Source organism: Pantoea pleuroti (genome assembly GCF_014156615.1).
In the GTDB taxonomy this organism is placed as follows: Bacteria; Pseudomonadota; Gammaproteobacteria; order Enterobacterales; family Enterobacteriaceae; genus Pantoea; species Pantoea agglomerans.
Map to the genome: position 1 here is coordinate 109,764 of NZ_SBFD01000001.1, position 54,530 is coordinate 164,293.

65 protein-coding genes (2 of these 65 cut by a window edge) are annotated in these 54,530 nt (G+C 52.9%); 17 read left to right on the top strand and 48 right to left on the bottom strand.

Annotated elements, in window-relative coordinates; translation table 11 throughout:
- Together znuB and znuC are read right to left on the bottom strand one after the other, a co-directional pair.
- On the bottom strand, window positions 1-392 hold the start of the coding sequence (znuB, locus tag EPG66_RS00575) for a zinc ABC transporter permease subunit ZnuB (RefSeq protein ID WP_010258643.1). The gene continues 394 nt to the left of window position 1, outside the view; only the first 392 of its 786 coding nucleotides appear in the window; the start codon lies at window positions 390-392; its stop codon lies off the left edge, out of view.
- Window positions 389-1,144, bottom strand: a complete 756-nt coding sequence (gene znuC, locus EPG66_RS00580) for a zinc ABC transporter ATP-binding protein ZnuC (RefSeq protein WP_031591429.1) — start codon at window positions 1,142-1,144, stop codon at window positions 389-391. The genes znuB and znuC overlap by 4 nt, the downstream gene beginning before the upstream one ends.
- 77 nt (window positions 1,145-1,221) lie before the next feature.
- Here znuC and znuA point away from each other — a divergent pair, with 77 nt between their 5' ends.
- From znuA to lpxM, 3 genes are all read left to right on the top strand, one after another.
- Window positions 1,222-2,169 carry a zinc ABC transporter substrate-binding protein ZnuA gene (znuA, locus tag EPG66_RS00585; protein WP_182685637.1) on the top strand — a complete coding sequence of 316 codons (948 nt, stop codon included), beginning with the start codon at window positions 1,222-1,224 and terminating at the stop codon, window positions 2,167-2,169.
- A gap of 13 nt (window positions 2,170-2,182) precedes the next feature.
- The gene (mepM, locus tag EPG66_RS00590; RefSeq protein ID WP_182685639.1) at window positions 2,183-3,514 is read left to right on the top strand and encodes a murein DD-endopeptidase MepM; all 1,332 of its coding nucleotides are present in this window, start codon (window positions 2,183-2,185) and stop codon (window positions 3,512-3,514) included.
- 125 nt (window positions 3,515-3,639) lie between these two features.
- Window positions 3,640-4,614: a lauroyl-Kdo(2)-lipid IV(A) myristoyltransferase gene (gene lpxM, locus EPG66_RS00595; RefSeq protein ID WP_039391085.1), complete on the top strand. Its 975-nt coding sequence runs from the start codon at window positions 3,640-3,642 to the stop codon at window positions 4,612-4,614.
- A 187-nt stretch (window positions 4,615-4,801) separates the two neighbouring features.
- Here the strand turns inward: lpxM and EPG66_RS00600 are convergent, their stop codons facing one another.
- The 3 genes from EPG66_RS00600 to EPG66_RS00610 form a co-directional block, all read right to left on the bottom strand.
- Window positions 4,802-6,034, bottom strand: a complete 1,233-nt coding sequence (locus tag EPG66_RS00600) for an MFS transporter (protein ID WP_182685641.1) — start codon at window positions 6,032-6,034, stop codon at window positions 4,802-4,804.
- Window positions 6,035-6,118: 84 nt separating this feature from the next.
- Window positions 6,119-7,561: a pyruvate kinase gene (pyk, locus tag EPG66_RS00605; RefSeq protein ID WP_031591426.1), complete on the bottom strand. Its 1,443-nt coding sequence runs from the start codon at window positions 7,559-7,561 to the stop codon at window positions 6,119-6,121.
- Between the two features lie 116 nt (window positions 7,562-7,677).
- Window positions 7,678-8,547 (bottom strand): MurR/RpiR family transcriptional regulator, encoded by an 870-nt coding sequence (locus EPG66_RS00610; RefSeq protein ID WP_182685643.1) that lies wholly within the window; start codon window positions 8,545-8,547, stop codon window positions 7,678-7,680.
- A 364-nt stretch (window positions 8,548-8,911) separates the two neighbouring features.
- On the opposite strand from EPG66_RS00610, the gene zwf reads away from it, so the two are divergent.
- The gene (gene zwf, locus EPG66_RS00615) at window positions 8,912-10,387 is read left to right on the top strand and encodes a glucose-6-phosphate dehydrogenase (RefSeq protein WP_010258671.1); all 1,476 of its coding nucleotides are present in this window, start codon (window positions 8,912-8,914) and stop codon (window positions 10,385-10,387) included.
- Between the two features lie 214 nt (window positions 10,388-10,601).
- The gene (locus tag EPG66_RS00620; protein ID WP_031591424.1) at window positions 10,602-11,240 is read left to right on the top strand and encodes a bifunctional 4-hydroxy-2-oxoglutarate aldolase/2-dehydro-3-deoxy-phosphogluconate aldolase; all 639 of its coding nucleotides are present in this window, start codon (window positions 10,602-10,604) and stop codon (window positions 11,238-11,240) included.
- Window positions 11,241-11,274: 34 nt separating this feature from the next.
- Here EPG66_RS00620 and purT read toward each other — a convergent pair whose 3' ends face one another.
- Window positions 11,275-12,453, bottom strand: a complete 1,179-nt coding sequence (gene purT, locus EPG66_RS00625; protein WP_182685645.1) for a formate-dependent phosphoribosylglycinamide formyltransferase — start codon at window positions 12,451-12,453, stop codon at window positions 11,275-11,277.
- Window positions 12,454-12,619: 166 nt separating this feature from the next.
- On the opposite strand from purT, the gene EPG66_RS00630 reads away from it, so the two are divergent.
- Window positions 12,620-13,276, top strand: coding sequence for a tellurite resistance TerB family protein (locus EPG66_RS00630; protein ID WP_010258682.1), 657 nt, complete (start codon window positions 12,620-12,622; stop codon window positions 13,274-13,276).
- 126 nt (window positions 13,277-13,402) lie between these two features.
- Window positions 13,403-15,466: a prolyl oligopeptidase family serine peptidase gene (locus EPG66_RS00635; protein WP_182685647.1), complete on the top strand. Its 2,064-nt coding sequence runs from the start codon at window positions 13,403-13,405 to the stop codon at window positions 15,464-15,466.
- Here the strand turns inward: EPG66_RS00635 and exoX are convergent.
- Both exoX and EPG66_RS00645 read right to left on the bottom strand, forming a co-directional pair.
- Window positions 15,460-16,131 (bottom strand): exodeoxyribonuclease X, encoded by a 672-nt coding sequence (gene exoX / locus EPG66_RS00640; protein ID WP_182685649.1) that lies wholly within the window; start codon window positions 16,129-16,131, stop codon window positions 15,460-15,462. The two genes, EPG66_RS00635 and exoX, sit on opposite strands and share 7 nt — an antisense overlap.
- Complete coding sequence (locus EPG66_RS00645; RefSeq protein WP_010258692.1) at window positions 16,128-16,361, bottom strand: DNA polymerase III subunit theta; 234 nt, start codon at window positions 16,359-16,361, stop codon at window positions 16,128-16,130. Before EPG66_RS00645 ends, exoX begins: the two co-directional genes overlap by 4 nt.
- A 151-nt stretch (window positions 16,362-16,512) precedes the next feature.
- Here EPG66_RS00645 and copC point away from each other — a divergent pair, with 151 nt between their 5' ends.
- Genes copC through EPG66_RS00660 form a run of 3 tightly spaced genes read left to right on the top strand, consistent with a single transcriptional unit; the run spans window position 16,513 to window position 18,147 of the window.
- Window positions 16,513-16,890 carry a copper homeostasis periplasmic binding protein CopC gene (gene copC, locus EPG66_RS00650; RefSeq protein WP_115758697.1) on the top strand — a complete coding sequence of 126 codons (378 nt, stop codon included), beginning with the start codon at window positions 16,513-16,515 and terminating at the stop codon, window positions 16,888-16,890.
- Window positions 16,891-16,895: 5 nt separating this feature from the next.
- Complete coding sequence (copD, locus tag EPG66_RS00655; RefSeq protein WP_083067849.1) at window positions 16,896-17,771, top strand: copper homeostasis membrane protein CopD; 876 nt, start codon at window positions 16,896-16,898, stop codon at window positions 17,769-17,771.
- Between the two features lie 28 nt (window positions 17,772-17,799).
- Window positions 17,800-18,147 (top strand): YebY family protein, encoded by a 348-nt coding sequence (locus EPG66_RS00660; RefSeq protein ID WP_010670792.1) that lies wholly within the window; start codon window positions 17,800-17,802, stop codon window positions 18,145-18,147.
- A 299-nt stretch (window positions 18,148-18,446) separates the two neighbouring features.
- On the opposite strand, the gene EPG66_RS00665 is transcribed toward EPG66_RS00660, so the two are convergent.
- The 16 genes from EPG66_RS00665 to EPG66_RS00740 all read right to left on the bottom strand — a co-directional run bounded on the left by EPG66_RS00665 (window position 18,447) and on the right by EPG66_RS00740 (window position 31,039).
- Window positions 18,447-19,511 (bottom strand): phage integrase, encoded by a 1,065-nt coding sequence (locus EPG66_RS00665; protein ID WP_182685650.1) that lies wholly within the window; start codon window positions 19,509-19,511, stop codon window positions 18,447-18,449.
- A 105-nt stretch (window positions 19,512-19,616) separates the two neighbouring features.
- Window positions 19,617-19,832, bottom strand: coding sequence for an ogr/Delta-like zinc finger family protein (locus tag EPG66_RS00670; RefSeq protein ID WP_072123795.1), 216 nt, complete (start codon window positions 19,830-19,832; stop codon window positions 19,617-19,619).
- A gap of 78 nt (window positions 19,833-19,910) precedes the next feature.
- Window positions 19,911-21,086, bottom strand: a complete 1,176-nt coding sequence (locus EPG66_RS00675) for a phage late control D family protein (protein ID WP_182685652.1) — start codon at window positions 21,084-21,086, stop codon at window positions 19,911-19,913.
- On the bottom strand, window positions 21,083-21,610 hold the full coding sequence (locus EPG66_RS00680) for a phage tail protein (protein ID WP_182685653.1): 528 nt from the start codon (window positions 21,608-21,610) through the stop codon (window positions 21,083-21,085). Before EPG66_RS00680 ends, EPG66_RS00675 begins: the two co-directional genes overlap by 4 nt.
- 3 nt (window positions 21,611-21,613) lie before the next feature.
- A complete protein-coding gene (locus tag EPG66_RS00685; protein ID WP_182685656.1) occupies window positions 21,614-24,076 on the bottom strand; it encodes a phage tail tape measure protein in 2,463 nt (820 codons plus the stop codon).
- Window positions 24,066-24,191 carry a GpE family phage tail protein gene (locus tag EPG66_RS00690; protein ID WP_111207766.1) on the bottom strand — a complete coding sequence of 42 codons (126 nt, stop codon included), beginning with the start codon at window positions 24,189-24,191 and terminating at the stop codon, window positions 24,066-24,068. Before EPG66_RS00690 ends, EPG66_RS00685 begins: the two co-directional genes overlap by 11 nt.
- Window positions 24,192-24,223: 32 nt before the next feature.
- Window positions 24,224-24,502, bottom strand: coding sequence for a phage tail assembly protein (locus EPG66_RS00695; RefSeq protein WP_182685658.1), 279 nt, complete (start codon window positions 24,500-24,502; stop codon window positions 24,224-24,226).
- Window positions 24,503-24,560: 58 nt separating this feature from the next.
- Complete coding sequence (locus EPG66_RS00700; protein ID WP_182685660.1) at window positions 24,561-25,070, bottom strand: phage major tail tube protein; 510 nt, start codon at window positions 25,068-25,070, stop codon at window positions 24,561-24,563.
- 12 nt (window positions 25,071-25,082) lie between these two features.
- Window positions 25,083-26,252, bottom strand: coding sequence for a phage tail sheath protein (locus tag EPG66_RS00705; protein WP_182685662.1), 1,170 nt, complete (start codon window positions 26,250-26,252; stop codon window positions 25,083-25,085).
- Between the two features lie 186 nt (window positions 26,253-26,438).
- A complete protein-coding gene (locus tag EPG66_RS00710) occupies window positions 26,439-26,738 on the bottom strand; it encodes a hypothetical protein (RefSeq protein WP_182685664.1) in 300 nt (99 codons plus the stop codon).
- A 219-nt stretch (window positions 26,739-26,957) separates the two neighbouring features.
- On the bottom strand, window positions 26,958-27,368 hold the full coding sequence (locus EPG66_RS00715) for a tail fiber assembly protein (RefSeq protein ID WP_182685674.1): 411 nt from the start codon (window positions 27,366-27,368) through the stop codon (window positions 26,958-26,960).
- Entirely contained in the window at window positions 27,368-28,597 is a 1,230-nt protein-coding gene (locus tag EPG66_RS00720; RefSeq protein ID WP_182685676.1) for a phage tail protein, read from the bottom strand. Before EPG66_RS00720 ends, EPG66_RS00715 begins: the two co-directional genes overlap by 1 nt.
- Window positions 28,594-29,202 carry a phage tail protein I gene (locus tag EPG66_RS00725; RefSeq protein WP_182685678.1) on the bottom strand — a complete coding sequence of 203 codons (609 nt, stop codon included), beginning with the start codon at window positions 29,200-29,202 and terminating at the stop codon, window positions 28,594-28,596. The genes EPG66_RS00720 and EPG66_RS00725 overlap by 4 nt, the downstream gene beginning before the upstream one ends.
- A complete protein-coding gene (locus tag EPG66_RS00730) occupies window positions 29,195-30,103 on the bottom strand; it encodes a baseplate assembly protein (protein ID WP_182685680.1) in 909 nt (302 codons plus the stop codon). Before EPG66_RS00730 ends, EPG66_RS00725 begins: the two co-directional genes overlap by 8 nt.
- A 4-nt stretch (window positions 30,104-30,107) precedes the next feature.
- Window positions 30,108-30,458, bottom strand: coding sequence for a GPW/gp25 family protein (locus EPG66_RS00735; protein ID WP_182685682.1), 351 nt, complete (start codon window positions 30,456-30,458; stop codon window positions 30,108-30,110).
- Window positions 30,455-31,039 (bottom strand): phage baseplate assembly protein V, encoded by a 585-nt coding sequence (locus EPG66_RS00740; RefSeq protein WP_182685684.1) that lies wholly within the window; start codon window positions 31,037-31,039, stop codon window positions 30,455-30,457. Before EPG66_RS00740 ends, EPG66_RS00735 begins: the two co-directional genes overlap by 4 nt.
- Window positions 31,040-31,138: 99 nt before the next feature.
- Between EPG66_RS00740 and EPG66_RS00745 the strand changes: the two genes are divergently transcribed.
- Complete coding sequence (locus tag EPG66_RS00745) at window positions 31,139-32,218, top strand: YiiX/YebB-like N1pC/P60 family cysteine hydrolase (protein WP_182685685.1); 1,080 nt, start codon at window positions 31,139-31,141, stop codon at window positions 32,216-32,218.
- A 20-nt stretch (window positions 32,219-32,238) separates the two neighbouring features.
- On the opposite strand, the gene EPG66_RS00750 is transcribed toward EPG66_RS00745, so the two are convergent.
- The 11 genes from EPG66_RS00750 to EPG66_RS00795 all read right to left on the bottom strand — a co-directional run bounded on the left by EPG66_RS00750 (window position 32,239) and on the right by EPG66_RS00795 (window position 37,805).
- Complete coding sequence (locus EPG66_RS00750; RefSeq protein ID WP_182685687.1) at window positions 32,239-32,688, bottom strand: phage virion morphogenesis protein; 450 nt, start codon at window positions 32,686-32,688, stop codon at window positions 32,239-32,241.
- A complete protein-coding gene (locus EPG66_RS00755; protein WP_182685688.1) occupies window positions 32,685-33,152 on the bottom strand; it encodes a phage tail protein in 468 nt (155 codons plus the stop codon). Before EPG66_RS00755 ends, EPG66_RS00750 begins: the two co-directional genes overlap by 4 nt.
- On the bottom strand, window positions 33,085-33,357 hold the full coding sequence (gene lysC, locus EPG66_RS22845) for an Rz1-like lysis system protein LysC (RefSeq protein WP_246379087.1): 273 nt from the start codon (window positions 33,355-33,357) through the stop codon (window positions 33,085-33,087). Before lysC ends, EPG66_RS00755 begins: the two co-directional genes overlap by 68 nt.
- Window positions 33,254-33,676 (bottom strand): Rz-like lysis system protein LysB, encoded by a 423-nt coding sequence (lysB, locus tag EPG66_RS22925; protein ID WP_182685691.1) that lies wholly within the window; start codon window positions 33,674-33,676, stop codon window positions 33,254-33,256. The genes lysC and lysB overlap by 104 nt, the downstream gene beginning before the upstream one ends.
- On the bottom strand, window positions 33,673-34,182 hold the full coding sequence (locus EPG66_RS00765) for a lysozyme (RefSeq protein WP_182685693.1): 510 nt from the start codon (window positions 34,180-34,182) through the stop codon (window positions 33,673-33,675). Before EPG66_RS00765 ends, lysB begins: the two co-directional genes overlap by 4 nt.
- Window positions 34,166-34,384: an HP1 family phage holin gene (locus EPG66_RS00770; protein WP_182685694.1), complete on the bottom strand. Its 219-nt coding sequence runs from the start codon at window positions 34,382-34,384 to the stop codon at window positions 34,166-34,168. The genes EPG66_RS00765 and EPG66_RS00770 overlap by 17 nt, the downstream gene beginning before the upstream one ends.
- Window positions 34,385-34,386: 2 nt before the next feature.
- On the bottom strand, window positions 34,387-34,590 hold the full coding sequence (locus tag EPG66_RS00775; protein ID WP_064704198.1) for a tail protein X: 204 nt from the start codon (window positions 34,588-34,590) through the stop codon (window positions 34,387-34,389).
- Entirely contained in the window at window positions 34,590-35,060 is a 471-nt protein-coding gene (locus tag EPG66_RS00780) for a head completion/stabilization protein (RefSeq protein WP_182685696.1), read from the bottom strand. The genes EPG66_RS00775 and EPG66_RS00780 overlap by 1 nt, the downstream gene beginning before the upstream one ends.
- Before the next feature lie 92 nt (window positions 35,061-35,152).
- Entirely contained in the window at window positions 35,153-35,821 is a 669-nt protein-coding gene (locus tag EPG66_RS00785; protein WP_182685698.1) for a phage terminase small subunit, read from the bottom strand.
- Between the two features lie 3 nt (window positions 35,822-35,824).
- Window positions 35,825-36,904, bottom strand: coding sequence for a phage major capsid protein, P2 family (locus tag EPG66_RS00790; protein WP_182685699.1), 1,080 nt, complete (start codon window positions 36,902-36,904; stop codon window positions 35,825-35,827).
- Between the two features lie 52 nt (window positions 36,905-36,956).
- Window positions 36,957-37,805: a GPO family capsid scaffolding protein gene (locus EPG66_RS00795; RefSeq protein WP_182685701.1), complete on the bottom strand. Its 849-nt coding sequence runs from the start codon at window positions 37,803-37,805 to the stop codon at window positions 36,957-36,959.
- Window positions 37,806-37,949: 144 nt separating this feature from the next.
- On the opposite strand from EPG66_RS00795, the gene EPG66_RS00800 reads away from it, so the two are divergent.
- Entirely contained in the window at window positions 37,950-39,713 is a 1,764-nt protein-coding gene (locus EPG66_RS00800) for a terminase ATPase subunit family protein (RefSeq protein WP_182686017.1), read from the top strand.
- Window positions 39,713-40,753, top strand: coding sequence for a phage portal protein (locus tag EPG66_RS00805; RefSeq protein WP_182685703.1), 1,041 nt, complete (start codon window positions 39,713-39,715; stop codon window positions 40,751-40,753). Before EPG66_RS00800 ends, EPG66_RS00805 begins: the two co-directional genes overlap by 1 nt.
- Window positions 40,754-40,979: 226 nt before the next feature.
- Here the strand turns inward: EPG66_RS00805 and EPG66_RS00810 are convergent, their stop codons facing one another.
- The 11 genes from EPG66_RS00810 to EPG66_RS00860 form a co-directional block, all read right to left on the bottom strand.
- Entirely contained in the window at window positions 40,980-42,434 is a 1,455-nt protein-coding gene (locus EPG66_RS00810) for a hypothetical protein (RefSeq protein WP_182685705.1), read from the bottom strand.
- A gap of 175 nt (window positions 42,435-42,609) precedes the next feature.
- Window positions 42,610-43,737 carry a hypothetical protein gene (locus tag EPG66_RS00815; RefSeq protein ID WP_182685712.1) on the bottom strand — a complete coding sequence of 376 codons (1,128 nt, stop codon included), beginning with the start codon at window positions 43,735-43,737 and terminating at the stop codon, window positions 42,610-42,612.
- Window positions 43,734-44,237, bottom strand: coding sequence for a DUF4365 domain-containing protein (locus EPG66_RS00820; RefSeq protein ID WP_182685714.1), 504 nt, complete (start codon window positions 44,235-44,237; stop codon window positions 43,734-43,736). The genes EPG66_RS00815 and EPG66_RS00820 overlap by 4 nt, the downstream gene beginning before the upstream one ends.
- A 648-nt stretch (window positions 44,238-44,885) precedes the next feature.
- Complete coding sequence (locus tag EPG66_RS00825; RefSeq protein WP_182685716.1) at window positions 44,886-45,062, bottom strand: hypothetical protein; 177 nt, start codon at window positions 45,060-45,062, stop codon at window positions 44,886-44,888.
- Between the two features lie 110 nt (window positions 45,063-45,172).
- The gene (locus tag EPG66_RS00830; RefSeq protein ID WP_182685718.1) at window positions 45,173-47,401 is read right to left on the bottom strand and encodes a replication endonuclease; all 2,229 of its coding nucleotides are present in this window, start codon (window positions 47,399-47,401) and stop codon (window positions 45,173-45,175) included.
- A complete protein-coding gene (locus EPG66_RS00835; RefSeq protein WP_182685720.1) occupies window positions 47,401-47,625 on the bottom strand; it encodes a TraR/DksA family transcriptional regulator in 225 nt (74 codons plus the stop codon). Before EPG66_RS00835 ends, EPG66_RS00830 begins: the two co-directional genes overlap by 1 nt.
- The gene (locus EPG66_RS00840; protein WP_182685722.1) at window positions 47,625-47,855 is read right to left on the bottom strand and encodes a DUF2732 family protein; all 231 of its coding nucleotides are present in this window, start codon (window positions 47,853-47,855) and stop codon (window positions 47,625-47,627) included. The genes EPG66_RS00835 and EPG66_RS00840 overlap by 1 nt, the downstream gene beginning before the upstream one ends.
- A gap of 67 nt (window positions 47,856-47,922) precedes the next feature.
- Window positions 47,923-48,264, bottom strand: coding sequence for a DUF5347 family protein (locus EPG66_RS00845; protein WP_182685724.1), 342 nt, complete (start codon window positions 48,262-48,264; stop codon window positions 47,923-47,925).
- Complete coding sequence (locus tag EPG66_RS00850; protein ID WP_182685726.1) at window positions 48,228-48,416, bottom strand: phage filamentation protein Fil family protein; 189 nt, start codon at window positions 48,414-48,416, stop codon at window positions 48,228-48,230. The genes EPG66_RS00845 and EPG66_RS00850 overlap by 37 nt, the downstream gene beginning before the upstream one ends.
- 9 nt (window positions 48,417-48,425) lie before the next feature.
- Complete coding sequence (locus EPG66_RS00855) at window positions 48,426-48,935, bottom strand: phage regulatory CII family protein (protein ID WP_182686019.1); 510 nt, start codon at window positions 48,933-48,935, stop codon at window positions 48,426-48,428.
- 31 nt (window positions 48,936-48,966) lie between these two features.
- Window positions 48,967-49,368: a hypothetical protein gene (locus EPG66_RS00860; RefSeq protein WP_182686021.1), complete on the bottom strand. Its 402-nt coding sequence runs from the start codon at window positions 49,366-49,368 to the stop codon at window positions 48,967-48,969.
- A gap of 115 nt (window positions 49,369-49,483) precedes the next feature.
- On the opposite strand from EPG66_RS00860, the gene EPG66_RS00865 reads away from it, so the two are divergent.
- The 3 genes from EPG66_RS00865 to EPG66_RS00875 are packed head-to-tail and all read left to right on the top strand — an operon-like array spanning window position 49,484 to window position 51,574.
- Window positions 49,484-50,326, top strand: a complete 843-nt coding sequence (locus EPG66_RS00865) for a phage repressor protein CI (RefSeq protein WP_182685729.1) — start codon at window positions 49,484-49,486, stop codon at window positions 50,324-50,326.
- A gap of 13 nt (window positions 50,327-50,339) precedes the next feature.
- Entirely contained in the window at window positions 50,340-50,921 is a 582-nt protein-coding gene (locus EPG66_RS00870) for a WYL domain-containing protein (RefSeq protein ID WP_182685731.1), read from the top strand.
- 23 nt (window positions 50,922-50,944) lie between these two features.
- Window positions 50,945-51,574, top strand: coding sequence for a hypothetical protein (locus EPG66_RS00875; RefSeq protein WP_182685733.1), 630 nt, complete (start codon window positions 50,945-50,947; stop codon window positions 51,572-51,574).
- Window positions 51,575-51,843: 269 nt separating this feature from the next.
- On the opposite strand, the gene EPG66_RS00880 is transcribed toward EPG66_RS00875, so the two are convergent.
- Both EPG66_RS00880 and EPG66_RS00885 read right to left on the bottom strand, forming a co-directional pair.
- On the bottom strand, window positions 51,844-52,143 hold the full coding sequence (locus EPG66_RS00880) for a DUF1493 family protein (RefSeq protein ID WP_182685735.1): 300 nt from the start codon (window positions 52,141-52,143) through the stop codon (window positions 51,844-51,846).
- Window positions 52,137-52,595, bottom strand: coding sequence for an STM2901 family protein (locus EPG66_RS00885; protein WP_124890029.1), 459 nt, complete (start codon window positions 52,593-52,595; stop codon window positions 52,137-52,139). The genes EPG66_RS00880 and EPG66_RS00885 overlap by 7 nt, the downstream gene beginning before the upstream one ends.
- A gap of 967 nt (window positions 52,596-53,562) precedes the next feature.
- On the opposite strand from EPG66_RS00885, the gene adhP reads away from it, so the two are divergent.
- Window positions 53,563-54,530, top strand: the 5' portion of a protein-coding gene (gene adhP, locus EPG66_RS00890; RefSeq protein WP_182685736.1) for an alcohol dehydrogenase AdhP. The gene runs 55 nt beyond the window's last position; 968 of the gene's 1,023 nt are visible here — the first part of the coding sequence; the start codon lies at window positions 53,563-53,565; its stop codon lies beyond the right edge, outside the window.

Sequence of the window (54,530 nt, forward strand, 5' to 3'; positions counted from 1 at the left end):
CCCATCATCCAGAGATCGTCTGGCGTCACCGCCAGCAGATCGCCAAACAGATAAGCCATCAGATCGACGCGAACGTTCTTCATCAGGCTGACCACCACCAGGCCCAGCGACAGCGCGCTGTGCGCCATAATCCCCAGCAGGGTATCGATAGCCAGATGTGGACGACGCTCCAGCCAGACCAGTCCCAGCGCCAGGCAGACCGTAACCAGAATCACCGCGTAGTAAGGATTCACGTTAAACAGCAGGCCAAATGCCACGCCAAGCAGAGAGGCATGCGCCAGGGTATCGCCGAAATAGGACATCTTGCGCCAGACAACAAACGATCCCAGCGGACCGGCAGCCAGCGCTAACATCACACCGCCTATCCAGCCCGGTAATAACAACTCAATCATGATGGACCCTGTCCTTTGCGTAAAACGATACGTCCCTGAAGGTCGTGACGGTGATTATGATGATGACGATAAATTGCCAGCTCCTCCGCGCCGCGCGGACCAAACATGGCGATAAATTCCGGATGCTGCGATACCGCTTCCGGGGTGCCGGAACAACAGATGTGATGGTTAAGGCACAGCACTTCGTCGGTTTTGGCCATCACCAGATGCAGATCGTGGGAGACCATGAGTACGCCGCAGTTCAGTTCAACGCGTAACTGATTGATAAGGTCATAGAGTGACACCTGACCATTCACATCCACCCCCTGCGTAGGCTCATCCAGCACCAGCAACTGAGGCTGATTCAGCAGGGCGCGCGCCAGCAGCACACGCTGGGTTTCACCACCGGAAAGCTTTTGCAGCGGGGCATTGAGCAGGTGACCCGCCTGCACGCGTTTCAGCGCTGGCAGGATCTCGGCGTTTTTGCTGCCACGGGTCAGACGCATAAAGCGTTCAACCGTCACCGGCAGGGTCGGGTCAATGTGCAGCTTCTGTGGCACATAGCCAATTCGCAGACCGGGATCACGCTGAACGGAACCGGTGGTGGGGGCGAGCAGTCCCAGTACCACACGCACCAGCGTTGATTTTCCGGCACCGTTAGGACCCAGCAGGGTGAGGATGCGGCCAGGCTGCAGTGCCAGGCTGACACCGGATAACACATTGCGCTGGCTGAACTTTATCGAAACATTATCGAGTGTGACAAGTGAGGTCATAGTATTTACAGGTTGCACAGAATTTCGAATGTTATAATATCACATTCCACCTCATGGTCACGATGGAATGACGCAATATGTTACATAATAAAAAGGGCGCAATTTTCGCCTTAACTGCTTTCTCCGTTACAGCTTCGTTAACCCTTCCCGCTCAGGCGAATGTCGTGGCTTCACTCAAACCGGTAGGGTTTATCGCTGCGGCTATTGCCGATGGTGTCACACCGGTTGACGTTCTGCTACCGGACGGTGCCTCTGAGCACGATTATTCCCTGCGGCCCTCAGATGCAAAACGCTTAAAAAACGCGGACTTAGTCGTCTGGGTCGGGCCTGAAATGGAAGCCTTTATGGCGAAGTCTGCGGCTGAACTTCCGGCTCAGAAAAACCTCGCGATGGTGAACATCGAAGGGGTAAAACCGTTATTGATTAGCGGTGGTGAAGATGAAGATGAACACACAGCGGAAAAATCCGAAGAACAGGACGCCGATGCTCATCACCATCATCACGGCGAGTTTAATATGCACCTGTGGTTGTCGCCAGAGATTGCGCGCAAGACCGCGGTTGCAATCCATGGAAAATTATTGGAACTTATGCCGCAAGATAAAGCCAAACTTGACGCCAACCTCCAGCAGTTTGAGGTAGCTTTGGCGGACACGGACAAACGCGTTAGCGCACAACTCGCTCCGGTCAGAAATAAAGGATATTTCGTTTTTCACGACGCTTACACGTACTTTGAAAAACAATACGGTCTCTCGCCCACCGGGCACTTTACCGTCAATCCTGAAATTCAACCGGGCGCTCAGCGTTTACATCAGATACGAACACAGTTGGTTGAGCAAAAGGCGGTCTGCGTCTTTGCTGAGCCACAATTCAGGCCAGCAGTCATCGATGCTGTCGCCCGCGGAACGCAGGTGCGTAAAGGCACGCTCGATCCCCTGGGAACAGACATCAGCTTAGCCAAAGACAGCTATGTGAAATTCCTCTCACAACTGTCGAGCCAGTATGAAAGCTGCCTGAATGGAGCATGAGGAATAGGTAAAAGTGCAGCAGATAGCCCGCTCTGTCGCCCTCGCATTTAATAATTTGCCGCGCCCCCACCGCGTAATGCTGGGTTCTTTAACTGTAGTCACTCTGGCCGTCGCTGTCTGGCGGCCTTACGTTTATCATCCTTCGGATGATGTGACACCCATCGTCAAAAACATCGAACTGGATAAGAACACGTTCCGCACGCTGTTGCCGGAAGCCAGTGAGCCTATCGATCAGAGCACACCGGAACCGGACGAAGAACTGCCTGCGGACGATGTGGACACCGACGTGCCCGAAACGGCCGGGGTTCACGACTACACCGTTTCATCCGGCGATACCCTGAGCAGTGCCCTGAATCAGTATGGCATCGACATCAGTGACATTAATGCGCTGGTGATGAGCGATCGCGACCTGCGTAATCTGCAGGTTGGTCAGCAGCTGAGCTGGACGCTGGATGATGATGGCGGCCTGAAAACCCTGAGCTGGGAAATTTCCCGCCGTGAAACCCGCACCTATGAGCGCACCCCTAAAGGCGGCTTTAAGATGGATGCGGAGATGCAGAAGGGTGAATGGCGCAACAGCGTGATGCAGGGCGAAGTGCGCGGCAGTTTCGCCGCCAGTGCCCAGCGTGCCGGGTTGAGCAGTGCCGAATCCAGCGCCGTAATCAAAGCGCTGCAGTGGCAGATGGATTTCCGTAAGCTGCGTGCGGGTGACCAGTTCAGCGTACTGATATCACGCGAAATGCTGGATGGTAAGAGTGCGCAAAGTCAGTTGCTGGGTGTGCGCCTGCGTAGCGGGGGTAAAGACTATTACGCTTTCCGCGCCGAAGATGGCAAGTTCTACGATCGCAGCGGCTCCGGTCTGGCGCGCGGCTTTATGCGCTTCCCGACGGTTAAGCAGTATCGTGTCTCTTCTAACTTTAATCCGCGTCGTCTCAACCCGGTTACCGGCCGCATTGCGCCTCATAAAGGTGTCGACTTTGCGCTGCCGATCGGTACGCCGGTGCTGGCAGTGGGTGATGGTGAGATCGTCGTGGCGAAGAACGGCGGTGCGGCGGGTAACTACGTCGCCATTCGTCATGGCCGCCAGTATATGACGCGCTATATGCACATGAAGAAAGTGCTGGTGAAGCCAGGTCAGAAAGTGAAACGTGGCGACCGTATTGGACTGTCAGGTAACACCGGACGATCTACCGGGCCGCATCTGCATTTCGAAATCTGGATCAATAATCAGGCGGTCAACCCATTAACGGCGAAACTGCCGCGCATGGAGGGCCTGACGGGCAAAGATCGCAGCGATTACATGGCACAGGTTAAATCCTGGCTGCCTCAGCTGGGTCTGAAGTAAGCGAATTTCGTCAAATCGCGCAAAAACCGACGGTTTTCCCGTCGGTTTTTTGCTATCTGGCGCAGGATGATTGCAAATTTTCAGGTCGTCACTATCATTAGCCGGTCATTGCTTGAGGCGAGTGCATGGAAACCCGTAAAAAAAATAACACTGAATTTATTCCCGTTTTTGAACGTTCTTTTCTCAAACCTAAATACTGGGGCAGCTGGCTGGCGATTGGTGGTCTGGCCGCGATGGCGATGTTACCGCCAAAAGTGCGTGATCCGCTGCTGGGTCGGTTAGGCAAATTCGCCGGTAAGCTGGCAAAGGGCGCACGTCGCCGTGCGCTGATTAACCTCTATTACTGTCTGCCGGAACTCAGCGAGGCGCAGCGTGCGACGCTGGTCGATGAGATGTTTGCGACGGCACCGCAGGCGATGGCAATGATGACCGAGCTGGTGCTGCGCGATCCGGCACGTATCCGTGAACGTGTAGAGTGGCATGGTCGTGAAATTATCGACCAGATGAAAGCGGAGCAGCAGAATGTGATTTTCCTGGTGCCGCACGGCTGGGCGGTGGATATTCCCGCTATGCTGCTGGCGTCAGAAGGTCAAAAGATGGCGGCGATGTTCCATAACCAGAGCGATCCGCTGATGGACTATGCCTGGAATACCGCACGCCGGGGTTATGGCGGACGGCTGCATGCGCGCAACGACGGTATCAAACCCTTTATCAGCTCAATCCGCCAGGGCTACTGGGGCTACTACCTGCCCGATCAGGATCATGGCCCGGAGCAGAGTGAGTTCGTCGATTTCTTTGCCACCTATAAAGCGACGCTGCCTGCGGTAGGGCGACTGATGAAAGTCTGCCGCGCGCGTGTGGTGCCGCTGTTCCCGGTTTATAACAGCAAATCGCACAAGCTTGAAATTTATGTGCGTCCGCCGATGGACGATCTGCTGGAAGCCGACGATCACCAACTGGCTCGCCGGATGAATGAGGAGGTGGAAGTGTTTGTCCGCCCGCATCCCGAGCAGTACACCTGGATCCTCAAGCTGCTGAAGACCCGCAAAGAGGGTGACATCGAGCCCTATTCGCGCAAAGAGCTTTATCCGCGCAAATAGCAAAAAGGCCGCGAAAGCGGCCTTTTTATGATGAGGGGGAAAGAGCTGGCTCAGGTCGCAGACGCCTTTCGCAAAGACGCATAAGACGCCCTCCCTGGCCCGCGCTGTTTGGCTACAGGCATATACTTCCATCGCTTTGAGCTTCTGAGCTGCCTGCTCAGGGCAAACCTGTGGCTGCGCTGCCTGTTTATAACGCTTCCAGCCTGCTGCGACGTTTACGCTCGCGCATAAACAGGATCACCAGACCGAACCAGAGCACGCCGCTGATAAAGTTGACCAGGCAGAACCATAGCGTGCCGCCGCTGAAGTAGCCACTTTTCGCCAGCTCAATTCCCACCGCCAGCGTCATAATACTGATCATCCCCAGCATCGCTGCCACGCTGCCTTTGCCTTCGTTGCTGGCGTAGAGCGTCAGGCGATACAGTCCGGCATTGACCATGCCCGCGCCAAAGGCGTAGAGACTCAGACCAGCGGTTATCAGCAGATAACCGTGGCTGTTCATCAGACTCGCCACCAGCGCCAGGCTCAGACCAATCAAAATCGGCCAGGCGGCGAACTTCACCGGCTGTTCAATCGGTACGCGTCCCGCCAGCTTACTCAGCGTCAGGTTACCGGCGATCATCGCCAGAAACACCGGCAGCTGCAGCAGCGCGTACTGCATACGCGACAGACCTTCGTCGTGCATCAGGATCACCGGCGAAAGAGCAACCCAGGTGAGGATCGGGATAAACACCAGCCCGATAGCGAAGGAACCAAACATCACCAGCCGGTCTTTCATCAGCCGGCCATAGTTGCGTGCCAGATTGGGCAGGGCGATGGAATGACTGCGGTCACCAGCGGTTTCGGGCATCACACGCCACAACACCACAAAGGCGACCAGACTGCAGGCGGCAAACAGCCAGAACATGCTGCGCCAGTTGCCAATGGTGAGCCAGGCAGCACCGGCAAGCGGACCCGCCAGCGGAGCCAGCAGCGCCACGTTGGCCATCAGCGCCATCATGCGCACCGCTAGCGCCTCATCAAAGGCTTCCTGAATTGCGGCATAGCCGACCGCGCCGATAAAGCAGAGGCTGATACCCTGAATAAAGCGCAGGCTGACAAATTCTTCAATTGAGCTGACCCAGTGCATCAGCATGCAGGCGACGGCAAAAAACAGGATGCCGAAGAGCATCACCGGTCGCCGGCCAAACTTATCAGAAAGAGGACCCAGCAGCCATTGCAGCACCACGCCGCCAATCAGGTAGGCGGTCAGGGAGGTGGAGACCCATTCAGGGCCGACGGAAAATTCGCTGGTGACGATCAGCATGCCAGGCTGGATCATGTCATGAGCAATATAGGTGGCAAACTCGAACAGCACTAACGCCAGAGGAAAGAGTAAAATTCGGCCGGTAAGCTGGCTGATGGGGTGGAAACGGGCCATCTGGCCTCCTTGTCAGAAAAGAAAACGCGACTGCCAGGCAGTCGCGTTGTTTATTCTACACCGACATTGTAAACCCGGACTCAATTAATCCACGCGCAGCACACGTGTGGTATTGGTGGTGCCGGTGGCGCCCATCACATCGCCCTGCGTCACAATGACCAGATCGCCAGAGACCAGGAAGCCTTTGTCGCGCAGCAGGTTAACGGCATCGTGCGCAGCAGCCACACCGTCGTTATTGCTGTCGAAGAATACTGGCGTTACGCCGCGATAGAGCGCGGTGAGATTCAGCGTGCGTTCATGGCGTGACATGGCAAAAATCGGCAGGCCCGAGGTGATACGTGAGGTCATCAGCGGGGTACGGCCCGACTCGGTCATGGTGATGATCGCGGTGACGCCCTGCAGGTGGTTCGCGGCGTACATGGATGACATAGCAATCGCTTCTTCGACATTGTCGAACTGCACGTCCAGACGATGCTTGGAGACGTTGACGCTCGGGATCTTCTCCGCGCCCAGGCAGACCTTCGCCATCGCTGAGACAGTTTCAGCCGGATACTGACCCGCTGCGGTTTCCGCAGAGAGCATCACAGCATCGGTACCATCCAGCACGGCGTTCGCCACGTCCATCACTTCTGCGCGGGTCGGCATCGGGTTAGTGATCATCGACTCCATCATCTGCGTCGCGGTAATGATGGTGCGGTTAAGCTGGCGGGCACGACGAATCAATGCTTTCTGAATGCCGACCAGTTCCGGATCGCCAATCTCAACGCCCAGATCGCCACGCGCCACCATCACCACATCAGAGGCCAGAATGATGTCATCCATCGCTTCCTGGCTGGCGACCGCTTCGGCACGTTCCACTTTTGCGACCAGTTTGGCGTCACAACCCGCTTCGCGCGCCAGACGACGTGCCAGATTCATATCTTCACCACAGCGTGGGAAAGAGACGGCCAGATAGTCGACCCGGATTTTGGCGGCAGTGATGATATCCGCTTTATCTTTTTCGGTCAGCGCTTCAGCTGAGAGTCCGCCGCCCAGTTTGTTAATGCCTTTGTTGTTCGACAGCGGGCCACCCACGGTGACTTCGGTGAACACTTTCATCTCCTGAACTTCCAGCACTTTCAGCTGCACGCGGCCATCATCCAGCAGCAGGATATCGCCCGGCACCACATCTGCCGGCAGGCCTTTGTAGTCGATACCCACGCGCTCTTTATCGCCTTCGCCTTTACCCAGATTGGCATCCAGCAGGAAACGGTCACCGATATTCAGGAAAACTTTGCCTTCTTTGAAGGTTGAAACACGAATTTTTGGACCCTGGAGGTCACCGAGGATGGCCACGTGGCGACCCAGTTTTGCGGCAATCTCACGCACTTTATCGGCACGGATCTGGTGATCTTCTGGCGTGCCGTGAGAGAAGTTGAGTCGTACAACGTTCGCGCCGGCAGCGATGATTTTTTCTAAATTATTATCACGATCGGTGGCCGGGCCGAGAGTTGTAACGATTTTGGTTCTTCTGAGACGTCTTGACATCGAGGACTCCGTAAACATTTAAGCGTGCCCTGGTCTGCGGACACAGCATGGTTATCTATTCTATATGATCGACGGGTTGTGATACGACTCACATTGTAAATGTGATGTTAATTTTTTTACCGATCATCCTTTTCCCGAATGGTGTGCTTTTCGTAACGCGACGCTTTCAACGCCTCTTTCACGCGTTTCAGGTTTTCCCGGAAGGGCGCACCCCGTTCCAGGGTGAAACCGGTCGCCAACACATCGATCACGGTCAACTGCGCCAGGCGCGATACCATCGGCAAATAGATATCCGTATCTTCCGGTACATCAAGCACTAAAGCTATCGCTGCTTCATGGGCAAGGGGAGAATCGGCAGAGGTGATGGCTATAACGGTGGAACCGTTTACACGGGCCAGGCGAGCCAGTTCTACCATATTTTTTGTGCGTCCAGTATGCGAAATGAGAACAAAAACGTCACCGGCTCGACTATTTATGCAACTCATGCGCTGGATCACAATATCGTCTGACCAGATGACCGGCAGATTAAAGCGCAGAAATTTGGTAAAGGCGTCATGCGCCACCACAGCGGAAGCACCCAGCCCGAAAAAGGCGAGTTTGTCAGCCTGAGTGAGCAGGGTGACGGCCTGCTGCAGTTGGGTGCTATCCAGTTGATCCCGCACCCGCTGCAGCCCTGCCAGCGCCGAGTCAAAGATTTTGTGGCTGTAGTTCTCCACACTGTCATCGTCCTCCACGCCCCGGCTGACCCAGTTGCTGCTTTTCACCAGGCTCTGCGCCAGTTGCAGCTTAAAGTCGGGAAAACCGCGCGCGCCCAGTCGATGACAGAAGCGATTCACCGTGGGTTCACTGACGCAGGCTTCGCGCGCCAGGGTCGCGATGCTGGAGTGCATCGCCGCCTGTGGCGCAGCCAGAATCTGCCGGGCGACTTTCTGTTCCGCATTGCTGAGCGCGGCAAACTGCACCTCAATTTTTTCCAGCATATTCATAAGCCGATGACCATAATCACTTTTACCAATTTCAATTATCCCTGTCGTCAGAGTCGATTAACAGAGACTATATCGTGTCAGCACCAGCCAGGCGCAACGGCGGACAAGTCGATTGCCCTTTTTTTTGGGATACTTTGACCGGTGCCTGATTTTCCTGACACCAACAGACACAGAAAAAACCGGCAATCCGCACGTGTCATCACACGCGCTTAGCACATCCGGTACAGAGTTAATGCGGTTAACCCGGCGAGTCGGTTTACCTGACGCGGGGAAAAAAGTACATTGTGCTCAAAGAAAATAATAACCTGGACCCGGTGGCAGAGGATGCATCACCACCGGACTATCCTGCAACGAGGAGAGGAAAATGGCGGTAACACAAACAGCCCAGGCATGCGATCTGGTGATTTTCGGTGCCAAAGGCGATCTTGCACGCCGTAAACTGTTGCCTTCACTGTACCAGTTAGAGAAAGCGGGGCAGATCCACGAGGAAACCCGCATTATTGGTGTCGGCCGTGCCGAGTGGGATAAAGCGGAATACACCAAAGTGGTACGTGAAGCGCTGGAAACCTTCATGAAGGAGAAGATTGACGAAGCGCTGTGGGACAAACTCAGCAATCGTCTCGACTTCTGCAACCTCGATGTCAACGACACCACGCACTTCCCGAAACTGGGCAAGATGCTGGACCAGAAAAATCGCACCACCATCAACTACTTTGCCATGCCACCCAGCACCTTTGGCGCCATCTGCCAGGGGCTGGGCACCGCGAAGCTGAATGCTAAACCGGCGCGCGTAGTGATGGAGAAGCCGCTGGGCACCTCACTGGAAACCTCACAGGAGATCAACGACAGCGTTGGTGAGTACTTTGATGAGAGCCAGGTGTTCCGTATTGACCACTACCTTGGTAAAGAGACGGTGCTTAACCTGCTGGCGCTGCGCTTTGCTAACTCTATCTTCGTGAATAACTGGGATAACCGTACCATCGATCACGTCCAGATTACCGTGGCCGAAGAGGTGGGCATCGAAGGCCGCTGGGGTTACTTCGATAAAGCGGGCCAGATGCGCGACATGATCCAGAACCACCTGCTGCAGATTCTGACCATGATCGCCATGTCGCCGCCGTCAGACCTCAGCGCCGACAGCATCCGTGACGAAAAAGTTAAAGTGCTGCGCTCGCTGCGCCGCATCGATCAGACCAACGTGCGTGAGAAAACCGTTCGCGGCCAGTACACCGCTGGCTTTGTGCAGGGCAAAAAAGTGCCTGGCTACCTGGAAGAAGAGGGTGCCAATAAGTCGAGCGCCACAGAGACCTTCGTGGCAATTCGTGTCGATATCGACAACTGGCGCTGGGCGGGTGTGCCGTTCTACCTGCGTACCGGTAAGCGTTTGCCGACCAAGTGTTCAGAAGTGGTGGTCTACTTCAAAAACCCGGAGATGAACCTGTTTAAAGACTCCTACTCAGAGCTGCCGCAGAACAAGCTGACGATTCGTCTGCAGCCGGACGAAGGGGTGGATATTGAGATCCTGAACAAAGTGCCGGGCCTCGATCACAAGCACAAGCTGCAGACCACCAAGCTGGATCTGAGCTACTCCGAGACCTTTAACCAGTCGCACCTTGCTGATGCTTACGAGCGTCTGCTGCTGGAGAGCATGCGCGGTATCCAGGCGCTGTTTGTGCGCCGCGATGAAGTGGAAGCCGCATGGACCTATGTCGATTCCATTATCGACGCCTGGGCTGCGGACGGCGACTCTTCCAAGCCGTATCAGGCGGGCACCTGGGGCCCGGTGGCCTCAGTGGCGATGATTACCCGCGATGGCCGCTCGTGGAACGAGTTCGAATAACGGAAATGATGATGAAGCCCGCAACGCGGGCTTTTTTTTCGCCCTTAAACCGGGCCAGCCGACACGAATAAAATTGAACTGCCGTTTCAAAATGGTCGCAGGATGATAGACGCTCAGGAAGCTGATCATGTATGGTAGTGACGCAATTTACAGGGCAGGAGCCGATGCTCCATGACCGGGTCGCAATCCCGGTGTTATCAAGCAAGGGGAACTGATGAAAAACTGGAAAACGAGTGCAGAACAGATCCTGACTACCGGACCTGTCGTGCCGGTCATCGTTGTGAACAAACTGGAACACGCCGTGCCGATGGCAAAAGCGCTGGTGGCAGGCGGTGTCAGAGTGCTGGAAGTGACGCTGCGCACGCCAGTGGCGATGGACGCTTTACGTGCGATGATCAAAGAAGTGCCGGATGCGATCGTTGGTGCGGGAACGGTGATTAATCCGCAGCAGTTACAGGAAGTGACCGATGCCGGTGCGCAGTTTGTGATCAGCCCTGGCGTCACCGAGTCGCTGCTGAGAGCGGCCGTTGAAGGGCCGGTGCCGTTGATTCCCGGCATCAGCACCGTTTCTGAGTTAATGACCGGTATGGACTACGGTCTGCGCGAGTTCAAGTTTTTCCCGGCAGAAGCGAACGGCGGCGTTAAAGCGCTGCAGGCGATTGGCGGACCCTTCCCGCAGGTGCGATTCTGCCCGACCGGCGGCATCTCTCCGGCGAACTACCGTGACTATCTGGCGCTGAAAAGCGTGCTTTGCATCGGCGGCTCCTGGCTGGTGCCCAACGACGCGCTGGAAGCGGGCGACTGGGATCGCATCACCCGCCTGGCACGCGAAGCTGTTGAAGGCGCGAAGTAAGTTATGGCGGTGAGCATCTGCTCACCGCACACCTTTACCCCTGAACCGTGACCGCTGCTGCGCTGGCAACGGCACGCGCAATCGCCTGATCGGTGCTGTCACCGCTGGCCAGTGCCACGCCCAGACGACGCTGACCGCTGATTTCCGGCTTGCCGAACAGGCGCAGTTGCAGACCGGCACCCAGCGCCGCTTCGACATTCACAAACTGCACATTCTGGCTGGTGAGTTGCGGCAGAATAACGGTGGACGCTGACGGACCATACTGGCGAATCGCACCAATCGGCAGACCGAGAAACGCCCGCACGTGCAGCGCAAACTCTGACAGATCCTGCGAAATCAGCGTCACCATGCCGGTGTCGTGTGGACGCGGCGAAACTTCGCTGAATATCACCTCATCACCGCAGACAAACAGCTCAACGCCAAACAAACCATAGCCACCCAGCGCCTGAACCACCTGCGCGGCAACATCCTGTGCCCGCTGCAGCGCCACATCACTCATCTGCTGCGGCTGCCAGGATTCACGATAATCGCCATCCTCCTGACGGTGACCAATCGGCGCACAGAAATGAATGCCATCGACTGCGCTGATGGTTAACAGGGTGATCTCGAAATCGAAGTCAACAACACCTTCGACGATGATGCGTCCGGCACCCGCGCGGCCACCCTGTTGCGCATAGTCCCAGGCATTATCGAGCTGGCTGGCGTCGCGGATAAAGCTCTGACCTTTGCCGGATGAACTCATTACCGGCTTCACAATGCAGGGAAAGCCGATTTCGGTAGCCGCTTCATCAAAGCGCGCCTTGCTGTCGGCAAAGCGATAGCGGGAGGTCGGCAGAGAGAGCTCTTCAGCCGCCAGCCGCCGAATGCCTTCGCGGTTCATGGTCAGCCGCGCGGCACGGGCAGTCGGCACCACGCGCTGGCCTTGCTGCTCCAGCTCAACCAGGGTCTCCGTGGCGATGGCTTCGATTTCCGGTACGACAAAATCAGGCTTCTCTTCAGCGATTAACGCTGCCAGTGCCGCGCCATCCAGCATGTTAATCACATGGCTGCGATGGGCGACGTGCATCGCCGGGGCATCGGCGTAACGATCGACCGCGATCACTTCCACACCCAGACGCTGACACTCCAGCGCCACCTCTTTACCCAGTTCACCTGAACCCAATAGCATCACACGCGTTGCTGCAGGACGCAGCGCTGTTCCGAGAGTCGTCATTTCTTCACCTAAGCAGTCAAAATTCGCGCGCAAGTATAAACGAAAACGTTTGCGTTCTCATCTTTCGTCCATCTGACACAACCTTTTGCCTTACTTTTCCCGCTCTGACGTTTCCTGACACCCCTTACGTCAGGATAGCGGACTGACATCTTAAAAGGAGTGGATGATGAATAACTGGTTGCAACAAATTCAGTCGGTACTCACGAAGAAGGGCGGTGAGGGCAAATCGGGTGGCGGCTTAAGCGACATGCTGGCGCCGGGTGCGCTGGGCGGCCTGGCCGGTATGCTGATTGCCAGTAAATCGTCGCGCAAACTGCTGACAAAATATGGCGGCAAGGCGCTGATTATCGGTGGCGGTGCGGCTGCGGGCGCGGTGTTATGGAACAAATACAAGCAGCGGGTCAGCGAAGCGCACCAGAATGAACCTGACTTTGGCGTGGCGCAGACGCCGGTTAACCTGCGGGCCGAACGTCTGGTGACGGCGCTGGTGTTTGCCGCCAAAAGCGACGGGCACATTGACGATCAGGAACGGGCAGCCATTGAGCAGAATATTCATCAGTCCGGTTACGGTCAGGAAGCGGAACAGCTGATCCAGAAAGCCATGAACCGCCCGCTGGATCCGCAGTGGCTGGCCGCCGATGTGAAAAACGAGGAGGAGGCGCTGGAGCTCTACTTCCTGAGCTGTGCCGCTATCGACGTTGATCACTTCATGGAGCGCAGCTACCTCTCCGCGCTGGGCGACGCGCTGAAAATTCCCCAGGATGTTCGCGACGGCATTCAGCAGGATCTTGAGGCTGAGAAAGCCCGTTTACCCGCCAGTTAATCCCTCTGATATTCCGCTGGCGGGTCACAGGATGTGATCCGCCAGCGGCTGCTTCTCAACCTATACCTGGCTTCCCGCTGCTGAAGTGTTACGCTTACAGATCATTACGTTCACGGAGACGGATGGATGAAAGCACCCATCGCAAAAAAAATACCCCATGAGATGACGTTGCACGGCGAGACGCGCGTTGACGACTACTACTGGCTGCGCGACGACAAGCGCGAAAACAGCGAGGTTCTTGATTACCTGCGTGCCGAAAACAACTACGGCAAAAAAATCATGTCGTCACAGCAGCCACTGCAGGACCGGGTATTAAAAGAGATTATCGATCGGCTGCCGCCTGAAGATCACTCAGTGCCCTATGTGAAAAATGGCTACCGTTATCAGAGCCGCTACCAGAGCGGTAACGAATACCCGGCCTATTATCGTCAACCCGCCGCGAGCGATGAGTCTGACGAGTGGAGCCTGCTGCTGGATGCCAACCAGCGCGCCTCGCACAGCGATTTCTACACCATGGGCGCGCTGCATATCAGTCCGGATAACCTTGTCATGGCGCTGGCTGAAGATTTCCTGTCTCGCCGGCAATATGGCATCCGCTTCCGCAATCTGGAGAGTGGCAGCTGGTACCCTGAAGTGCTGAGCAATGCCTCTTCCAGCTTCGCATGGGGTAACGACTCGCGCACCCTCTACTATGTACGAAAACACCCGCAGACGCTGCTCTCCTATCAGGTATGGCGACACGAACTCGGTTCACCACAGTCAGATGACCAACTGGTGTATGAAGAGCAGGATGACACTTATCATCTCAGCGTGCATAAGACCACCTCCAAGCAGTTCATCATGATTGCGCTCTACAGCACCAACACCAGCGAAATTCAGCTGATTGATGCGAACTTCCCCGATGCGCAGCCCCATGTGTTTCTGCCGCGCCGCCGCGATCATGAGTACAGCATCGACCACTACGATCATCAGTTCTTCATTCGATCCAACCGGGAAGGCGAAAACTTCGGGCTGTACCGCAGCCGCTATCTGGACGAGTCACGCTGGGAAACCCTGATCCCGGCACGGGAACAGGTAGTGATGGAAGATTTTCAGCTGTTTCGGGACTGGCTGGTGGTCGAGGAGCGCCAGCGCGGCTTAACCAGCCTGCGGCAGATAAACTGGGCCAGCGGTGAAACCAGCGGCATCGCCTTTGACGACCCGACCTATGTGACCTGGCTGGCCTACAATCCGACGCCGCGCACCAGCAAACTGCGCTACGGCTATTCGTCGATGACCACGCCGACCACGCTGTTTGAACTGGATATGGATAGCGGCGAACGCCGCATCCTGAAGCAGAGCGCGGTGAAAGGCTTTAACGCGGAAGATTACAAAAGCGAACACCACTGGATCAAAGTCAGCGATGGCACCGAAGTGCCGGTATCGCTGGTCTATCACCGCAAACACTATCAGCCCGGTCAGAATCCGATGCTGGTGTATGGCTACGGTGCCTACGGCAGCAGTATGGATGCCGATTTCAGCGTCAGCCGCCTGAGCCTGCTGGATCGCGGCTTTGTCTATGCGCTGATACAGGTGCGCGGCGGCGGTGAGCTGGGGCAGCAATGGTATGACGGCGGCCGCCTGCTGAACAAAATGAACAGCTTCACCGATTTTATCGATGTCACTAACGCACTGGTGGCGCGCGGCATCGGACACCCGGAACGGCTCTATGCTATGGGTGGCAGCGCGGGTGGCTTACTCATGGGCGGGGTGATTAACCTGGCACCGGAACGGTTCCACGGTGTGGTTGCCCAGGTGCCGTTTGTGGATGTGGTTACCACGATGCTGGATGAGTCGATTCCGCTGACCACTGGCGAGTATGACGAGTGGGGCAACCCCAATGATCCGGAGTACTACCGTTATATCCGCCAGTACAGCCCTTATGACAATATCGAGGCGAAAGCCTATCCCCACCTGCTGGTCACCACCGGCCTGCACGATTCGCAGGTGCAGTACTGGGAACCGGCCAAGTGGGTGGCGAAGCTGAGATCGATGAAAACCGACAATAACCTGCTGCTGCTCTGCACCGACATGGATGCGGGCCACGGCGGCAAGTCGGGGCGCTACAAAGCCTATGAAGGGATCGCGATGGAATACAGCTTCCTGCTGGGGCTGGCGCAGGGCACCTTACCGCCAGTTCAGGATTACTGAGACTCGGTCAGGAACTTACGCAGCGCCTGCCGCAATGGCGGGCGCAGATCGCTGACGTTATCCAGCATCCACTTCAGATAGCCCGGATCCTTACGTGCAACCACCGCAATCGCCTGACCGCGGTATTTGCCAAACGGCAGAACGTCGTCGCGCTGGGCCGCCGGTTGTGACCGCACAATCATCTCGGAGGCACTCCAGCCGGAGGTCTCCATAATACGGATCAGCAGCGCCGCCGTAACATAGCAGTCATAGAGCGCGCGGTGGGCATGCAGGTCGGCGGGCGGTATAACATCCAGCTTCAGCGAATGACGCAGTGCCTGGTTGCCATATTTAATACCCGGCCAGAGCTGACGCGCCAGCTGCATGGTGCAGATCCACTCTCCGTACATCTCCGGCAGCATCCGGCGATCAAAACTGGCGTTGTGCGCCACATAAAAAGCACTGCCGTGATAGCGTGGGATCGCCTCTTCAATGGTCGGCTTACCGGCGACCATCGCTTCGGTGATGCGATGCACGGCCATCGCCTGACGGCTGATAGGGCGGTCGGGCAGGGTGAGATCGCTCATCGGATTCACAATCTGGCCGTTGACCACATCCACGGACGCCACTTCGACTACGCCGCCCTGCAGACCGCAGGTTTCGGTATCAATAACGCGAAATATCATTGCTTCATCTTCGGTTCATAAGGAAGGCGCGACAGGCTGAGCGACGCCTGGCGGTAGTGCATCAGACGCTGACGAAACCAGTCACGCAGCGCTTCGGGCTGCTCCTGCGCCACCATTTCGGCGACGATCGGCATGTTATAGCGCTCTTTAAACGCCACACCCGCTGCCGCCAAATCGACATTAATCTTGTCTTTCTCTTCCTGGGACAGCAGGGCAAGGTTATGGCTCATAATATTCTCCTGACGATAGCGGGCAAAAGTAATGTTTTCGGCGGTCTGAATCAAGGATAAAGGATCGCATCGCTGGCCTCGACAGTGCAAATACAGCAGCGTATCCTTTTGCCACGTTTATCGCCCTGGCGGCGGTTAAAAGGATGATCTTATGCATAAAAAACTGATTTCCCGCATGATTATTGCGCTGGCGGCAGCCGGACTGATGACATTCAGTTCGCTGGCAGCGGCGCATGCGCATCTCCAGTCTTCTATCCCGGCGGCCAAAGCGCAGGTAACGACATCCACCGATGCGCTGACGCTGAACTTCAGTGAAGATATTGAAGCGGCATTCAGCGGCGTCACGCTGCTGGATAGTGAACAGAAACCTGTCGTCACCGCTAAAGCCCGCGTTGAATCTGGCCAGAAAAACCGCCTGATTGTGGGCCTGTCTCAGCCGCTGCAAGCGGGCAGCTATCAGGTTAACTGGCATGTGCTGTCGGTGGATGGACACAAAACCGCAGGAAGCTATCGCTTTAACGTGAAGTAACCCCGGTGACCACACTCTGGATCCTGTTGCGCGCGCTGCATTTTATCGCCGTGATGCTGCTGACCGGCAGCGCCTGTTACAGTGCGCTGCTGGCACCCAAACGCTATCGACCCCTACTGGCGCGACGATTAAACCCGCTGGTGAAAGGGAGCGCCTGGCTGGCGCTGCTGAGTGCACTTGCGATGCTGGCCTGCCAGAATGTGTTGATGAGCGGCGACAGCGCCAATCTGGCCGATGTCGATATCTGGCTGGCGGTGATTGGCACGCACTTCGGTGGCGTGTGGCTGTGGGAAATCCTGTTTAGCCTGCTGGCCGTTGCCGGTTTGTTACTGACCGGGCGGCTGCGTCAGCCCGTGTTACTGCTGGCGGGCGTTCTGCAACTGGCCTGCATGGCTCTGATAGGTCATGCCGCGATGCGCGATGGCTGGCCGGGATTGTTTCAGCAGCTCAATCATGCACTGCATCTGATTGCCGCGGCGTTCTGGACGGGCGGATTACTGCCTCTGTTGCTGTTGATGCGGGAGGCGCGCCAAATCGATCGCCGCACTGACGCTATCCGCACCATGATGCGCTTTTCGCGCTATGGTCATCTGGCGGTGGCGTTAACGCTGCTGAGCGGCCTGATAAACAGCGTGATGATCGTAGGCTGGCCGCTCACGTGGCAGGATTCACGCTACATTGTATTGTTGTTGTGCAAAGTGCTGCTGGTTGCCCTGATGGTGCTGGTGGCGCTGATTAACCGATACTGGCTGGTGCCGCGATTCCGCCTGGCGGGCAGCGGGACGCAGCAAAAATTTATTCGCATGACGCAGCTTGAACTGCTGCTGGCGTGCGGAGTGGTTGGGCTGGTCAGCGTATTTGCCACGCTGTCGCCAGCCTGAATGTGGTTTAAGAGAGAAAAGGGTAGTTATGTTGCTGAAGAAAGTGATCCCCGCAATCCTGTTGTTATCCGTATGCGGCCAGGCGCTGGCGGCACAAATCATTACCGTCAGCCGCTTTGAGATCGGTAAAGAGAAGTGGCCGTTTAACCGTGAAGAGGTGATGCTGACCTGTGAGAAAGATGGTGCGATGTTTGCCATCAACCCGAGCACGCTGATGACATACCCCCTGAACGATATCGCCGACACACTGTTCAAAAACAAACAGGTGAAAGCGCAGCCGATCAGCGTGATCCAGGCCGAAGATAAAGCGCATCCGGGCCAGATGATGAGTCTGCAGCCGATTGTTGAGCGCACCCAGGCGTTGTGCGGTAAATAAACCTGTGGGTGCAGCACCGCGCTGCGCCCAACCCCTCTTTTTTTGCCGTTGCGATCACAAACTGATCCGGTTTATGGTCCTGCGCCTCCCGTTTGCTGGCAATTCCACCGCGCTGTTCTAATGTTAAATGGCAAGGCGACATCGCCTTCATAAATGCCAACTTTTAGCGCACGGCTCCTTGAGAGCCATTTCCCTGGACCGAATATAGGAATCGTATTCGGTCTTTTTTTGGTTGGCATCTAAAAACAGCAACTTACAATATAATCAATCAGTTAAGCCCGATCCTGTTACCTTCTGTTCTACTCTGCTGGACTCTGTGCCGCCACTTTGTCGCCATTTTTCTTCGCCATCAACGCCAGTGGATTGCAGCGAATTGCATCTTCAAGATGGTCGGGCGCGAAGTGCGCATAACGCATCGTCACCCTGATGTCGGAATGCCCGAGAATACGCTGCAGCACGATGATATTTCCTCCGGCCATCATAAAGTGGCTGGCAAAGCTATGGCGCAGTACATGGCTCATCTGGCCTTCTGGTAATTCAATGCCGGCCAGGCGAATGACCCGATAAAACTGGCGATAGCACTCTGCAAAAAAACGGCCCTCTTTGTCTTTTAATTCTTTATACAGGGCGTTGTCGATGGGTACCGAGCGGTTCTTTTTGCCTTTGGTATTGATGAAAGTGATTTTGTTTGGAGACAATTGTGAGGCTTTAAGATTCGCGGCTTCACTCCACCGGCATCCGGTTGAAAGGCAGATTTTGATAATCAGTGTCAGATCAGGGTTATCGTGAACTTTGCAGGCGGCAAAAAGCTTTTGTATCTGGGTTTCAGTCAACCATGCCATTTCTTTCTCTGGCTGATCAAACTCCCGTATATTTTTAAGTGGGTTGGGGTAGCTGATTTCGCCAAGCCGTTCCAGCTCATTGAAAAGAGCGCGAAGGAATGCATGTTCACAGTTAATGGTACCCGGTGAGACCTTTAACGATTTATCACTGGTTTTGTATCCATTCTGTATGAGGCCCTGTAAACGCCGATCCCGATAATGTGCCCAATCCTTCGAAGTGATAGCGGCAGCAACGGGGTTCCCCATGCCATTGCAAATAATATTAAGTTTGCCGAGTCGGCCTTTTCTGTCACTTAGCGAGCAACCGTGCAATTTGTACCATAGCTCGATAAGTTCGCTCAGCTTGCGGTTATCCTCTTTCTCAGCCAGCCAGGGTTTAGCCTTCATTTCGTCCTGAGTGTATTGCTCAAAGGCAATGGCTTCGGCACGGGTCCTGAACTGTCGCCTTACACGTTTGCCATCCCTCCCGTTGAGATAGCACTCGCAGAGCCACTTACCTGTATTTAATTTCCTTATTGCCATGCAGTCCCCCTTGATAAAAGGGGATTAAATTACTGTATATAAAACCAGTATTCAATGTTTGATTATGGATTTTCAAACATGAAAAAGCCCGCTAAGCGGGCTAAATTAATGCAGAAGGGAAGCTTGCTGTTGGCTGGTGTAGAGTGGCACCTTATTGATTTGCCCAGGCGAAACAATCATTCCAGTCACGGTCTCGTGCGTTTTGAATGTGCAGCTGCAATTAATATTCTGGCACTGGTGATAACGTTCTTTTGTTTCTTTTGAAACATAGCGGCTGCTTTTTGCGTGGGCTGCTGTCTGGCATAAAGGGCAGTGCATCATCATCAATATCCTCAAAAAGGGCAGGGGAGAGCTACTTAGTTTGAATATGCAAATCGTGTTTTGCAAATTACACCCGAATTAAGCAGTTTCCGTTTCACCCTCTGTTTCTGACTGATATTCAATATCTGAAAGCAGCACTTCAAACTCAAGCGTGGTTGTATACCCGCTGCCGCTCAGGCTATGCGTCACCTTACTGATAATCCACGGCTGCGCATCGATCACCGACTTAAAGCCGCTCACCCTGACCGGCGTCTCCGGGTACAGGTCGGCACGTCCCATCGCGAGCGTAAGCGAGAACTCAGCGACGCCGCGCTGCAGCTTATCCCACTTTGCTTTAGCTGCCCGCATCGCGGCCGCTTTCGTCGCATACACGGTCGTCAGCGTAAAAATGTTGTCTTCAGTCCCTGCGAGGTAATCGCCCTCTCGGGCCTCTGGTGTTTTGGTCGCAGTCGTCTTTTTCTTTTTAGCCGCCGGATGCTCCAGCGCACGCAGGTGTTTAACCTTCGGCTTACGCTTTACCTTAACTTTCTTGGGCTTAGGGTCTTTGGTGTGCAGCCAGCTTGCCGAGACACCCGTATATGCGCCACGGTCGGCAATGCTGAAGCTGTGCCGGTCGCCGTCCTGTCGCGTAATCGTCATCTGCGGGATTGGTTTGCCGCTGGCGGTGACACCGTTACCGGGCTTTATAAAAAGAAGCCGCCCGGCCTTCACTGCCGCAACCGCGCCGTACAGCGTGGCAAGTCGCGTCAGGAATTTAGCATCTGTCTCCTGCGTCTGGTCAATGTGCGCCACGGCGATTCCGGCGAATCCATCGGCCAGCATGGGCTTTAAATTATTGCGCCCGGCTATCTGCGTGACGACTTCCCCCAGGGTAGTGTCGTGATAGGACACCTCCCGGCGGGAATTGAGCGAGCCACGGAAATCAGCGCTGCGGGCGCGAATGGTCATGGTGTCAGGCGCGCCGTGGTGCTCAACCTCATCAACGGTGAAATTACCTTTGCCGAAAAGCGTCTGCCCCTTCCAGCCAAGAAACAGCGTTATCACTGCGCCGCGTACCGGCATTGCCAGCTGGCCGTCGGCGTCGTCCAGCTCAATATCCAGCTGGTCAGCTTCAAAGCCGCGATTATCGGTCAGTGTCATCGAGATAAGGCGATCCCGGATATTGGTTGTGACGTCCTTAGAGTTAACCTTCAGCATGAAATCTGGCGTCAGCTGCGCCCCGGCCTGCACCGGCAGGCTGCTTATCCCGATCATCCGAGCAGCCCCCCTGCAGTTGAAATCAGGCTACCGGCCGCCGACTTCACGCCGTTAATTGCTGACGTGAGCTGCCCTGGCAGACTGGCGGAGCCGCTGATAAGCCCGTCAGCCTGTTTCTTCAGGTCGCCAAACATCGAGGTAAGCGACTCGTCAACGCGCTTCAGGCTCAGGGTAAACATGATTTTGCTGGCCGTTCCGTTGGGGTAAAACTCGCTGAAGGTGTTAGAAATACTCTCGATCACGTACATGCCGTAAATCATGCCACTGCCGCCAATCAGCGGCCATGCCATGCCCTCGTCAGCCATCAGTCGTACGGTCATCAGCGACACCGAACCGCCTGTGATTTCCGGGCGCAGCTCACCGGAAAGCGTGATTTTTTCATCGCCCGGCCCGACAAACTGCGCCGCCGGACGCTGTCCGAACCGGCTGTTAGTGGGCCAGCGGTAGTCGATATTCTGCTGCATATCCCCGTATGGCAGGGTCTGTCGCATAAACGGCATCATGCCGTAAATCATCATCATCGGTTAGTCCTCCCAGCCCATCTTGCTGCGGTTTTGCGCCTGGCGATTGCGCTGCTCTTTTGCCTGGTGCTGCGCCATCAGCGCCATTGCGTCGTCTTTGGTCATACCCTCATGCATATTGATTTCATACTGATAGGTGTTCTGGCTGCGGTCGGTAAATCCGCCTCCGGCTGACGGCGAGGAAACCGGGCGGTAAGGCGCACCACCATAGGCAATGTTATATTGCAGCCCGCCGGTATCTGCGCCCGCGCCGCCGGTCGCTACCGCATCGGGCGACGGCACTTTGTCTTTCAGACCATCGGATTTTGTGTCGATGATGCCGAGCTTATCCAGAACCCAGTTGATGCCACCCATAAGCTGATCGAGCGCATGGCTCGGAATTTTCAGCGCCTCGGCCAGCATATTGCCGAACTTCTTACCCATATCTCCGGCGGCGGCAAGTTCGGTCTGCGTGGATTTCACCGGCTCCAGCAGTTTGCCGAACCAGTCCCAAAGCTCTTTGACCTTGCCACCTACCCACTCAAAAACCGGCTTCAGCGAACCGAAGGAATCACTGATCGGCCCCATCGCTGCGGTAAAGCCTTCGGCCATGCCTGCTATAAAGGCACTGATAGGTTCCCAGTATTTACGTACCAGTAGCGCACCAGCCACGATTGCCGCCGCGACGGCTACAACCGGAAGCGTGATAACTCCGAGCGCGGCCGTGATAGCTCCGCCCGCGATGCTGAATGCCGTACCGAGGAAGCCAGCCCCGGCAATCAGGGTATTTACGCCCGCAATCACCGGCCAGGCTACCAGCCCGATAGCGCCTAGCGCCCCGGCCAGCATCAGCCCGCCCATTACCACTTTTGCAATACCGCCCGCCAGCTCAGGGTTAGCTTTAATCCAGCCATCAACCTTAAGCAGCAGCGCTGCTGTGTCCTGGGTAAGCGTGCGCAGGCTGCCGTCGTTCTGATCAAACAGGTCGGTGCCGATAGCCTCATAAGCAGACTGCAGCTCTTTCAGGTCGCCGCCGAGGTTATCCTGCATCACCTGAACCAGCTCGGCCGTTTTACCATCAGAGGCTTTAAACGTGGCGGTCAGCTGGTCCAGCTTTCCAGATGAAGCAGCAGTCATCAGCACTGCGGCCGATGAGCTGGCCTCCTCGCCGAAGATGGTTTTCATGTACTCGGCGCGCTGGCCCGTTCCCAGCTTGTGACTATCAAAACTCGCCTGCATTTCTTTGAGAATGGTGAAGATCGGGCGGGTATTTCCTTTGCCGTCTGCAGTTTTAATCCCCAGCTCTTTGATAGCCTTGAATGATTCGCCGGTAGGAGCCTGCAGCCTGCTCAGCACGGCCCGCCCGCCCGTACCGGCCATAGAGCCGGTAATTTTGGCATCATGCAGAGCGCCGACCATTGCCGCCGCCTGCTCGATGCTGACACCTGCGTTTTTCGCTACCGGGGCGACGTAGGTCAGCGCGTCGCTAAGCCCGTCAAAGTCAGCGGCCGTTTTATTCATGGTCATCGACAGGACGTCGCCGATGTGTGCGACCTTATCGTTTGAAAGCTGGAAGGCTGATTTCATCCCCATCAGCAGCCCGGCGTTTTCCTCCATCGTGCGCTTGTTTGCCAGCGCCATGTTGAGCGTAACCGGCGTCACCGCCTGAACGGCAGCGGCATCGCCGCCGCCTTTGGCGATAACGATTTGCGCACCTGCCGCATCATCGGCAGAGGCGGCGGTTGTATCACCCAGCTGGCGGGCCTGCGCACGCAGGGCTTTCATTTCCGGCGATTCTTTTCCCACACCGAGCACGGCCTGCAGCTCGGAGTTCTTTTGTGCAAAATCAAAACCCGGCTTCAGCAGCGACGTAGCAGCCATGCCGCCGACCGTTGCAGCCCCGATACCGGCCGCGCCCATGTTGCGCACCTTACCCGACAGCTCCTGCCCTTTGCGGTAGCGCTCGCTGGTCTGGTTCAGCCGCTCCTGCTGCGCATTCAGCCGCTGCAGCTCCATTTTCTGACGGCTCAGGCTGACGGTTGCCTGCGCCGAGGCGGATTTCAGGCGCTGCTGCTCGCTGCTCAGGGCTTTGGTGGAAATCCCCGCCGCGTTAAGTGCCTCGCGCTGCTGCTGCACCGAAAGGCGCAGGCTGTTGGTTTTGGTCTGCAGCTCTGCCGCTGCCTGCCGGGCCTTTTCCAGTGCGCGGGCCTGCTGTGTCGTCGGGCGCTCCGTGTTTTTAAACTGCACGGCCAGCGCGGCCGCCTCCTGCTTCGCGTCCTTAAGACTCTGCTGCGTGACGGCCAGCTGCGCGCTGGCCTTGCGGAAGCCGTCAATTTTCCCGGCCTGCGCGTCCAGCTCCTTAATCGTCGTCTGCGTCTGGCGTATGTCTGACGACAAATTTTTGGCTGCGGTCTGCACGGCTTTGAAGGGGCGCGAGGCTTTGTCTACCGCATTCAGCAGCACCTGCACCTTGAGGTTATTGCTCATCCGGGGTTGCTCCGCTGCGGATAAAGGCTTTATGCCGCCAGTCCATCAGCTCGGCCAGCGGCATGTCGTACATCTCGGAGGGTTGCCAGTGAAATATCGTGGCAATGTCGGCCATCAGGTCGTTGACCGTCAGGCCGCGCGGCCAGTCTATTCGTCCGACTTCGACTGCAAAAAACCGATCACCTTTCCGCCCAGCGCAATCAGGTCAACCGGATCGAGGGCGTTACATTCGGCCTTTGTCAGTGCTGGCAGGGTAATGCGGGGCAGCACGGTCAGCAGGGAGTCAACATCTGACTGGCACAGATCGGCCAGTCGCACGCCGCGCAGGCTTCCGGCCGTCGGCTTAATCAGCTCCACGCTTTTAATTTCGGTTTCGCCGCGCAGCAGCGGGGTTTCAAACTCAACAATGTTATCTTTCTTTTCCATGATTGTTCTCTGTTCACTGTAGTCAGGTAAAGCCAGCGGCAGGCGCTGGCATCAGGGTTTATACCAGGCCGAGGTTTTTACGGCGCTGTTCAAGGCGGTCAACGCCGTTAACCTTCTCCACCATGTTGATGGTGTCGATTTCGATCAGCTCTTTGCCGTTAAAAGTCAGCTTGTAATAAGTGTTTTTACTGGTGATTTTGGTTTCGGTGTCTTCGCCCTGTTTGGCTTCACCGAAATCAAACGACTGATGCTTACCGCGCACCTCAATCTCTACCGCGATTTCCTCGCCGGTATCGTCGCGCTGGTAAGAGCCGGTAAAGCGCAGGGGAATGTCAGACGCACCCCACTGCGTGATTACCAGCTCATCAATACCGCCGATGCTCCACTCAACATCGAGCGCGTCATCTTCCAGACCGTTATCAATGAAGGCCGCGCCGCTCATGCCGCCCGCGCGGAACGGGTCGAGCTTACGCGCCAGCTTCGGCAGGGTCACGGCGGTGACGACGCCCTGATAGCTGTTGGCGTTATTAAAAAGGTTCATGCCCTTCAGTTTGCGTGGCAGTGCCATTTATCCGGCTCCTCAGCTATTTACGGATGCGGCGAAGTTCGCCAGATAGGTGTCGGTAATGCGCTGGCGAAGGGTTAAATCTTCCAGCGGCGGAACCGGCGTATAGTCATAATCGATAAAGAGTTTCCCCGCCTTAAGTGTGTCTTTATCATTGGCGCTTTCGTCATACCAGGCAGATGCACCCAGCAGATAACCGGCATTAACCAGCTCGCGGAACTTCGCATTGATGCCCGCGATAATCTCGCGCACCAGAACCGGCGTCAGCGGCTTATCAACCGCCCACATGTGCGCCTCGGCCATCGTGTCGGCCAGCACCTGCGCCGTGCGGGTGTAGTTCTCAAACTGAAACAGCGGGTCATCGCTGCAGGTGCGGTTGCCCCAGAAGCGGAACCCGTCTTTACGGATCAGCGTCGTAACGTCGGCCTCGTTGAGCAGGTCGGCGTCGGTGCCGGTCTGCTGCAGATCCCAGAACACCGATGCGGAAATACCGGTCACGCCGTTTACGCCGACGTTAGACAGAGTTTTATGCCAGCCTGTGTCATTGTCGATTTTGGCGCGAAGGCCCAGCGCACGGGCAGTGGCAAAGGCGGTATCGGATTTACTGGTTGCGGTGTTCCATGCAACGAAATCAGGCCAGATAACCATGATTTCGCGATGGCTGAAGTTCTGGCGGTACAGGCGGACTTCGGAAATGGTTTTACATTCCCATGCTGACACATAGGCAAAGGCGCGCAGCTGCTCCGCAATGCTGGCAAGCGCGGTTGCCACTGGCAGTGAATCCAGTCCCGGCACGCCGAGGATGCGCGGCTTCACATCGAGCTGGGTCTGCGCGGCGAGCAGCGCTTTCATGCCGGTATACTGGCCGTTTTCATCCGTGCCGCCGATGATATTGGACGTGGTTTCGGCTTCGTCGGCACCTTCAGCCACGCGCACGACGACGGTCACAGGCTTGGACTGATCGGCAATAGCCTGCAGCGCAGCGGCGAGCGTGCCTTTTTTACCTGCTTTGCCGATAGCTGCCTGCACGTTGGTGATGAGTACCGGCGTATTAAGCGGGAAGGTTGCCGCGTCCGCATCCTGCGCGGTGCAGACCATGCCGACGATTGCGGTTGATACGGTTGAAATGGTGCGCGTGCCGTCGTTGACTTCGACGACGCGGACACCATGATGATAATCAGACATCTGATGCACTCCGTTTTGAGGGTGTGCTCAGGGTGTCAGGTCATTGAATAGGATGCATGCTGTTACGGTTTGTTGGTCTGTCAGTAAAACAATTAGCAATATTCAAAAAAAACGGATGCACGAAGTACAATACTCCTCATGCATCCTCTTAAAAAATCTTGTCATAGCATTAATAAATATTTGATCTTATTTTTGATACTGCCTTAACTTATCAAGCAATTCGTCAATGGCTTCATCCTGTTGAATATCGTCTTCTTTCTGACTTTCAGAAGTTAGTTCATCATGATCTGAGAAAATACCGGCTTGCCTTTCGGTCAACTCGCGAATCATGTCTTCAATTTCTTTGCTATGATGCTCCTGAATATGCTCATCTATTGCTTGAGATAGCTCCTTCATTCTTTGTATATCTAATTCTTCTTTTACTGCTTCCTCGGCTTCATCTTCCCATTCTGCAATCGTATCTTCAATTTCTTTTAGGCTAAACATTCTTACTCCTTATTGATAAGGCATTTGGCTATATCTACTATCGAATAAAAACTTTGGCTATCAATACTAGCCTGTAATTGCATACATTTTTATGATAGTTTAAAATTGATTCACTGCTTTTAAATTAATGACTTTTAATCATACACGCTTTAGACGTTGAGCTTAACTGTATCTTTTATACATGTCTGCAACCGTAATCCGTGCACCCCTATCAAATTGCTAAATAATAGCTTTTAACTGTTCTGGTTTATCCGGCCATACGATACCTTGCCTATCACTGGTATCAATCCGGCTGAGAGCCACCCGATATCGTTTCCATTCTGCCAGACGGGCAATCTCTTCTTCTGTTGCAATACTGATATCAACCGCATCCTGCAGCGGCGCGATTGTCCGGTTTGCCACATCCATTTCAGCGGCAAGCCTGCTGCTGGCAATCAGTACTGCGTTCTCAGCTTCTGTAGCCGGGGCGCTAAACACGCCGCCACTGTAGTGATAATTTACATCGGGCTGTTCGGGTAGCGCGGTAATATCCACCCATACCAGTGACGGATGATAGAGTTTTTCAGGCTTCCCATTCAGCGAGACGATCTCAGCAACGCACTGATTTTCAATCCGGGCATAAGTTTTCATCAGCTGAATTCCTCAATGTATATAATACCGTCAGCCCCGTAGTTACCGTAGTAAGGCGAAGTTCGGATGTTGCCTCCGCCGCCCACACCAAATGAAGCTCGGTCGTTTGATGCAATCCCTTCGCCACTCCGTGAAGCACCTCCCCAATAGCTGGCTCCACCGTCCCCGGAACCCCCACGATAAGGGTTAGTGCCTCCGGTAATAACGCCGGGGGAATCGCTGCCGTCGCCGCCCTGAATATTGATATCCCCGCCAACTGCAGTTCCCCCGGCTCCTCCTGCATCACCAACTGAGTTCGCACCGTTGCCCGCTGTAATCTGCCCGTTAAAGGCACTGCTGGTTGAATTGATGCTCTCTTTGCTGCCAGCGCCAACAACCCCCGCATACGTTTTGCTGTCATCAACAGCCAACATTGCGATTGCCGTACCGCCAGCGCCGCCACCGGCACCGCGTGCGCGATAGTTTTCGCCCCAGCCCAGAAAACCATAACCGCGCCCGCCGCCGCCGGTAATGATGATTCGTGCGCGTTTAGTGCCTGGTGTGGGTTTGTAGCTGATCGCGCCCGGCGTCGTGAAAATCTGGCGGCCAATCCAGCGCCCGGAAAACTTTTCGCTAATACCGAGGTTTTTAAGAACGTCAGCAACTAGCCCGGCGTCTTTGATTTCTGCCAGGGCGCTTGCGATTTGCAGGTACTGGCTGTGTGGGTTTTTAGCATCGGTGTGAGTTTTCATTACGCTGTCAGCGTAGGCTTTCACCTCGAGCACGGCATCATCAACATACTTGCGCGTCGCCAGCACGACTGACGGATCAATCTTCAGCGTAACGGCTGTTGTGCTGTTCACGATTAAAATCATACGCACGGTCTGCGTGCGCCCGCTGCCTTCAGCCAGTTGCGGCTTATAGGTTTCCGGGCAGTTAGCAATGGCAATCAGTACGCCGTCGGCATCATACAGGCCGATTTCGCGGATCCAGAAACCGCCTTCACTTTCCGGGATAATCTGCTCGGCGATAATCTGGCTGCTGTTTGCCGCGTCAACGGTCAGGGAATTAAGCTGCGCGCGACGCTTCTCGCTGATGAGCTTTGTCTGTGCCGCGTCAGGCGTCGGCAGCGTGCCGCCACCATCACCGACACCCATAGAGGCGATGTTCACTTTCGTGCCGAGTGCGGCGGCGTTCGCCAGCTTAGCCGAGCCCTGATTGGTCAGCAGGGCAAAATATTTTGTCGTCATGCGCTCACTTCCGTCAGGTCAATAAGATGCAGCGCCACGCCGGAATAACCCGGCCCGCCGACGCTGATGAGTTCAGGGGTATAGGGGTAAACGGTCATCTCGTCGCCGCTGTAGCTGGCAACAGCGACCGGCAGCGCGCCGTTCGCGTCCAGATTGATAGACAGCCCGATAAGATGGCGGCTGCAGGGCTTGGCGTCGGCTATCAGTCGCTCCAGCTCGTTATACATTTCCTCCGTGATGCCGGTATCAAGCACGCCCACGTCAAGCCGGAACGTGCCTGGCGCCTCATTGGTTTTCCACCACTCGATAACCCGGATGAGATAGCCCAGCGGCTCAACGACGCGGCGGATAGCGCCGATAGTGCCTTTGTGCCGGTGCACGTATTGCGATGCGGCAACCACGGCACGCTTTGTTGATTCAGGCCAGGCTGAATCCCAGCGGTCAACCGACCACGCCCACGCCAGATAGGGCAGAAGTGCTACCGGGCAGGCATACGGATCCCATAACTTACGCAGCGGCACGCTCAAAGCGCCCGGGCTGGCCAGCGCCTCGGCGGCGGCAATCTCAAGCACTGACGAGCCGGTCGGCAGCAGTCGATCACTCATCCGAGCCTCCCACGGTCAGCGTGTAGCCGGTGCAGTAAGCGGCCTGCGTTTTATCGAGCACCACATCTGCAGCAGGCTTAATCAGGCTGACGCGCTGCACGCCCTCAACGTGCATGGCGGCATACAGCGCAGAAAGGCGGATATCCCGGCCGAGGCGCTTCTGCGCGGTAATGTAAGCCGCGAGCTTTGCCTCGGATGCGGCGCGGATCGGTTCCGCTTCCGGCCCCGGATAGAGGTACAGCTCGGCCACGATTTCGTATTCCACAATCCTGGCTGACTGCACGCTCACCCGGTCGGCAACCGGGCGCACGTCTTCGTCATTGAGCGCAGCGTTAACCACGGCCAGCAAATCATCACCGGCCACGCCGTTGCCCTCGCGCGCGAGCACTGTCACCGCGACCACTGCAGGCGACGGGCTGATGGCTGATGCATCGGCTACACGGCCGTCGGCGCTTCTGGCGTGATACTCATATGCACCGGTCGGCCCGGCAACGCTCAGCCCCTCAAACGCCGAGGCAATGCGCGGCCGGAAATCGTCGTTACTTTCCATCACGGCGGCGGTCGGCGGGATGGTCGTATCGTCGGCCGGGGTAATGGTCAGGCGGGCTACGCCATTGTTAGCGCCGAGCTGGTCAAGGTCGCCGTCAAGTGCATATGCCACCATAACGGCCTTTGCCGCCTCGTTGATGCGCTGGCGCAGGAGCAGCTCGCGGTAAGCGTTTTCCTGCAGCAGCTTGACGATGGGTTCTGATTCAAGCGTCAGCGTGCGGGCGACGGCCTCCTGCTGGTCAGCAGGGTAAAGGGAAATCAGCGTCGCCTTTCGCTCGGCCAGCAGGCTTTCATAGTCCAGCGGCTCCACCACATCAGGCGCGGGAAGCTGGCTCAGGTCGATAGTTGCCATAGTCTCAGCTCACAGGAACGGTTAAGGAAAAAGGCTGCGCGCTGTCGGTGCGGTTGCCGGACAGCTCAACCACCATAGCGCCATTGATATCCGACTCAAAGCTGATGGCGGTCAGCTTTACGCGCGGCTCCCATTTCAGGATCGCCATATAGCAGGCCGACATAATCTGCAGGCGCAGCGCCTTGTTTTGCGGCTGGTCAATCAGCGCGGATAAAAGCGAACCATACTGGCGACGCATCACCCTGGTGCCGACAGGGGTCAGCAGAATATCGCGCACTGACTGCCGGATATGATCGAGGTCGGTAAGCGCGCCGCCGGTTTCCCTGTTCATGCCGATATATTTGGCGGTTGTCATACTGGCGCTCCCGTTTTGCCGCCGCTGTCGCCCGGATGGATATGCGAATGCAGCACCTTGCCGTTTGAGGACAGACTGCCGCCGGTATGTGTAACGTCGCCTTTCATCGTGCCGCCCTTGGTGACTTCCAACTGCGCAGTTTTGAGCAGCGTTGTGCATTCCACTTCCGGCGAGTCGAACAGGATTTTTACCGCCGCTTTAATAGTTGCGGTCTGTATGCCGGTTGCAGTCAGTGCGCCGTTTTCCGGCTCGTACTCGATCACCGCGCCGTCAGGAAATGACCAGTGCAGCGCATCGGCCGAGGCTGACGGAGCCGGGTTTTCATCCGAGAAAATGCCCGGCAGCACAAAGCCGGTATCTAGCTCGCCGCCGAGGCACAGAACAAGAACCTGCTCGCCCACTGACGGCGCATTCCAGGAGCGGGTTTTACCTGCGCGGGCGCTCAACCAGTGCAGCCAGTTGGTTATATTTTTTCCCGTATCGACACGGCACAGTCCGCCGTCGAGGTTGACGGCCGACACGGTTCCGATGCGGATCAGGTTGCGCAGCAGGCGCTGAATTTCTGCGAGTTGTTCGTTCATGCTTAAATGATCAATTTTCGACTAAAGAATTTCCAGCATTTGACGTTTGTTAGTACAGCAGCAAACATGCTTGCGAAACACTAATCAAGGAGCTTCAGAATGGATGCAGTTACGGATATTAGAAAAAAATATGTTCTCAACCTGGCAGCACTCAAACCCGGAGATATTATTTTAGAGCATGGTTATAAAGCCCATAGCTTGGCAATTATGAGGATAACAGGAAGTCATTATTCGCATGCAATGCTCTATGAAGGCTCAACTATAATTGAAGCCACTTCGGGTGGAGGAGTCTTTAGCAAAATACCTAATAGGTTTGCAGTGGTTGAAAAAAATGATTTAAAAGTACTGAGGCTATCAGATGAAGTTGAACCATCTCAAATTGAAAATATAACTATTTTTTCACGAACGTTAGTCGGTTCAAAGTATGACAAATCTGAAGCAATGAAAGCCGGTAAGAAAAAGAAACCAATTAAAGATATTGTTACAGGTCAGTTTTGTTCAAGACTGGTGGCTCAATGCTATTCTCAGGCTGGTATAGCTCTTGTCGATAACATAAATTACTGTTCTCCTGCAGATATTGAAAAATCAGACTTATTAGTAGAGGTTGTAGACGCTGTGAAAGAAGCATCTGAGGATGAACTTGCTCACGCTCTGGCGAAAAATTACCACCAAGAGCACCTAAAAAATACAGCAAAGTGGGTTAAAGCTGCAAAAAAAATACTCAGGAAATCTGATGTTGAAGCTGAGACCATGAATGATATTTATCACGCTACACTTAGATTGAAAAACCCGAAGGTAGATAAAGCAATCCTTAAAGAAATAATGGCGTCTGGATATTATGATTTTTATTTAAAGGATAAGATTTCAAATCCATACAGATACGATGCCGATGCTTTCTCAAAGAAGGCAAATGGTAACGTTGAATTCATCGATGCAGAAATACACAAAGAAATCTCAATCGTCAAGACTCACTCCATCAACCTTGAAACCTTTAAAGGATATTATAAAACTTACCCCGGCAAGTTAATGTCGGCCGAGGTGAGTCTATATTCTAATCTTTTAAATATTACAAAGGAAAGATTGGAGGTGATTGTTAAATGCTGCCACCTTGAAGGGTTGAATCCTATCCTATTACCTCAGGCATTGAGTATGATTAATCATATTGAAAATGTACAATAAATAGCATCGCTGGGTGACACTTACCTTATGAAGTTATTTATGACTAGATTTTCAATCATTTGTTGGGCCTCTTTACTAATACCTAGCAGTGGGCGCACCTCATATTGAATTTCTTTTGTGCTGCGTGATGGCCGGTCGCGCAGCCCGTAATGATGCACGCGGGCCATGCGCTGCACGTTGCCCGTAAACTCGATCACGGCCTCATTCGGGCTGGCCTGCGTTTTCATGTATTTAGCCGTGCGCAACTTTGCAAACATCTCGCGCTTTATCCGGCCCTTTTTGCTGCGCACCGGCTGCGTTTTGCGGGGCTTAAACGGCGTGCCGTCAGGTGCCTGCTGGCGCTTGATGTTCTGCTGCTGATTCGCGCGCAGCTTGCGGCCAATGTTGCGCGCCATCTCTTTACGCGCCGGGGCTGACAGACTGCTGATAAGCGCCTCCAGCCGGTCATTTACCAGCTGCAGCTCGCTCATTTCAGCCACTCGCTGACCAGCTCGCCCTTAATATAAAGCTGCACTGGCCGGGCGTCATTTTCCGGCAGCGGGTTCTCGCCGACGTGCGTCACGTGTAGTCCGTCGTCAGCCTGCTTCACGATCACGCGCTCGCTCAGCTGCAGCTCAATGCTGATATCGCTGGCCGTGTCGCTGATCACATCTGCCTGGAAGGTAAAGCCCGTGCGGCGCTTTTCTTCGGTCGCCATGATGTCGGGTTCATTTGTTCGCAGCCATGCCAGCAGCGGCACGATCAGCAGATCGATGTTACCGGCGTAGTCGGTAATGACCATGTTAAGCCGGTACTGGTATTCAAACGACAGCGAGCTGGCAAGCGTCGAGACGATGCACCCGTTGTCGATAAACACGTTGAGCGCGTCAGGGTTTCGCTGCAGCTCCGGCACGCTGTCGGTCAGCGCCTGGCGCAGTTGTTGAGGTTTCAGCATCGTGTTGTTCCTGGCAGTCTTTGATGATTTCGACCTGCAGCCCGCAGGCGGCGAGCGCGGCCTCAAGTTGGCGATTATCCGCCGCCAGATCGCCCGCCGTTCTAAGGCTGTTTCCCGGCACCGGGCAGCTTGTCACGCGCGGACACCCAATCCAGATAATCTCTGGCGCTGGCGAAGGCCGGGCGGGCGTGCAGCCGGATAACATCGTCAGGCAGAGCAGCAGCAGACCAGTCACGCAGTATCGGATTTGCATCGGTTTCTCTCTGTATGGTCATTTCTCGGTTAAGCGCGGCCGAACTGGCGCGCCCCTGCATCAGCCGCAGCTCGGCCTCGCGCTTCTGGCTGGCCCTCGCATCAGCATCCTGCCGGGCTATCGCTTTGTCGCGGCTCTCGATACCGGCCGACAGCGTGCCGATAATGCGCTGCGCGCTGGTCAGGTCGTCTTTTGCGAGCTTCCACTGCCAGCCGGTCACGCCCAGCGCCAGCAACGCGACGGCCAGAAGCAGAGCTATCAGGCGCATCATGAAACACCCCGCAGGCAGTAGGCTGTTTCGGTTGCACGACGATTTTCCAGCCCGCGATTTCTCACGCCCTTAACGAACACCCAGCGCCGCAGCTCATTACAGGCATCAAACCAGTGCTGCAGCCTGATGTAACGGGCAAAAGTCGAGCTGCAGGCCGCGCGCACGCCGACGTTAAAGGCGAATGACACGGCCGTGTCATAGACCGGCTGTGGCATATCGCTGCGCATACAGGCATCGATCCCGCGCTCGACGAGCATCACGTCATACACCAGATTGACCGCCGCCTGCCGCTCGCTGATCTGGCTTTGCGGCGTCACGCCCTCTGTATGACCGATGCCGTTAGTCCAGACACCGGCGCTGCACTGATAGGGCGAGGTGCGGCACCCCTCAGCGTTGGCGATGAGCGCCAGTCCGGCCTCGGACGTTTTCAGGGTTTTGAACTGTGGCAGCAGCGCGGCAATCGCCAGCACGGCCACCACGGCGCAGCGTTTAACGGTCTTGCTCAAGGCTCACCCCCCGCAGGCGCTGCAGCTCGTAGGTTTTACGGCGGTAATGCCAGTTGATAAAGAACGTCGCCACGTTAGTAATGAGCGTGATAACGGCCACGCCGGAACCGACCATAAAGGCGATATCCTGTGGCGTATGACGCCCGAACCACATCAGGATGAGGCCAATCAGGTAGTTGATCACAGAGCTGATTTTTTCCATTTTTAGTCCCACAGGTTGACGGTTTCACCTGCTGAAGATTCAGGCAGATCTGGCAGCGTTACCTCACAGCCGTGCGGCAGCACCGGCCCGCTTTCGGCAAGGCCCGGATTAGCCGCGTAAACCAGCTCGACGGCCTGCCCGGTTCGCCCGTAATAGCGCTGGCAGATTTCGTCAACGGTATCGCCCTGCTGTGCGTAAACGTTCATCAGAGCAGATCCACAATGCAGCCAGGCTTACCGGCGATTCGGCTGATACTGAATCGCGCGTCGCGCCAGTACTCGTCGGCGCTCGCCTCGATTTCGCCCGCCTTTTTCGTGCCGCTGGCGTCATAGCCGCGATAGCGCTCAACGATGGTGGCGGCGGTCAGCGCGCTGACGGCGGCAAGGTAGGCCGTAACCTTTTCGCTTTCACCGTCGAGCGATTCGGCAGGCACGTCGGTCAGTACCTTAAAGCCCGCCGCCATCTGCGCGGCGCGCCAGTCGTACAGCTCGGCATTAACTTCTGAAATCGCCGTCTTCACGGCCAGGCGCAGGCGCTGCGCCGTGACCGTTCCCTCATAGCGCAGCGAATCGCGCAGCTGCTGCAGGTCAACGTCAGGCCAGAAAAACGTATTCTTTACCGGCGGCTCGGCAGCGTCTGCCGGTCGCGGGGCGGGGATAACAACCGTGTTATTCATAATCGGCCTTTGAAATAGGTGGGCGGTGGAGGACGGCGCAGACACTGAAAGTGCGTTGCCGTCCTGCCGCCCGTGCGCGGGGTCGCGTTCGGTCAGCGGCTGGCGATGGCCTGCTTTTTCATCGCCGTTCCCAGCCGCTCAATGTCTTTTTTGACGCCGCAGCCGTCGTGCAGCTGATGCGCCCTTGCAAGGTGGGTCATCGCCTCCGAAGCCCTGCCCGCATCGCGAAGCACATACCCGGTTATCTTGAGCAGCTTGGCGCGCACCTGATCGGGCATGTCTTCAGATTCCGTCATCGCAATGGTTGCCAGCAGCGGGTCAACATCGACCGGCGCTTTTGCCGTCCAGGCGCGCGTTGCCGCGCTGGCGACTTCCTCAGCCAGCAGATAGGGCAGGCTGGCGCGCTTAAAGCCGTCAGGCGGCACAAGGCCATGCGGCAGCGCGTACCGGGCAATCTCCAGCGCGCCGGGCACGTCGCCCGCATCGAGCCGCCAGATCATGACGGTCATCAGCACGGCATCCTGTGCGCCTTTGCCTTTTTCCAGCACGCCCGCTACCCACGGCAGGTACTCCGGCAGCATCTGGCGCTTAAGCTCCGCCTTGCGCTCGTTAGAGTGCACTTTCTTCAGGCGGCGCTTATCGTCGTTGAGCTTGATGAGCATCTGCTCATAGCCGCTGGCGTGGCGCAGCGGGTTGTCGGCACTCTGCGAGGCTTCGATAGCCTCCTGGCGCATGCGGTGACGTCGGGCAGGGCTTAACATGCGTTACGCCTCCGGGGTTACTGCTGCCGGGGCTTCTGCATCCGCGTTGAACTCACCGACTTCGATGTTTTCAACCAGGCAACCGGCCGCGTAATCCTCGATCACGTAGTCCTCGTTAATAGACTCATAGTTTTCGATGCGGTCGCGCTTCGGCACTTCGTCAATCAGTCGGCGATGCGTGCCTTCCTGCCAGTAAACCGACAGGTTATCGAGGCGGGTGATCATCAGGGCGCTGGCCGGGAAGTAAGGCACGCGCACCGCTGGCAGGTTGCCGATTCGCTTCTGGCTGACGATAAGGTCGGCTGCCAGCTGCTCGGTGTTGGCCTGCGACTGGTTGACGATCGGGAAGTACTTGTCAGCCAGCAGCTGACGGCCGCAGATCACAACCAGCTCCGGGTCTTCCTGATACCACGGCTCAATCAGGGTGTTGGTGGCATCCATCACCAGCGCGTCGAGGTTGGCATAATCGCCGCCTTTGCCGACGCGGATTTTCGCCGACACCACGGCACCGGTTTCATCGGTGACTTTGCTCAGCACGCGCTCCGGCGCATGCTCGCGGTACTTCTGCAGCCAGCCCACGGCCACGTCCTGCAGCATTGGGAACTTCGCACGGTTCGAGGTTTTGGCGCGGTTCACGCCGTTGAAGCCAATCATGATACGGTCAAGCGCTTGGCGCTTCACGATGGCGTCACGCAGACGGGCCTGAAAATCTTCATAACGCGCCCACAGGTCGAGCGTGTTATAGCGGATATGAAAGTCATAGTTGACCTGCACACACTCATAGCCGTTAGAGTCCAGCGCGGCAAAATCAGCGGTTTCGCGCTCGTCGCCGCCTGCCGTGTCGGTCACGCTGGCAATCGAACCGGACACGCCGATGCCGATTTTCTCGCCCTTCATTTCGGACACCGGCACGATGTTGACGCGGGTCAGGAAGTCGGAAGACTCCTGCACGCGGCTCATCAGGGTCTGAGTCACCGACGGCTCAACGGTAAACTTTTTGTTCATGTCGTCGGTTTCGACGCCGTTCAGCTCGGCAAGGCGGGTCATGAACTGGTTAAACTTAAAGCGGGTATTCTTGCGCATGAGCGTTCCTGTTTATCTCTGTGTTGGAGTTTAATGTTCAGGCAACGCCTGATTAGCAGTCTGTCTGCGCGCCGGACTTCGGATCGCTGCCGGTTGCCGCCGGGCGGCGTGTAAAGCTGCCGTCGGTCTGCGAAAGCTGGCCCTGCAGCGCAGCGAAAGCGTCGCGGTCTTCCCCAGCCTGCTGCTCGATGGCCTCCAGACGTGCGGTGACGGATTGCTCCAGCACCGACAGCTCCTGCGTCTGGCTCTCAGCATTCAGCTGCACCTGCTCGGCGACGGCCGTTAATGCCGCGCTGACGTCGGCGAACTGCTCGCCATCGGTTTTCTTTTTGGCGGAGAACATCGCCGAGATGCGCGCCAGCAGGGAAGGTGACGGCTCGGCCACTTCCTCAAACTCGATCACGGTTTCTTCAGCGGCGGTAAAGAGGTTGTCTTTGTCCTGCTTGCGGGACGCCAGCGGATTGGCTTTGGCCGTGGCGCTGAAGCTCAGAATTTCCGTGCCGAGGCTTGCCGGGTCGTCGGTGACGGCGATACCAATCAGGTAGGCTTCGCCCGTGTCGGCAAACTTCGTATTGATTTCAACGGAGGTGTAGATTTTCTGACGCGCCTTTGTCAGCTCAACCAGCTCCGGCGTCGGGTCGATATCCCCGTAAAGCGCCAGCTTGCCCTTGAGGGGCCCGTCGGTAATTTCTTCGGCGGTCAGCGCGGTAACGTCACCGTAGCGGCGAAACGGGCTGTCAGGGGTATAGCCCTTAATGTGCTCCATGTTGACGCGGGCACCGTACATCGCCGGGTTGTAGTTTTTCGCCATCTGCGAAATCCAGTCGCGGGAAATCACGCGGCCGTCAGTGGTTGCGCCTTCAACGGCGATACGAAAACGCTTTGCTTTGATTGCTGCCATTAATCAGGCTCCGGTCAGGTGTTGGGTCGGTTCGGGGCCAGTTTCCCCGTCGCCACCCAATCCCTCAACGAATGCCAGCCCGCTGATGCATCAGCAAACAGGGACAGCAGGCGCGCCATTTTCGGCACCGGTAGCCTTGCCGGTATGAACATGACACCGACAACCATCATCAGCGATCCGCGCCGTCAGGCCGCGCTGCTTTACTGGCAGGGTTATTCCGTGCGCCAGATTGCGGAGACGCTCGGACAGAAAACGCCAACCGTGCAGAGCTGGAAACTGCGCGACGCGTGGGACAACGTTGCGCCCATCAGTCGCGTTGAATCCAGCATGGAAGCCCGGCTGATCCAGCTCATCATGAAAGAGGTAAAGGGGAATGGTGATTACAAAGAGATAGACGCGCTCGGCCGTCAGATTGAGCGCCTTGCCCGCGTTGAGCGCTACCGCAGCAGCGGCAACGAGGCCGACCTAAACCCCAATGTGCGTAACCGCAACAAAGGCGAGCGCCAGCCGGTTGTTAAAAATGAGTTCAGCGAGGAACAGACGGATAAGCTTACCGGCATGTTTATGGATAACTGCTTTGAGTATCAGCTCAACTGGCATAAAGCCGGGCTGACTCACCGCATCCGCAATATCCTGAAGTCCCGCCAGATTGGCGCAACTTTCTACTTTGCCCGCGAGGCACTGATCGATGCGCTGACCACCGGGCGCAACCAGATATTCCTTTCAGCCAGCAAGGCGCAGGCGCACGTCTTTAAAAACTACATCATCGACTTTGCCCGCCAGGCTGACGTTGACCTGAAAGGCGATCCCATCGTGCTGCCGAACGGCGCGCGCCTGATATTCCTCGGCACGAACGTGCGCACCGCGCAGAGCTACACCGGCAACCTCTATCTGGACGAATATTTCTGGATCCCGAAATTCCAGGAGCTGCGCAAAGTCGCCAGTGGCATGTCGCTACACAAGAAGTGGCGCACCACCTACTTTTCCACGCCGTCGGCCCTGTCGCACAGCGCCTATCCGTTCTGGTCAGGCGAGCTGTTTAACAAGGGGCGGCGCAGCAAAGATGATCGCATCGAGATAGACCTGTCGCATTCTCATCTGGCGAAAGGCGCGCTGTGCGGTGACGGGCAGTGGCGGCAGATTGTCACGGTTGAGGATGCGCTGACCGGCGGCTGCAACCTGTTCGACATTGACCAGCTGCAGCTTGAATACAGCCCGTCGGAATATCAGAACCTGCTGATGTGTGAGTTTGTCGACGACGAGGCGAGCGTGTTCCCGTTCGCCGAGCTGCAGAGCTGCATGATCGACAGCCTGGAAGAGTGGGAAGACTTCAACCCGTACCTGCCGCGCCCGTTTTCATTCCGGCCGGTCTGGATCGGGTATGACCCGTCGCACACCGGCGACAGCGCAGGCTGTGCTGTAATCGCGCCGCCGCTAGTTGCGGGCGGTAAGTTCCGCGTGCTGGAGCGTCACCAGTGGCGGGGCATGGACTTTGCCGCGCAGGCGAAATCTATCGAGGACTTAACCAAAAAATACACCGTTGAATATATCGGCGTGGATGCAACCGGCATCGGTCAGGGTGTTTTCCAGCTGGTACGCCAATTTTACCCGGCCGCGCGGGAAATCAAATATTCACCTGAAGTGAAAACCGCAATGGTGCTGAAGGCGAAAGATACCATCAGCAGCGGGCGGCTTGAGTATGACGCCGGGGCCACGGACATCACGCAGTCGTTTATGGCAATCCGCAAAACCATGACGGCCAGCGGCAACCGCTCAACCTATGAGGCGAGCCGCAGCGAAGAAGCCAGCCATGCTGACGTCGCCTGGGCAATCATGCACTCACTGTTAAACGAACCGCTTACCGCAGCCAGCGGCGGCGCTAATCCCTCAATTCTGGAATTTTACTGATGAGCAAACACAGAGGCCGCAAGGCTCACACCGCCACCGCGCAGGCGTTACAGGCTACCGCACCGCAGCAGCACACCGAGGCGTTTACCTTTGGCGATCCGACGCCGGTCATGGATAAGCGCGACATTCTGGATTACGCCGAATGCATCGGTAACGGGCGCTGGTTTGAGCCGCCGGTCAGCTTTAACGGGCTGGCTAAGAGCCTGCGCTCGGCCGTGCATCATAGCTCGCCGATTTATGTAAAGCGCAACATTCTGGCCTCAACGTTTATTCCGCACCCGATGATGAATCAGCAGGAGTTCAGCAAGTTTGCTCTGGATTATCTGGTCTTCGGTAACGCCTTTGCCGAGCTGCGCCGTAACAGCTTGGGTAAGCCGCTGCGCCTTGAAACCAGCCCGGCAAAATTCACCCGCAGAGGCGTGAAGGATGGCGTTTACTGGTTTGTGAATGACTGGAAGGAGCCGCATGAGTTTTCGGCCGACAGCGTTTTTCACCTGCTAGAGCCGGATATTAATCAGGAGCTTTACGGCCTGCCGGAATACCTCAGCGCGCTTAACTCCGCCTGGCTGAATGAGGCGGCAACGCTGTTCCGCCGCAAGTATTACCAGAACGGGGCGCACGCCGGTTACATCCTGTACATGACCGACGCGGCGCAGAGCAGCAGTGATGTTGACCGGATGCGCCAGGCGATGCGCGACACGAAAGGCTTAGGTAACTTCCGCAACCTGTTTATGTACGCGCCTAACGGTAAACCGGACGGCATTAAGATCCTGCCGCTTAGTGAAGTGGCGACGAAAGACGATTTCTTTAACATCAAGAAAGCCAGCCGCGACGACCTGTTAAGCGCGCACCGCGTGCCGCCACAGATGATGGGAATTATTCCGGACAACTCTGGCGGTTTTGGTGATGCGGTGAAGGCGGCGCAGGTGTTTGTACGTAACGAACTGACACCACTGCAGGAGCGCCTTAAGGAGATTAACCACTGGATGGGAGAAAGCGTGATTGCCTTCCGCGATTATACGTTAGAAAGGAATGCTTAAAAATTAATGTCAGCACTAGCATTCGCTGTACTATTTTAATCTGAATCTTTTCACTAAGGAGCTGATTTTTGTTAATTATTTGAATAAAAGACAGTCAGCCGATAAATATTGAGTGTTTAAATTGCCACTATTTATTAAGGCTGACTGGGCGTCAGGCTATTAAAAATAAAACATATAGGCAAAGTGAGTTGTCTCAACTTTAGCTTAAAATGTTGTAATTTTATAATTACTTTTTAATTAAAGACAAAAAGTCCTCATTCCAATGAGTGTCTTGAGATATTTCAGTGCCTATCTCATCAAGTAACATATCATGAGATAAAATGTTTAAAGGATCAGAGCCATTTTTGCCGAACCGCATTGTTGTTTCTGCAATCTCCCAATCTTGTACATTCACTGAAGGTTGGAATGCATGGCAATATATAGCTTTTACGTCTTTATCCTGACAATCAAAGAGTTTTATGCTTTCTGCTATTTTCTCCGCTCTATTAATTTCTATAAATGGCCCATGCAGAGTTTCATATGCTATATGGACAATTGTAGGCTCGTTATCAGGAGCTTGTCTTATTGCTTTACTCAAGTGCGTTTTAATATCCTTGGCCTTCTTGTCAATTGAGTTTTCTGCTATACACTCCCATCGTGCACAGTAACCTGAACTTATTCCTTGACAGAAAATATTGAGCACATCATATTTTTCTTCTGATCCTACTCGAACAAGCCGTATGGGACTGCTAAGATGGGTATAGTTATCACTACTTCTAAACTCTCCTGCTAGTAAGCTAATCATTTGAGGTGAATTCCATTTGACCATATATTTTTTAAAATGGTTGTTAACTTCTTCCATATTTATTCTGTTAAACTTTATAACTATTTCATTATCTTCGTATTCAACGGTTTTTCTCTTGGATATTCTAGATTTAATACCATTGAAGGCTTTGGCTAAAATAAACTCATCTGTGTCTTTTATCTCAACCTTAAAAATTACATCTAAAAATACAGGGCGTTTGAAACTTGTTAGAAATGGCACTAAATTAAACCACCTCTTGCGCCATTCCTGACGTTCAAGCTCAGAATACTCAGTTATTTTAGCTAATCGTTTACATTCAACAAAATAACTTTTATTGCCTTTGAAAACTTTCAAATCAGGTGTTTTCTTTATTGCTGTTTCGGGAATGAACTCTACATCATAACCATTGCGGGCATACATAATTGCAACAACCAATTCAAAAAGTGTCGAATCAGGTTGATTTATTTTACCGTTCACAAGTTCAAAAAGTTTCTCATCAATCCCTTTTATTTTTTTTGCAATTTCTATATGTCGTCCAATTGCTGCAAAAAACGGGAATACTCGCGCTGATTGCGCCTGTTCACTAACCATTGGATGATCATGTAAACATTCTACCAAAAATAGATACCAAGCAACCCAATCCTCATGAAAAGCCACTCTATTCTTTGGGTCTTCATATCCTTTCGCCGCTTCACTATAATTTTTAAATATACTTTCTTCTTGTGCCCTAAAGTATTTCACAACATTTTCTTTGCGAGCTTCCCATTCCTCTATCTCGATATAAGATAATAGCCATTCTAAAGCAATTTTTGTATGATCAATCCAAGGGCCTTCATCCGAGTTCATGATTAAATCATCTAATTCTTTTGAATATCTAGGTGTGCTTGTTCGGGACATTATTACCTCATTATTTTGTTGTTTTTGATTTTGACATATTCTTTCTTATCATGCTTCAATGGCCATTCTTATTAGCAGTCACTTTATAAAAACAAGAGAGTTTATTTAAACCAATTAAGGTCTCATCATGCATAATATTTAGTTAATAATAACTACCCGCCGGAGCGGGCGATTATTAAAGAAGTTTTGATTTCACCTTAAGGTTATGAATATCAGATAAAAGTATTTTCCGACCAGAAACTATCAAGTTCCCTGTTAAGTCTAATGTCGAAGATTTTCCATGAGCCTCAATGGCTTGATTATATAGCAGTTCAGTCAGGCTACATTCAACGTTTCTTTTCTTAGCATTCGATGGTGTTATTTGTTCAGATATTGTGGCAATTCCATCACCAGAATCAGTTTCTCTTACTAACTTAATAACTTTCCCAACTAAATTATAATTTTTGATAGTATATCGATCTAAATAATAGCCTTGTGCTTCTTCAATTATCGGAATATCATTCGAATAAATTATGACCGATTTAGACTGCAGATTATTCGTATCAGCATAAGGAGAGGGCTGAATTGATATTTCAACTGAACGATTCTTATTAAAACCACTTAGGCCAATTATAGCTGAACACAGTGATGCGCCAACTCCATATCTGACAACCTCTTCAAAATATTTATGGTTTTTATTTTCTTTAAAAGAAGTAATAGCTTCATCTAATTTGATAATGCTATGAATTATACGATTAGAAACGCTTCGTCCAAATGGTTCTACACAGTGATCATCTTGAGAATTATTTGGAAAAAAAATAGGAGACTCAACTTTGAGCACGTAACTACCAACTTCTGTTTGAGATAATTTCAGAGAATTAAAATAATCATTTACAACTTTAGGTGCTTTTCCACCATAATAACCTTTTTGAGTTTTCAATAAGGATCTTGCAGCTGAAGTTAATAGCTCTTTTGATTTAACAAAAAGCTCTACACCGTCGATAAATGGTATGGTTCCGTGTTTCACATCATCGTGAATAACTCTGATGCGTATAATATCATCACTTATTTCATTTAGCTCTGATATGATTTTATCAATGCTTTTGTTTTGAACTTTAGATAATACTTCTATAAGATCAATAACCCTCCGACTAAAATCAGACGCGCTAGTGTTTAAAGGCTGTAGTATTTCATATTCTGATTTTTCATTGGATTCCCAAATGGCAAATGCACCAACTTTATTAATAGTCAAGTCCCAACCATTTAAAGTTAAGTACTTACCAAATTCAGCAGTAGCAACGAATTTTTCGTTTTCGATTTTCATGCTAATAGCCCCATAATGCTTGCTTCTGCCATTAGCTGCTTAAGCAAGGATACCGTAACTTCTTGATTTTTAGGTATTTTTAATCTTACGGTGGATTTATTATTTGAATCTGGAAGGCCTCTTAAAGATAACCAGTAACATTTATTATTAAGTGCGATTCCTTTACCACATTCGTCTATCCATTCATCAACAGATTTAGGCAAGTGCAAAACCATCAAGTATTGAGGAGAAGAAACACAATCATCGCGTAGATGATTGTAACTTCTTAAGTTAAGATCATATATGTAAAAACCGTCTTGTTCCTCAAAGCACTCAGTAGCCTTCATTTGAATATCGATACAAGGGTTCCGCCTTCCTGGCTTGGGATATCCCGTACCTTTTAAAGTCACATCTACGCAGTCGTTATCAACGCCCCAGCTTGTTGTGTCAAAACCCGCACAGGAGGCCAAAGCTTTTAGATATCCAACTTGGAACTGTTCTTTTTGATGAGAAATATACATTCAGTATTCTGCTTTCCTTGCGATTAGACATACGACATCTCTTCGCTGAATCTTAAGATTTATCTGAATATAGTATCAAGTCAATTTCATTATGGTTATCTGTAAATTTGATCAGCACAATGCTTACTGTATAAAAACACAGCTTAATGCTGCTAAGCAAGATAAAATCTTACCTTTACAAATCACCTTTATTACTATTTTATACTGAATCTTCCATAAACTTAGTTTGGGGATTTATCAATAAATCATTGATTCTATTATTTAATTTTAAAGTTATCCTGATATTTTAATCATTCCGAACTGATTATGGTCACCCTATATAGGTACTTTTTATGTAAATCGGTACCTTAAGCGCGTCTTATAACATTTCATTCGTATTTATCATGTAATGCTCCACAAAACCGATACAGTCTTCGACAAACATTTTACCCCCTCCGCGCGCAATGCTATCCCCGCCACGCCTGCCCGCTTTATGTATCGCTTTTCATGCATGTGCATGTACTACCTCTGAGCGCGCCAGCTCTAGCCTTACAAACGCATAGCGATCCAATTTGGATCATGCGGATTCATGCAAGCATATGCACTTTGATGCAGAAGCAAAAAGCCACCTAAAAGGTGGCTAATGAACGGTAGAGAAGGGGCAATTAATCATTCAGCCTGGCAGTATATGGCCGCTTCGAAAACAGATGTATCGATTGTGCCTGCCATGTCACTGATCATCGACAGTGCCATTTTTAATTCATCTTCTTTGCAGTGTGCGATCAGTGATATGTCAGCAACGAACTGAATGCGTGCAACCGTTTCACTTAGATTATCTATGTTCATCAAATGATTAACTCCTTCTAGTCAAAAAATTACTGTATGTATAAACAGTATCACGGTGACTTCAAATCGTAAAGAATCGTGCGGATCAGATTAGTCCGACTGCCGTTTTATTAATCAGGCAGCTTTATGCCCCTTTTTCTCGCGAGCGCAATGAAGCGCTTTAATGGATTGGTATCTTTGCGCCGTCTATGGAACAGATAGCCGCTTGTACCGCTCCAGTAAGAAAGCTCCCCAACCCTGATTGTATGGCCTTTCATCATGCGGACAGCTTCACCGTCGGACAGTGTTAGCCTGGAGATCTCGAAGAAACTCTTTTTCAACGTTTCCCGTTCTGTGCAATGACTTAGTTCAGTGTGATATTTGTCCGGCTCAGGTTGCTCCTGCGCTGGCTTTTCTCTTAATTGCTTAATGATCCTTCTTCGCTCGGCGCGAGTAGGGGGCTTTGTGAAATCGATAGCTGCTTCAGAGCATGTTGGCTCCGTACAGTTATTGACAGAACTCCGAGAGGACGCAGGCGCGTCCTTAAATTCAAAAGCCAAATCAACGGCACGTTTCGGCACAATCTTCCATTGCATCAGACGGGTTAAAATTGGCGTATCGTCGCCAACTTCAGTTGCGTAAACACCCTTGATGCGCACGGTTTCCTCCCCGTACTCATTCATATCTTCGCTTGCCTGATACCAGGTGCGCACAGCCAGCTCGTCGCGGCGCACAAACGGGCCACCCTGCGCGTTAACATATCCAGCCCAGTCTCCTGCGTCGGCTGCGTCATGCGCTGCAGCAAACTCAACGCTCAGGCCGTGCGCGGTTTCGCTGTCTGCCATGCGGCGCAGCTCGCGGTAAACCGTGACCGGCGCACCGCCCACAAACTGAAATTGGCGGATGTGCCAGCGTGCTGCCCAGGCAGAAACTGCCGACGCGGTTTCTTTAAGGTCTTTGCCGCTTTCGTCGTCTGTCTCGCCATCCAGCGCATAACCATCAATATTTTTGGAAATGTATTTAGCGACGTAACCTGTCGCGCTGCCTTTATGCGGGTCGATAGCCTCAGCGTGAAAGCGGGCCTTACGGGCTTTGTCGGTTGTCAGCTCGCTGCCGTCTTGTTGCCAGGCGTAGTCGCGCATAATCTCGCGCACGCGCTCAGCCTGCTCCGGGCGCATAAACATGAGCATGTGCCAGTGCGGGGTTGCATCATGATGAGGCTCAGCAACGCGGATCCCGAAGATGCGGATTTCTTCGCGGTGCAACTTAGCGCGGATTTTCTGCCAGACACTGCAGAGATAACGCTGCGTGTCGGCAGGGCTGGCACCGTTCCATTTGCGGTTACGATGCCCGGTTTTAATTGTGGCGTGATAGCGAGCCGGGGCGGTCAGCGTGTAGAACTCGCCGATAAAGCCCATTTCGTTGCAGATGTTTTCGAAGCCACGAATGCGGGTCATCAGCTCGCAGCGGCGGATCGCCGGGTTAGCCACGCTGCCGTCGTATTTCTCGATCAGGCTAATGCGGTTGCCTTCCTCGTCTTCCAGCTCCATTCCTTTCAGAAATTCACGGGTGCGGCGCTTCTGCTCGCGCCACTCTGAAACGGCCATGCTGCTGGCGTAGGGGGTATGCTTTTTGCTGACGTTAGCCAATGCGATTTGGAGATGTTCACGCCATGATGCGGCGACGCGACGCAGCCTGCCTTTCCACCACTTTTCCGTCTGCATACGCAGGATTGCTGGAGTAACTTCCTCCGGGTTAAAAAGGCGTGACGTGACCTTTTCCCACAGTGGAGGCGTTTGGCTCAGCTCGCGAGTGATGGTGGCAGCGGTCATGTAAACACGGTGCGTGTATTTGTAATCTGACTCGTCGCTGGCTTGTGCGTGTGCCTGCACAAGCTCGGCGAGGATGAAATTAGCAACATCCCCGGCCAGTAGATCAACGTCGGCGCGCGCCAGGTCAGGCAGTCGGTTGAAGCGGCGCATTAGATTGAAAAGCTGACCACCTGCTAGAGCTGTGTTGTCACGCTCAGTTGCATTACCCCCGAGTAAATTTAACGTGCTCCCCTTCATTACGCCGACACGATATTGAGCGTTAACGGTTTCAACGCGTGGCAATGTGCGCTCAACAAATGTCTTTGTTAAGTACGCATTGGCGCGGGCTGTTCCGTGCGTCTTTTCCAGATCGCTGATGTGGCGTTTAACATCAAGCTGTATCAGCGCTGGCTGCTTTTCGAGTAGTTCCTGCGCACGCACTAAAGCCGCAATCATCTGACTGCGGCTGTGCATTTCCTCATAAGGGGGATAGGGGCTGGCAATGGCTTCCCGTGGAGCATTCCACGGGTAAGCAAATTCCTCATGCATCAGGAATTACCCTGCCGGTGTTTACTGCGATGTTCCTCAATTTCCTGGCAGGACACGCAGCGAGTTACACCCAGATACGCGCGCCGGCGCTTTTCAGGAATTGGGGCATCACAGTCTTCACAAAATGAGGCGCTTATAGCAGGCGCGCGATTGACGATATTGGCGATATTTCGAGCCAGCATTTCATCGGTGCGCTGCTGCACGATGTCCATTGAGTCAGCCATTAGTGCGCCTCCTCAATCTGAGCCTGAATTTTTTCCGCTTCCTGATTAAGTAGCTCGGCAGCTTCGACATGTGTTAATTCTTCCCGGCGAATTTTCGAGGCCAGGATGTTAAGTCGGAATATCATGAGATCAGCACGACCGCGGCGTTCTTCGCGACGCGCATCATTCAGCATCATATCGAGTTCGATATAGGAACCAGGCTTAGTGGTACCAGATAATTTATTCAGCATGTGATTTTCCTTTCTTCAGGCAAAGCGAATCCCGGCGGGTGTACGCCAATTAATTGCTTTGAGTTATTTAGCTTACAAGAGTCATTCGTTTGGGAAACAAACTCACAACAGCTTTCAGGTGGTTCATTGCGCGAATCAACGCGTTTCTTTCATCAGTAGTGAGATCAGTAAAATCGGCTGAGTGCCGGTCTTTACCGATGTTTGCCAGAAAGAAAATGGCACTTAAAGCACGGCTGTTATCCTGATAATTGCTGTCAGTAACATCGCGCATTTCAACAATAAAACGGGCTACATCTTTTTCGCAATTACCGCCCATTAGTTGCGCGCGGAGTAGAGCGACATGATTCAGTGCGGCAACGCGTTGACCGGCTGTCAGTTCGACCAGCATGGAATCGCCTTCGATAGCCATGATTTGCCTCTCTTAGGTAATGCCTGTGCTTTTACTTCTGGAGATGATGGCGTTACTGGATTCCAGCGCTTACCGTTTTCTCCCATGATCCAGCCGTGTCCGTATGACATGGATGGGCTTTGACGTGTGAGCTTTGCAGCAAGTGAGATCATTATTACACCTCAACTTATGCCAAATGATGCACCAATGCCGCTTATGGCATCGACGGTTGAGGACAGCGCCGGGTTAGCCTGAATACGCGCCTGTACCGCCATTGCGGCCAGTGCTAAGCAGCGAATACCGCTATTAACGTTTTGCAGAAGGCCACGTTTACAATTGGCTGTCATGTGTTCTGTAGAGGCTGCCCCAGCTGCTAACTGGCCTACTTCTGCAGTGGCTTTCATGACATACAGAGGAAATTTTTCATCTGCGACTTCGTTTACCGGCACACAGGGGAGGCACTGGATTTGTGCCAGCAAGCCATCAACTAACGTTGCATCCTCAGTGACATCGGTAAGAGCTAAAACCTCTAAGACGGTAAGCTGATGTGGCTGGTCTGGATTCAGCTTGTTACGCAACGTTTGCGCACGCATGCCGGACCGCTTAGCGACGACTTCCATGTTGTGAGCTAATGCGAATTTGCGACAGGCATCGTCGTAATGGGTATGGGTAGAAACCTTGAAATCAAACATGCTCAGATCCTTCTTAACTTGCAAAATCAAGTTATGGTTTGATGTAGCGGCATTTGATTGCTTGTTGGCGGTTCTTCTCACGCCATGCAGCAACATTGATAAGCGGATTGCCATGTTTCGTCATGGTGGTTTCTACCACTTCGCCGGTCTTACGATTTGTACGGTTCTGCGTGTAAGTAAAAGATGGGGTAGGGGCGAGCAGCACAACCCCATTAGCAATCCATTTCTCCAGCACAGACAGGCTGATGCGGTTGGCTGCAGCAAAGTCCTGTTTGGACATTGTTGGGGATGTGGCGAGCGTGACGGCTTTGTTTACGGCGTCGTTTACCGCTTCGCTGATGACTGGCATCAAAATCGCTGCGACATTGGCAATAAAATCTTGAGATTGCACTAAGTCAAATGCGTTCTGACTATTTGCATTTTCAGTATGCATCACGCAGTATCTCCTATTAGTTAAGCGTGTTCTATTGTGTTGCATGTGGTATGCGAACACTCTAGATCGCATTTGTTTAACTGTAAACATAATTTAGCGTTTATTGGTAAAAATAATGCGTCTTGAAAATGCAGTTGCGAGCGAGGTGTTAGAACGAATCCTCTCAGCGTATGGCTTCACCATGCAAAAAGAATTAAGCGATAGACTAGAAATTGCTAAGAGCAATGTCGCTAGTTGGTTAGCGCGCGGTCAGGTTCCGGGCAACGTTATTGTGCAATGTTCTCTTGATACAGGAGCTGATGTAAATTGGTTGGTTACTGGCGAACTTGAAAAAGCAAGTCTACAACGCGAACTTCCAAACCTGACTGGTAAGGCTATTTACGATGAAGTTATGGCTAATGGTGGTAAATCTGTGCTTCGTCGTATCCTTGATGCATATGGATTCACCCAGCAAAAGCAACTCTGTGAATTACTGGATATTTCATCAGGCACTGTCAGCACCTGGGTGAGACGGAATTATTTTCCTGGTGATGTTGTTGTTGCGTGTGCGCTTGATACAGGTGTTGATCTGCATTGGCTGGCGACAGGAAAGGGAAAACAGCTAAAAGAAACCTTTATAGAATCCGAAAGCTTTTCTATCCCTCGCAAGAATCTTATTGCAGGCAGCTTGTATGAAGATGGTCTGTGGGAAATCAACCTTAGCTTCATCTCTCAAAATCTTGTTGAACCGGTGTTCGTATCGAGCAGCAATTCTGCTTGGGTTGTTGATTTAAGTATTGGTGATATTAGCAACGGGCGTTGGTTGATGGGAATCGACGGTAAATACGATGTGTATGACATCACGCTTTTACCTGGGCGTAAAATTAGCGTCACTAATAAGGGAACAAATTTTACTTGTGGTGCTGATGAAGTAAAAACTGCTGGCAAGGTAGTTTTGACAATGGATTATAATTTTTAATAAGGGATAAATCATGGATATGATTTTTGCAATTTTAGGTTTAGTTTTAATGATTTGGTCTATTCGTAGCATTTTTATTAAACAGCAAGGTATTGGTAAAAAAATTGGTAAATCTATTTTTTCTGCATGGTATTTCTTAACAGCTGCCGGTCTAGCAGTTTCGCCATCTGATTCAGTTCCGATCGCGATAATTATGATGATGGCCGGTGCATTTGTTGTTTGGTATGGCAATCGGAATCATCAAGCACCTAAGAATAACAAAGATATACTAAGCGGTCATGCTGATGCTGTAAGAGATTTTGATTTACCCAGTAAAAAGAGTGAGCCAAGCAAGTATCGCTCTGTTAACCATGCAAAAGGCAAAGATGCAGAAATCAAAAACGTCGCTTTTTCATATGTAAATAGTAAAGGCGAAAGCAGTTTTCGAGACGTCGATGTTAAAAGCTTTGATGGTGAGTATTTAGAAGGTTATTGTCATCTTTCACGTAAATTCAAGACATTTAGGCTCGATAGGGTCGAAGGTGAAATCATCATCCGAGATACAGGCGAAGCTATAGATACTATTGAGTGGGCTGCTCAAATGGAAGCAAGATAATTTTTCTTAAAAGGAGACGTTGCATGTCGGATATACTTGAAACATTTGTCAAAGTAGTATTGCCAATTATTTTGGCTTTGGTAGCGGTACTTTCTTTTTTCAAGGAAATGTTTTTAACTAAACGACGAATATTTGAAGAAAGAGAAAAGCTTAGCAAATTGAGTTACGATCTCTATAAAATAACTGATGATGAAGATTTAAAGCGGCTATCCATTGAGTACGGCTATGCTGCAATAACTAAAGAGAACTTTCTGAGTCAGCAACAACGAAAAGCTTTAGTTAGAAGTGAAAATCCTACTAGAGATATTGACTTGTTTGTAAAGTGCAGAGGGCTGTTAGATATTAAAACTGAACCACTTACGTTTGTTTGGAAAAAAAAGAGATATGCTAATAAGTTTTATTTTAGTATGTCTATTTTTGTTAAGGTAACACTCTACACAATCGGGGCGCTAATATTCTTATTGCCGCTGCTATACAGCGCATTACTGCCTAATTTTATTCTTGAGAAGCTGAGTCATTTTTCTGCACTGGCAAAGATAGGTATGGCCTTATATGCACTATCCGCTGGAGCATTTTTAGCGTATGTAAATCTCTCTGCTGCTGTAAGGTTGATCGACTCTTCAAGACTCATTAAACGTCACACTGCTGATTAGCCACCATAAGGTGGCGGTGAAATCATAACCGTAGCAGCGCTAAGTTTATTTTAGCCATTTCATCGCCACCGAATAACCTAACCCATTGAATTAAAAAATATTAAATAGTATTCGGTCTTTTTTTTGTGTGTAACGTTCAGAAACTACTTCAGAGTGCCTGAAGAAGATAAATTACTGCAGAGGGTAAGAGATTAACGTTTTCCGCCCTTGTCCTCTGGAAGAGGCCGCAACAAACAGAAGAAATAGACGCCTGCGTTTGCAGGCGTTAATTATTTACCCAACCAGCGTCCGGCCTGTGCAGACTCAATTAACAGACGAATAGTCAGCGGATCGTGCGGTGCGTTGAAATCTTCCGGGAAATATTCGGCAAACGTGATAGAGCCGGGATTAATACCAAATCTGTCAGCATACCGCTCTAGCAATTCATACGCGTCAAGAGGATCCATGCGAAAGTCATTGTTCAGATCGGTATCCAGTTCAAGCTTATAGCGTCTGAACGTAAACAAACTTCTGCCGTTATAATCTTCAACCAGCGCAAATACAGCTTTCTCTATATCCTCGTTTACCATATCTTGTCTTCCTTATGAGCAAGAAGGTTATATTTTGCCGTAGTTTTCCAGCCAATTTCTGCCACATCAGCGGCCATAATTACCCAGCCTAAAACCGGGATTGTACGACCGACGAACGTCCCCAGCTTGTGAGTCATTAACATTTTAATTTGAAGAGGGTTTTTAGGGTTCTGTATCCACGTGGGTAATCTGAATGGAAGACGGTAATCCCGTAACAGCTTTCGAGAATAGACCGAAGCATAAGAGGTGCCTTTCCATGCTCCGTTTAGCTTACCGGATACGTCAATCGTATTTTGTCCCGAGTAAATCGCAACCAGAGCGATGATATCCTTTGTACCGCTGAAGTGCTCTGCAGTCACATCAATCATTATCCAGAAATAAAGCTCTCCTGCAGAAAGGTTAGTAAGTCCGCCATAGAAGTAAGTTCCGTTTAACTGCTCCGTTGTATCCATACCATTCCCTTAAATGGGTACTGTAATGGTCAAAACTGTATCACATCAATTCCGGTCACTGCCAGATGCTGGCTGGCGCTATCTGATGCATTTTGCGACTCTCAAAGCCATAGTTGTCGCTCCGCTGGTATCAAACGATCACGATGCGCACGCTCGGGTCGTTGACGCAGCATGATCTATGCATCTTATTCCTCAGCCCACAGTAGCTAGCATCGCAATGGCGGATCACTTGATGCATGCTTTGAATGCAGTTTTACTAACGTTCATCTCATCATTGCTACTATGGCAGGTTTTGCCAGCGAGAAGAAAAAGCAAAGAGTCTGTCAATATATAAAGGTCAACGCGCCTCATAACAGATATTTAGTTATTGCGAAACCAATAGGTTGATTTGTGAAAAAAGTAAATATAAGTAATGGGGTGCTCTATGGCTGCATTACAGGATGTTTACTTATGAAGTCTTTAATTCATATAGGTTCTTGAAATTGAAGGTAAACATCAAAAAATATTGGGTGCAGGCTATGTATAACAGCGAAGGGGAAATTGCTGATGCTCTATATGAGATTCTGAATAAATGAAGCGTGCTATTTTATGGCTGATTCAGTCATTTTTCTATTTAGTTCCTGCTGCAGTTATTGTGGCTGGCGTGTATATCTTCATCTGCTTTGTTCCGCAGTATGCAGCACTTCTTAGTTTTGCATGGGTTATCGTAGTTTCTTATGTGTATATTAAATTTAACCGATGGTATTGATAAAATCCTGACATATTAGTGAGCTTAAAATTTGAGTGGAAAAGCGAACGCAAAATAACCCTATTAGCTTAAGGTGCCCGGCCTCCATCCCCAAAAACCCACTCCACTCTGCAAAAGCAGAAACAACCCTGGCAACCTCGCACCCAAAGCTTACCTGTCATCTTGTCATCACCGCGGTTTGGCTTATCCTTAAGTCTTCAATCAAAAGGAGTAACGTTTATGAAAGCGGCAATTGCTAACATTGAACACAAGGTTGAAGTGGTAGAGAAGACGTTGCGTCCTCTCAAAACGGGCGAAGCACGGCTCAGGATGGAATGCTGTGGCGTATGCCATACCGATCTGCATGTGAAGAACGGTGATTTCGGTGATAAAACCGGCGTGACGCTGGGCCATGAAGGTATCGGTATTGTTGAGGAAGTCGCGCCAGATGTTACCTCACTCAAGCCAGGCGATCGTGCCAGCGTGGCCTGGTTCTTTAAGGGCTGCGGGCACTGTCAATACTGTAACTCCGGTAACGAAACGCTCTGCAGAGAGGTCGTCAATGCCGGTTATACCGTCGATGGCGGTATGGCTGAAGAGTGTATCGTCGTTGCAGACTATTCGGTCAAAGTCCCCGATGGGCTTGACCCATACGCCGCCAGTAGTGTCACCTGCGCCGGTGTCACCACCTATAAAGCGGTGAAAGTGTCCGAGGTAAAACCGGGTCAGTGGCTGGCGATTTACGGTCTTGGCGGGCTGGGAAATCTCGCCCTGCAGTATGCAAAAAATGTCTTTAATGCCAAAGTGATCGCAGTTGACGTGAGTGATGGGCAACTGGCACTGGCGAAAGAGATGGGCGCCGACCTGGTCGTAAACTCTGCCAGCGAAGATGCGGCTCGCTTTATTCAGGAGCAAACCGGTGGGGCGCATGCGGCTGTGGTAACGGCGGTTGCTAAAGCGGCGTTTAACTCTGCTGTCGATGCGGTCAGGGCCGGTGGTCGGGTAGTGGCTGTCGGACTGCCGCCGGAAGCGATGAGCCTGAATATTCCACGTCTGGTGCTCGATGGCATACAGGTGGTGGGATCGCTGGTCGGAACGCGTAACGATCTGGCGGAAGCTTTCCAGTTTGCGGCAGAAGGGAAGGTGGTGCCGAAGGTGACCAAAAGGAAGATTGGTGAGGTCAATGCCATCTTCGATGAGATGATTCA

Bases quoted from the DNA above. Each gene is read 5' to 3' on its own strand.
- znuC (WP_031591429.1), bottom strand. From the start codon at position 1,144: ATGACCTCACTTGTCACACTCGATAATGTTTCGATAAAGTTCAGCCAG.
- znuA (WP_182685637.1), top strand. From the start codon at position 1,222: ATGTTACATAATAAAAAGGGCGCAATTTTCGCCTTAACTGCTTTCTCC.
- lpxM (WP_039391085.1), top strand. From the start codon at position 3,640: ATGGAAACCCGTAAAAAAAATAACACTGAATTTATTCCCGTTTTTGAA.
- EPG66_RS00600 (WP_182685641.1), bottom strand. From the start codon at position 6,034: ATGGCCCGTTTCCACCCCATCAGCCAGCTTACCGGCCGAATTTTACTC.
- pyk (WP_031591426.1), bottom strand. From the start codon at position 7,561: ATGTCAAGACGTCTCAGAAGAACCAAAATCGTTACAACTCTCGGCCCG.
- EPG66_RS00610 (WP_182685643.1), bottom strand. From the start codon at position 8,547: ATGAATATGCTGGAAAAAATTGAGGTGCAGTTTGCCGCGCTCAGCAAT.
- zwf (WP_010258671.1), top strand. From the start codon at position 8,912: ATGGCGGTAACACAAACAGCCCAGGCATGCGATCTGGTGATTTTCGGT.
- EPG66_RS00620 (WP_031591424.1), top strand. From the start codon at position 10,602: ATGAAAAACTGGAAAACGAGTGCAGAACAGATCCTGACTACCGGACCT.
- purT (WP_182685645.1), bottom strand. From the start codon at position 12,453: ATGACGACTCTCGGAACAGCGCTGCGTCCTGCAGCAACGCGTGTGATG.
- EPG66_RS00630 (WP_010258682.1), top strand. From the start codon at position 12,620: ATGAATAACTGGTTGCAACAAATTCAGTCGGTACTCACGAAGAAGGGC.
- EPG66_RS00635 (WP_182685647.1), top strand. From the start codon at position 13,403: ATGAAAGCACCCATCGCAAAAAAAATACCCCATGAGATGACGTTGCAC.
- exoX (WP_182685649.1), bottom strand. From the start codon at position 16,131: ATGATATTTCGCGTTATTGATACCGAAACCTGCGGTCTGCAGGGCGGC.
- EPG66_RS00645 (WP_010258692.1), bottom strand. From the start codon at position 16,361: ATGAGCCATAACCTTGCCCTGCTGTCCCAGGAAGAGAAAGACAAGATT.
- copC (WP_115758697.1), top strand. From the start codon at position 16,513: ATGCATAAAAAACTGATTTCCCGCATGATTATTGCGCTGGCGGCAGCC.
- EPG66_RS00660 (WP_010670792.1), top strand. From the start codon at position 17,800: ATGTTGCTGAAGAAAGTGATCCCCGCAATCCTGTTGTTATCCGTATGC.
- EPG66_RS00665 (WP_182685650.1), bottom strand. From the start codon at position 19,511: ATGGCAATAAGGAAATTAAATACAGGTAAGTGGCTCTGCGAGTGCTAT.
- EPG66_RS00670 (WP_072123795.1), bottom strand. From the start codon at position 19,832: ATGATGCACTGCCCTTTATGCCAGACAGCAGCCCACGCAAAAAGCAGC.
- EPG66_RS00675 (WP_182685652.1), bottom strand. From the start codon at position 21,086: ATGATCGGGATAAGCAGCCTGCCGGTGCAGGCCGGGGCGCAGCTGACG.
- EPG66_RS00680 (WP_182685653.1), bottom strand. From the start codon at position 21,610: ATGATGATGATTTACGGCATGATGCCGTTTATGCGACAGACCCTGCCA.
- EPG66_RS00685 (WP_182685656.1), bottom strand. From the start codon at position 24,076: ATGAGCAATAACCTCAAGGTGCAGGTGCTGCTGAATGCGGTAGACAAA.
- EPG66_RS00690 (WP_111207766.1), bottom strand. From the start codon at position 24,191: ATGGCCGACATTGCCACGATATTTCACTGGCAACCCTCCGAGATGTAC.
- EPG66_RS00695 (WP_182685658.1), bottom strand. From the start codon at position 24,502: ATGGAAAAGAAAGATAACATTGTTGAGTTTGAAACCCCGCTGCTGCGC.
- EPG66_RS00700 (WP_182685660.1), bottom strand. From the start codon at position 25,070: ATGGCACTGCCACGCAAACTGAAGGGCATGAACCTTTTTAATAACGCC.
- EPG66_RS00705 (WP_182685662.1), bottom strand. From the start codon at position 26,252: ATGTCTGATTATCATCATGGTGTCCGCGTCGTCGAAGTCAACGACGGC.
- EPG66_RS00710 (WP_182685664.1), bottom strand. From the start codon at position 26,738: ATGTTTAGCCTAAAAGAAATTGAAGATACGATTGCAGAATGGGAAGAT.
- EPG66_RS00715 (WP_182685674.1), bottom strand. From the start codon at position 27,368: ATGAAAACTTATGCCCGGATTGAAAATCAGTGCGTTGCTGAGATCGTC.
- EPG66_RS00720 (WP_182685676.1), bottom strand. From the start codon at position 28,597: ATGACGACAAAATATTTTGCCCTGCTGACCAATCAGGGCTCGGCTAAG.
- EPG66_RS00725 (WP_182685678.1), bottom strand. From the start codon at position 29,202: ATGAGTGATCGACTGCTGCCGACCGGCTCGTCAGTGCTTGAGATTGCC.
- EPG66_RS00730 (WP_182685680.1), bottom strand. From the start codon at position 30,103: ATGGCAACTATCGACCTGAGCCAGCTTCCCGCGCCTGATGTGGTGGAG.
- EPG66_RS00735 (WP_182685682.1), bottom strand. From the start codon at position 30,458: ATGACAACCGCCAAATATATCGGCATGAACAGGGAAACCGGCGGCGCG.
- EPG66_RS00740 (WP_182685684.1), bottom strand. From the start codon at position 31,039: ATGAACGAACAACTCGCAGAAATTCAGCGCCTGCTGCGCAACCTGATC.
- EPG66_RS00745 (WP_182685685.1), top strand. From the start codon at position 31,139: ATGGATGCAGTTACGGATATTAGAAAAAAATATGTTCTCAACCTGGCA.
- EPG66_RS00750 (WP_182685687.1), bottom strand. From the start codon at position 32,688: ATGAGCGAGCTGCAGCTGGTAAATGACCGGCTGGAGGCGCTTATCAGC.
- EPG66_RS00755 (WP_182685688.1), bottom strand. From the start codon at position 33,152: ATGCTGAAACCTCAACAACTGCGCCAGGCGCTGACCGACAGCGTGCCG.
- lysC (WP_246379087.1), bottom strand. From the start codon at position 33,357: ATGTTATCCGGCTGCACGCCCGCCCGGCCTTCGCCAGCGCCAGAGATT.
- lysB (WP_182685691.1), bottom strand. From the start codon at position 33,676: ATGATGCGCCTGATAGCTCTGCTTCTGGCCGTCGCGTTGCTGGCGCTG.
- EPG66_RS00770 (WP_182685694.1), bottom strand. From the start codon at position 34,384: ATGGAAAAAATCAGCTCTGTGATCAACTACCTGATTGGCCTCATCCTG.
- EPG66_RS00775 (WP_064704198.1), bottom strand. From the start codon at position 34,590: ATGAACGTTTACGCACAGCAGGGCGATACCGTTGACGAAATCTGCCAG.
- EPG66_RS00780 (WP_182685696.1), bottom strand. From the start codon at position 35,060: ATGAATAACACGGTTGTTATCCCCGCCCCGCGACCGGCAGACGCTGCC.
- EPG66_RS00785 (WP_182685698.1), bottom strand. From the start codon at position 35,821: ATGTTAAGCCCTGCCCGACGTCACCGCATGCGCCAGGAGGCTATCGAA.
- EPG66_RS00790 (WP_182685699.1), bottom strand. From the start codon at position 36,904: ATGCGCAAGAATACCCGCTTTAAGTTTAACCAGTTCATGACCCGCCTT.
- EPG66_RS00795 (WP_182685701.1), bottom strand. From the start codon at position 37,805: ATGGCAGCAATCAAAGCAAAGCGTTTTCGTATCGCCGTTGAAGGCGCA.
- EPG66_RS00800 (WP_182686017.1), top strand. From the start codon at position 37,950: ATGAACATGACACCGACAACCATCATCAGCGATCCGCGCCGTCAGGCC.
- EPG66_RS00805 (WP_182685703.1), top strand. From the start codon at position 39,713: ATGAGCAAACACAGAGGCCGCAAGGCTCACACCGCCACCGCGCAGGCG.
- EPG66_RS00810 (WP_182685705.1), bottom strand. From the start codon at position 42,434: ATGTCCCGAACAAGCACACCTAGATATTCAAAAGAATTAGATGATTTA.
- EPG66_RS00815 (WP_182685712.1), bottom strand. From the start codon at position 43,737: ATGAAAATCGAAAACGAAAAATTCGTTGCTACTGCTGAATTTGGTAAG.
- EPG66_RS00820 (WP_182685714.1), bottom strand. From the start codon at position 44,237: ATGTATATTTCTCATCAAAAAGAACAGTTCCAAGTTGGATATCTAAAA.
- EPG66_RS00825 (WP_182685716.1), bottom strand. From the start codon at position 45,062: ATGAACATAGATAATCTAAGTGAAACGGTTGCACGCATTCAGTTCGTT.
- EPG66_RS00830 (WP_182685718.1), bottom strand. From the start codon at position 47,401: ATGCATGAGGAATTTGCTTACCCGTGGAATGCTCCACGGGAAGCCATT.
- EPG66_RS00835 (WP_182685720.1), bottom strand. From the start codon at position 47,625: ATGGCTGACTCAATGGACATCGTGCAGCAGCGCACCGATGAAATGCTG.
- EPG66_RS00840 (WP_182685722.1), bottom strand. From the start codon at position 47,855: ATGCTGAATAAATTATCTGGTACCACTAAGCCTGGTTCCTATATCGAA.
- EPG66_RS00845 (WP_182685724.1), bottom strand. From the start codon at position 48,264: ATGGCTATCGAAGGCGATTCCATGCTGGTCGAACTGACAGCCGGTCAA.
- EPG66_RS00850 (WP_182685726.1), bottom strand. From the start codon at position 48,416: ATGATCTCACTTGCTGCAAAGCTCACACGTCAAAGCCCATCCATGTCA.
- EPG66_RS00855 (WP_182686019.1), bottom strand. From the start codon at position 48,935: ATGTTTGATTTCAAGGTTTCTACCCATACCCATTACGACGATGCCTGT.
- EPG66_RS00860 (WP_182686021.1), bottom strand. From the start codon at position 49,368: ATGCATACTGAAAATGCAAATAGTCAGAACGCATTTGACTTAGTGCAA.
- EPG66_RS00865 (WP_182685729.1), top strand. From the start codon at position 49,484: ATGCGTCTTGAAAATGCAGTTGCGAGCGAGGTGTTAGAACGAATCCTC.
- EPG66_RS00870 (WP_182685731.1), top strand. From the start codon at position 50,340: ATGGATATGATTTTTGCAATTTTAGGTTTAGTTTTAATGATTTGGTCT.
- EPG66_RS00875 (WP_182685733.1), top strand. From the start codon at position 50,945: ATGTCGGATATACTTGAAACATTTGTCAAAGTAGTATTGCCAATTATT.
- EPG66_RS00880 (WP_182685735.1), bottom strand. From the start codon at position 52,143: ATGGTAAACGAGGATATAGAGAAAGCTGTATTTGCGCTGGTTGAAGAT.
- EPG66_RS00885 (WP_124890029.1), bottom strand. From the start codon at position 52,595: ATGGATACAACGGAGCAGTTAAACGGAACTTACTTCTATGGCGGACTT.